Origin of the sequence: Achromobacter sp. RW408, from assembly GCF_003184165.1 — a bacterium.
Lineage (GTDB): Bacteria > Pseudomonadota > Gammaproteobacteria > Burkholderiales > Burkholderiaceae_B > Achromobacter > Achromobacter xylosoxidans.
Genome location: NZ_QHHO01000049.1, coordinates 685,439 through 743,109 on the forward strand (window position 1 = coordinate 685,439; position 57,671 = coordinate 743,109).

Below are 57,671 nucleotides of genomic sequence, written 5' to 3' on the forward strand. Positions count from 1 at the left end.
CCGCATCATCGGCAAGGGCGAGCCCAAGTACCTGAATTCGCCGGAAACCCCGCTGTTTTCCAAGGGCCAGGAGCTGTACGGCTTGTGGGAGGCCCGCCAGGCGATCCGGCAGGAAGGGCAGGTCATCGTGGTCGAAGGCTACATGGACGTGGTCGGATTGGCGCAGCAAGGTATCGCCAACGCCGTCGCCACGCTGGGTACCGCGACCACGCCGGATCACGTCAAGAAGCTGCTGCGCACCAGCGACAAGGTGATTTTCAGTTTCGATGGCGACGGCGCGGGCCGCCGCGCCGCGTGGCGCGCCTTGCAGGCATGCCTGCCGGTGTTGCGCGACGACATCGCCATCCGCTTCCTGTTCCTGCCGAGCGAGCACGATCCCGATTCGTATGTGCGCGAACTGGGCGCCGAAGCCTTCCGCGCCTGCCTGGGCGAGGCGGTGGCGCTGTCGCGTTTCCTGCTGGACGAACTCGCATCGCGTCACAACATGGACGAGGCCGAAGGCCGCGCCAGCTGCCTGCATGAGGCCAAGCCCCTGCTGGCGTCGATTCCGGAATGCGCCTTGCGCGTGCAGATCGAGCGCGAGATGGCCAAGCTGGTGCAACTGACGCCCGAGGAAATGGCCCAGATGCTGGCGCAGCAACCCGCCAAGCCGTTCGGCGCGCCGGCCAAGCCGGCGCCTGTCGAAGGGGGCGGGGGCGCCGCCGCGGCATTGCACGATGGCGCGCCCGCGGATGCCGGTTACGACTTCGGCGGCCATGACTTCCACGACATCCCGGCCGATGATGGCGAATACGTCGACTACGGCCAGTTTTCTTCGCCAGGCGGGGAGCAGGGCGGCGGCTGGAATGCCGGCGCGGGCAAGCAGGACTGGAAAGGCAAGGGCGATTGGAAGGGCAAAGGCGACTGGAAGGGCAAGGGTGACTGGAAGGGCGGCAAGGGCAACTGGAAGGGCAAGCGCGATGACGTTGGCGGTTTCGAAGGGCGCCGCACCATGCCGTCATTGGCCAAGCGTCTGTTGAGCCTGTTGCTGGCCCATCCCGAACTGGTGGACTCGATGGGGGACCAGCAGCTTGAAGTCATCGACCACGGCCCCCATCTAGGATTGGTAAGGGACCTGATCATGCTGGCCCAATCCAGCGGGGCGCGCCATGTCGGGGCCCTGTTGGAAGCCGCCGAGCCCGACTCCGATCTGGCGACGGTGCTCAAGGGGTTGCGGGTCGATATCCTGTCCCAGGAGGACCTGCCCGACCCGCAGACCGAGTGGGACGACGCGCTGCGGCGGATCGAATTCGATTCGGCCAAGGCGGAAATGGCCAAGCTGGCGGCATCTGGCCTGGCGACGGAAGAGGCGCGCAAGCGCTACCTGGAACTGTCGAGCCGCATGCTGGTGCTCAAGGGTGCCGGCATACGCTAAATGCGGTAAAATCAAGGGTTTTCCGCCGTGAAAGGTTGAAAAAGCGGTTGTGGCAAGAGCAGATGCGCAAGCGGCTGCAAGCAATTGGCGACGGTAGCGGTAGCTGTGACGCAGGCAACTGGGTCGGGCAACTGAGTCAGGCAACTGATACGGTCAGCTGAGAGGCGACTACAGCGTGGCCGCAGGAAGCGAAGTGACGGCAGGAAAAATGCGGCGCGCGGAATCTATTTGCGCCGCCTGAATCTAATAGTTTTAAGGTTTGACGAGCGGATCGGCCGAAGTTTTGGCGGATGGGCGGGGGCGGTACCGGATTGCCGGGAATCCCAGCCGATACGTGAAAAAAAGCGGATGAGTGCGTCAAATTTGTTACATAGTTAATTACTATAGCTGAGTGGTGAATCACGCAGTCCGGCGACGGTTATCTTCGCGTCGCGTCTGAGGTTTGGGTGCTGTGTCTATCCAGCTGCCAAGGGCAAGGCCCGCCAGGCAAGCAACGCCTATTTATAGGCAGACAGCCCCCCTCGATGCCCGAAGTCCGTCGCGGGATGAAGCCATGCACGCCAGGCGCCCAGCCGGTCACGGACCGCAATGACGCCAGGCGGGCTCGCAAGAGCCGGTGCTGCGAACAACGCAGCCGCAGGGTTTCCGCCGATTCACCAGTTTTACCCGCATGGATGCCGCGATGGGCCTTTGCCCGGCGGCGGTTTCATGCGGTGCAACATGCCCGAACGGGTTGCGACGACCACGGAAGCGACTATGACCAAATCCACCGGCAAATCCTCCTCTGCAATTGATGCGACCGACACGTTGGCCACCAAGGCCAAGCGCGTCGTCAGCATGGCGGCGGAAAAAGCGCCCGCCAAGACGGCGGTGAAGGTCGCCAAGCCTGCCGCGAAGACGGCCGCCAAGAAGGCGGCCGCCAAGACGGCGGCGGCGGACAAGCCCGAGAAGGTGACCAAGGCCCGCGCCAAGAAGGCCGAGGACAAGCTCGCCGACCTGGTCGGCAGCGCGCGCCCGGCCCCCAGCGGCCGCCGCCCGGGCCGCCCGGCCAAGAATGCCAACAACGATTCCGACGGTTTCGACGACACCATGGACGGCGAAGGCGAAGTCCTGCCGGACCTGAAGCCGCCCAAGCGTGGCGGCAAGCGCGGCAAGGCCGATCCCAAGGACCTGATCGCCCGCGGCCCCGTCTCGGCCGAGGAATATGAAGCGCGCCGCAACCGCCTCAAGCAGCTCATCAAGCTGGGCAAGGACCGCGGCTACCTGACGTACGGCGAAATCAACGACCATCTGCCTGACGACCTGGTCGACGCCGAAGCCATCGACGGCATCATCAGCACGTTCAGCGACATGGGTATCGCGGTCTACGACCAGGCCCCCGACGCCGAAACGTTGCTGATGAGCGAAAACGCGCCGGTCGCGTCCAACGACGACGACGTCGAAGACGAAGCCGAAGCCGCGCTGACCACCGTGGATTCGGATTTCGGCCGCACCACCGACCCCGTGCGTATGTACATGCGCGAAATGGGCTCGGTGGAACTGCTGACGCGCGAAGGCGAAATCGAGATCGCCAAGCGCATCGAAGACGGCCTGAAGCACATGGTCATGGCCATCTCGGCCTGCCCGACCACCATCAACGAGATCCTCGCCCACGTCCTGCGCGTGCGTGAAGGCCAGGCGCAGATCGACGAAGTGGTCGACGGCCTGGTGGATCCGGAAGACGGCGAGGAATACGCGGGTGCTGGTGTCTCGGCCGACGAAGACGAGAGCGACGACGGCCCCGCCGGCGGCATGTCCAGCAAGCAGCTGGAAGACCTGCGCGTGAAGGCGCTGGCCAAGTTCGACGAGGTTGGCAAGCAGTTCGACAAGATGCGCCTGTCGTACGAGAAGGACGGCTACAAGTCGGACATCTACGTGCGCGCGCAGGAGTCGATCCAGAACGAACTGATGGGCATCCGCTTCACTGCCAAGATGGTCGAGAAGCTGGCCGACACGCTGCGCAACCAGGTGGAAGAAGTGCGCCAGCTCGAACGCGCCGTCCTGCACACGTGTGTGGACCGTGCCGGCATGCCGCGCACGCATTTCATCAAAGTGTTCCCGGGCAACGAAACCAACCTGCAGTGGGTCGTCGACGAAGTGGCTGCCGGCCATCCGTACGCCGAAACGCTGGAGCGCCAGATCCCCGCCGTGCAGGAACTGCAGCAGAAGCTGATCGACCTGCAGACCCGCGTGGTGCTGCCGCTCAAGGACCTGAAGGACGTCAACAAGCGCATGGCCACCGGCGAAGCCAAGGCCCGCAAGGCCAAGCGCGAAATGACCGAGGCCAACCTGCGCCTGGTGATCTCGATCGCCAAGAAGTACACGAACCGCGGCCTGCAGTTCCTGGACCTCATCCAGGAAGGCAACATCGGCCTGATGAAGGCCGTGGACAAGTTCGAGTACCGTCGCGGCTACAAGTTCTCGACCTACGCGACGTGGTGGATCCGTCAGGCCATCACGCGTTCCATCGCCGACCAGGCGCGCACCATCCGTATTCCGGTCCACATGATCGAAACGATCAACAAGATGAACCGGATCAGCCGCCAGATCCTGCAGGAAACCGGCGCCGAGCCGGATCCCGCGACCCTGGCGCAGAAGATGGACATGCCCGAGGACAAGATCCGCAAGATCCTGAAGATCGCCAAGGAGCCGATCTCCATGGAAACGCCGATCGGGGACGACGACGATTCGCACCTGGGCGATTTCATCGAGGACACCTCCACCCTGGCGCCTTCGGACGCGGCGCTGCATGGTTCCATGCGCGACGTGGTCAAGGAAGTGCTAGACTCTCTGACCCCGCGGGAAGCCAAGGTGCTGCGCATGCGTTTCGGTATCGAAATGAGCACCGACCAGACCCTGGAAGAAGTGGGCAAGCAGTTCGACGTCACGCGTGAGCGCATCCGCCAAATAGAGGCCAAAGCGCTGCGCAAGCTGCGTCACCCGAGCCGGGCCGACAAGCTGAAGAGCTTCCTGGAAGGGCAGTAAGTTTCCTGGGCCTCTAGCTCATGCCTGGTTAGAGCAGCGGACTCATAATCCGTTGGTGCCGAGTTCGACTCTCGGGGGGCCTACCAAAGAACAATGCGGGTCTCGGAGCAATCCGAGGCCCGCTTTGTTTTCCGTGATGCAGCGGCGGTCCACCGCGCCATGTCGACAGGCGCCCGCATGGCATCGGTTTATCGTCGGGTGGCGGTTTTTCTGGTCGAAGGCGCGCGAAAGACCTGCACGCAAAAGACCTGTATTTTCTGAGCGCTGATTCCCGGTCGGCACAGACCGGGCCGGCATGGGCGGCACGTAGGACAGCGCTGATGACGATGCCTCGCGCAATGCGAGGGTGGAGCGCCCGTCGTCATTCCCCTATGGCTTTCCCCTCAATTCTCCCGCCATCGGCGCTGTTGCGGCCGACAGGCCCGCGCGGCGCAAGAGGCCGTTCGGCTTCTGGTTCCAACCCTTGTTGTCTGGGTATTGCTCCTTTCGTGCCAGCGCATGCCGGCGGCGCCACCTTGGACAGGAGGGGAGGAGTGGAATCAGAATGTTACGAAATTAGCAAAGAAATTAACAATAGTTAAAGGCATCGCCTAATTTGTCCCCTTTTGCCTGTCTATATTCCTGACCGATAGCTAAATTTCACAAAATTGGCGTTTCAGTTGGTTTCGATGACCCGATAGCCTGCCGCGCAAGGATGCGCGACGGCCATCTTACCAAGCGCCGACCTGCGGATTCGAGATCCCGCTCATGCCGCCCCTGCCTGGGCGCCAACCGAGTCGGGCTGGTCCGGGGGCGGAGTTGCCACCGGGCGTCGCCAGTTGCGTCACGCTTTCCGGTCTTTTTATTTTCATGCAAATTCTGCACACGCTTTCTGGCTCGAACCTGGGTGGCTTGGAGTTCCGCGTCCTGGATCAGGCCCGCTGGCTGCGGGAGCAGGGCCACGCCGTGGCGATTGCCGCGCCGCCAGGAAGCGAAACCCTGAAGCTTGCGCGCAGTTGGGGATTGGCGACCATCGGCATGAACTTCCGTTCGCCGTATTCGTGGTCGGGCATGCTCAAGCTGCGCCGGCTCGTCAAGGATCTGCGCATCCAGGTCATCGATGCGCACGGCACGTCGGACGCCAAGGCGACCGCGCTATGCCGCGACCTGTGCTCGCTGGTACGGACCTGGCACTTCGCCCGCCCTCTGGGCACCTGCTGGCGGCGACGGCTGGAATGGCGCCTGGGCTGCCACCGCGTCATCACCACCAGCCAGGGGGGCGCCCAGGATATCGTCACGGCGGGCTTTGCCGCGCAGGACCGTATCAGTGTCGTTGGGGAGTGGGCCGACCATGGCTTTTTCGTGGGCGCGGACAAGCTGGAGCGGCGCCAGGCGGCCCGGCGCGAGTTGGGGCTGGATCCGGCCGCGTTCGTCGTCGCGACCATCGGCATGCTGCGCCCGGACAAACGCCAGGAGGACCTGCTGCGCGTGGTGCATCTGCTGCGCCAGCGCGGGTTGCCGGCGCACGCCCTGGTGGTGGGCATGCCGACACGCGGCACCATGGCGTATGGCCAAAAACTGCAAGAGCTGGTGGCGGAACTGGGAATCGGCGAGTGCGTGACATTCGCCGGACATCGCGAGGATATCGCCAGTGTCATCCATGCCGCCAACGCGGTGCTGGTGCCGTCCGTCAACGAGGCCTGGTCCCGCGTCGTGCCGGAAGCCTATGCGGCGCGTTGTCCGGTGGTCGCCAGCGCGGTCGGGGGATTGCCGGAGATCGTTCACCCTGGCAGCACGGGTTGGCTGGCGCCGGTGGGTGACATCGCCGGTTTTGCCGAACGACTGGCGTGGATCTGGTCGCATCCGGAGCAGGCCGCCCGCATTGCGGAGCAGGCGCGGGCGTTCGCCGACCGTCACCTGGTACTGTCCCAGAAGATGGCCGAGACGTTGAGCGCTTACGAGGCCGCGATGGACGAGGCGAGGATGGTCAGGAGCGGGGCGGTGGCAGCCTGACGCGAGAACGACGTTCAGGAGTTTCGTGCGCGGGCCGGCAATCGGCCTTGCCGAGCCAGGCCGGTTGCCGACATGTCGACAACCGGTTTGTTTGTTTTCCCGCTCAGCGGCGTTGGCGATGCACCATGCGTCCGAAGCAACGCATCACCGCGGCCACCGTGGTGGCCTCGCGCCAATATTTGCGGCGCAGGGTCCGCAGGGGCAGCCACCACGGCTTGACGATGATGTTGTCGGCCCAGGCCGGCCGCCAGCGCGGCATATTGCGGGGGCGGTCGACGATGGTCACCGTCGGCAGGCCGCAACAGGAGGCCAGGTGGCCGATCCCGGAATCGGTGCCGATGAACCAGCCCGACTCGTAGACTTGCGCGGCGACACCGTCGATGGAGGGCGCTTCCACCAGGCCGGCATGGGCCTGCTCCAGCAGCGGGCGCCAGAACGCGCGTTCAGAGGGCGCCAGCACGAAGGTGGGTTCATAGCCCATGGCGCGCAGGCGACGGGCGACCAGGACGTATTTTCCCGGCGTCCAGCAGCGTTCCGCTTCGCTCGAGGTGGGGTGCAGGATTACGCGTTTGTCGTGCAGGCGGGCCTTGAAGCGCGCGGGCGCGCGCAGTCCGTTGTCGTCGCTCCATTCGGTCAGGCCGAAGGCGTCGACCGAGAACCGGCGGAATTCATCCAGGATGCCGTTGGGCGAGGCATGCCTGCGCGGCGCCGCCCGGATCTTGCCCCATTCCTTGGTGCTGAGAAAACGCCTGCAGACTCGGGTCAGGCCGTCGAATGGGCTGTCCGGGTCCATTTGCACGATGGTGTCGTATCCCGCCAGGCCGTCGATGTCCGCGGGTAGGGGCTGGATATCGAAGTCGGGAAACCATTCCCGCAAGGCGTGGCCGTGCACGCCATACACGGTGAGGTCGCGGCCGGCCTTGCGCAGATTGTTGGCCAGGGTCATCTGATATAACGTATCACCCAGCCGATTGGACAGGACCAACGCCAGTTTGCCGGTCTGGAAGGAATGAGCGGTGCTCACGTTCGATTCATCCTCGTGGTTTTTGCTGCGGAGGATAACCGATCGTATGCTTTTTCACGGTGGCCTTGCCGGACGGGTGCCAGCGGCGCCCGACGCACCGCGTGGAACAGAGCAGCCGTCTGCCGCTTCATCGTGGGGCGGGCCGGGTCAGCCAGTGGCGCATGGGCGTCGAATAATAGCGCGCCACCAATCCCCCCAGCATGGCCGACAGCAGGATCGCCAGCACGCTGGCCGCGGTCAGCGCGCCCGCCCGCCACCAGGTCGACACGACGCCGCCGGAATTGCGGCACGATGCGGCCGCCAGCAGCAGCACGGGGAACATGTGGGTGAGGTAGATCTCGTAACTGTTTTGCCCGGCCCAGCGCAGCGCGGCGGCGATGGCGTTGGGACGTGGCGCACGCCGCGGACGGCTCCAGCCTATCAGCAGGCAGGCCACGCCGATCTCCAGCAGCGTGACGTTCAGCCCCAGGCCCGTCAGGCCCAGCATGTGGGTGGTCTTGCGCAACAGGAACACCAGTGAGAACAGCGCGGTGCCGGCAAGCAGCAGCCTGCGGCCGTGCCGCGCGCAGCGGGCGGGGCAGGCGGCGTACAAGGCCGCGAGGCAGCCGATGGCGATGCCGTCCATGCCGGACAGGTAGGCGTGGTCGGCCCAGATTTCGTTGGCGCTGAAGGCAGCCCGGGCGAAGGGACCCAGCCCCACGAACAGCAGCAGCGCCACGATCAGTGCGCGCCGGCCCGCCGCCAGCGCCAGCATGCAGATCAGCGGAAACGCCAGATAGAACGCCTCTTCGATGGACAGCGACCACAACACGTTCCAGGCCGCGGGCAGGTAGCCGACCTGGGCTTCCAGCCAATTCAGATGCAGCGCCAGCGCGCTGGCCGCAGCCCGGGCGAGGCTGGTGTTGTCGACGACGAAGCCGGGGACCTCGGCCCAGTGCAGGCCGGCCAGTATCAATACCAGCAAAGCCAGGCAGGGGTAGATGCGGGCGATCCGGCGTCGCAGGAACGGTTTCCAGGGGACGGCTTCCAGGCTGCCCCAGCGCTCGAGGGCTGCGCGCGTGATGAGAAAGCCCGAGATCACGAAAAAAATGATGACGCCGTAGTAGCCGCTGCGAAAGACGAGGTTGAAGAGGGCGGGCGGCAGCACTTTTCCCAGCAGGCTCTGTTCTTGCGGGATGTGGATCTGCACGTGCAGCAGCACGACGCACAGGATCGCCAGGCCACGCAGGGCGTCGATGGCGGGATTGCGGACGGCGGCGCCCTGCACGGGGCGCGAGGCCCTGGGCCGTGGGGCGTAGGCAAGCATAGGTCGTCAATCGAATCGGGCAACGAAAGACGCAATGCTAGCCATGGCCCTGTGAGGGGATTGGGCGACTGTGTATAGATTTTGTAATGCCGCCGGCGCGCCGGTTCCTGTCTGCGGGCCGCGCAATGGAAGAGCGCCCCAGCTCGCGATGAGTCTGAGGCGCTCCTGCCCGGCTTCGCACGCGATGGGTGTCAGACAGCCCGGCAACTTCAATCTACTGCCGCCCTGGGGCCTGGGCAATAGGGAAAACCCGATGGAAATTAAGGGGTTATAACATTTTTTTGGGCGTTGTCCTGGGCCGATGTCGACTCGGCCGGATGGTGCGATGTTTTGATCCAGCTCGGTATCCGCGAATTGTGGCGCTCTGCGGCAGCCTCGACACTGTGACCCTCATTCATCGCGAGCGGAGAACGGCAGTGTCGGGATATTTGCAGCGTCAGGCGGGGCAGGGCATGACGGAATACATCGTGATCGTGGCGCTGGTGGCGATTGCCGCCATCGCGGTCTATCAGCATTTTGGTCAGGTCGTGCGGGCGCAGACCGCGGCCATGGCGCGCGAACTCGCGGGCGAAGACGGCAGCGCGCAAACCCGTGCGGCGGCCGCGGCGGTCAAAAAGGCGGCGGGCCAGGTCTCAACGCGCACGCTCAAGTCCTTCGCCGGCAATGCCGTGGGCGGCAAATGAATGCTCGGTCAAAAGGCCGCCTGAAGTCCGAGGCACAGCGCGGCCAGGCGTTGGTATCGGGCCTGTTGCTGCTTGCCGTGGCCGTTGCGTCGCTGGCAATGCTGCATGGCGTGGGACGCGTGGTCGAGGCGCGGATGCGCCTGACGCACGCGGCGGACGCGGCTGCGTATAGCGGCGCGCTTGCGCAAGCCCGCCGATTGAATCTGCTGGCCTACGCAAACCGCACGCTGGTCGCCCACCAGGTCGCGATGGCACATCTGGTGACCCTGGAGGCATCGATGGCCTTCACGCGCACGCTTGCCGGGCAGCGCCGTCGCAACAACCCGCCGGTGCGGCTGCTCGCCACGCTGTTCGGTCGCGACGTGGCGGCGGCCTATCGCGCGGCGCGCGCCGAGCCAGGCACCGCCGTGGGGTTGGCGCAAGCCTATGCCGAACACGATCGTGTCGTGCACCAGGTGCTTGCGGTCGGCATGGCCTCGGCCGTGGCCGATCTTCCGGCCACGCGCGCGCGGCTCATGCGGCTTGTGCTGCAAGACAACCATCCCACGGCGCCCGTGCCATCCATTCGCATGCTCAGCGATGGCTGGCCGGGATACCTCGAGCGGCGCGATGCCATGGGCCACGCTGGCTTGCGTTCCGCTGTCGAGCAGGCTGTGCAGCGCTATGACTTTGTCGGGCGCCGCGACGGTACGCGCCGCAACGCCGTGCCGGCTGTCGCGCATTGCCCACAAGGACACCACACCTTGCGCCGCCGGGGCGCGACCTGGTTGGGAGCGGACGGACGCTGGGGCGCGGTGGATACGCAGTCGTTCCATTCGCTGCGCTTCAACCGTTGGGCGGGATGCTATCTGCGCGAGTACGCGATGGGCTGGGGCGCGGTGCTGGGCGACGGTTCCAGGGCTCCGTCCGACCTGGAGCACGTCGAGAATCCCCCGGCGGATTTCATTGCACAGGACTTCTGGCGTTGGGTACGGCAGTCCACCACATGGGACCTGCACGACGGCACGGGCACGCCGCTGGCCAATTCCTACGCGGTGGCGCAGGGGCAGCGCTGGCCTGGCCAGGGTTTGCCGGATTACTACGAGCTGGCCCACTGCTGCCAGACGGCGCCGCTGCGGTTTGCGGTGGCGGTCAAGCTGGACCGCAACACGGCGCCAAAGACGGCGATCCTGGGCGGTCTGCTCCTGCCTGGCGCCGATGCGGCATTGACGGTTACGAGCGCCGCCGAGACGTTCTTCGCGCGGCCACAGGCGCGTGCTGACGGGCACACCGAGCTGGCCACGTTGTTTCGCCCGTATTGGCAGGCGCGGTTGTCGCCCGTGACATCCGCGGAAGCGCTGCTGGCCAGGGCTGCGCCATGATGAGCGCTCGCCACCGGCAGCAAGGCCAGGCCATGGCTGAAGCGCTGCTTGTCCTGCCCGGGCTGGCCCTGGTTCTCCTGGCAATCGGCTGGTTGGGGTGGCTGCAGTTTTCCGCGCAAATGCTGCTCCAGGCCAGTCGCATGACCGCGATGGCGAGTGCGGCAGGCGCGCCGAATCCCGGTCAATCCGGATTCCGGGTGCAGCTGGAACATGTCCCATTGCATTCCGGCGCGGATGGCTTCAACCATACCCTGCCGCAAGCGGAGTGGCTCGGCGGAGAGGCGCGGCTGGTGTCCGCGACGGCCCGCGGCGCTGTGACCGGTGCAGGTCCCTGGAGCGTCATGACACTGCAGCGCCGCACAAGCGTTGCCTTGGGGGCCGGGCATGCGTCCAATGACGCGGACGCGGGCCGTCGCATCGCGGCGGCGACGACGACATGGAGACAGTTTGCTGATCGCTCACAGGCTGTCGCGCGCGCGGCCGGGCCGGTGGCTGCCGCTACCGATGCACCATGGCGCCGGGCGCCGCTTGCGCTGGACTGGCTGTCGGCATGGGCGGATGTGGTGCCGGCCGACAGGCTGCTGCCCGTCGCGGGGGCCGGCCAATGATCACGCATGCCCACTTCGTCGTTTGGCGCGGCGTCCGCCGTGGGGGCGCGCGTACGGTCGTCGTGGCGGGGTTGGCGGCCCTTGCTGCATTGGCCCTGGCGCTGGGGACGACGGCCCTGGCGACGACGCCGGCCGACGCGTTGCCGTCCGCATCAGGGCCTGCGTCCTTGGCGGACCTGCGTTTTCCTCCTGGCTCGCGGGTCGAATCCGTGGCCGAGCGCATGTGGTTGCACGGCATGCCGGTACAGGTGTGGGTATTTGACGCCCCGGTCGACGTTGCGACGCTGATCCAGGCCCTGTCGCGGCAACAGCCGGCGCTGGAAGATCTGCGGATCATGCCCGGGTTCGCCATCCTGTCGGGCCGCGTTGGCGAGGCCTATTGGGTGCTGCGGCTCACCAGTCCCACCGCGGGTCGCAGCGTTGGCAGCATGTCGTCGCTGTCGGCCTTGGCCACGTCGGCATCCCCGCCGCCCGCATGGCTGCCATCCGGGGCGCGGCTCCGGCTGGATTTCGCCGTTGCCCAAGCGGATCGCGTGTTGTCCGAATCCATCTGGCAGTACCAGCTGTCGCCGTCGCGCCTGGCGCCGTTGCTGCGGCGTGGCCTGGCGCGCGACGGCTGGCGCGATATCGAAGCGGGGCCGGGAGACGGCGGCTGGCAGTCATGGCAGCGCCGACAGGAACGGCTGCAATGGCTATTGGTGCCGCTCGAATCGGGAAGTGGCATCTGGATCCGGAGATCGACACCATGATGCGCTTGCTCGGATGGGGGTTGCGCGCCTTGCGCAAGATGGCGGTTCCCTTGTTGGCCCTCGCCGCCGGGTTGGTGGCGGCCTGGGCGGTTCGCGAACACGTGCGGCAGCGGGTCGATACCTTGGCGGGCGAGCACCGCGAGGCCATGGTCAGTCGATTGGTGGCGGCGCGCGATTTGCCGGCCGGCACCGAGCTGACGCCAGCGCATCTGGCGATACGCGACATCCCGGCGCAGTGGGCCCCGGCCGCCAGCATCGAGCCACGCGATGGCGACAGCGTCCTGGGGACCCGCCTGGGGGTGGCTCTGGCCCAGGGAGATCCGGTGCTGAGCGGGTGCCTGGCTCGCGCCGACAGCGCTTCGCCGCCGGCACTGGCGGCACGGCTCGATCCCGGCCAGCGGGCCTTGCAGGTTCCGGTCTCCGATCTGGGAACCGTGGCGGATCTGTTGCGGGTGGGGGACCTCGTCGACATCTATGTCTCGTTCCCGTATCGGGGCCGCGAGGTGACCGCGCCGCTATTGCAGGGCGTGCGCGTCCTGGCCGTGCCCGATGCCAGCGGCGGCACCGGTCCGGCGCAGGTCACGCTGGCCGCCACGCCGAACCAGGCCATGCGATATCTCGCAGCGCGGCGGGCCGGTACGCTGACCGGCTTGGTGCGCAATCGCGCCGATACGGCCAGGATTCCGGAGGACCCGCCCCGCGACCTGGCGTCGTTGATCGGACTGGCTCCCGAAGCGCCCCGCGAACCGGCCGTGGTCATCCTGTATGGCGACCGGCCAGGTCTGTCGGCAAGCGCGCCTGGCACGGTCTTGGCGGATTTTGAGTCGGAGCATCCATGAACATCAGATCCTTTGCGGTCCTGGCCACGTTATGCCTTGGGTTGGCCGCCAGATCGGCCTGGCCGGCAGGCCAGACACTCGAAATGCAGGTGGGGGAGAGCCGCGTGCTGGCGGAGTCCGGAGTGACACGCGTGGCCATCGGCGACAGCCAGGTGCTCAGTGCCATCGCCACCGACAGCCGCGAGGTCGTGGTCTTTGCGCGCACCGAGGGCGTGTCGTCGATACAGGTCTGGGCCGATGGCGGCGTGCAGGCCTACGACGTGCATGTCGCGGCGGCCGGTGTCACGCGCCTGCGCGCCGAGGTCGATGCCTTGCTGGCACGCATCCCGGGGGCCCGTAGCTCCCTGGTCGGTGGCCGTGTCGTCGTCGAGGGGGATGACCTTTCCGATGACGACCACGCCCGTATCGCGGCGTTGGCGGAACACTACCCCGAGGTCATGGACTTCACCGGCAGGGTGGGGTGGGACAGCATGGTGCAGCTGGATGTGCAGGTGGTGGAAATGCCGCGCTCCAGATTGCGCGAGATCGGCGTGCGCTGGGAAGGCCTGACGCAAGGCGGCGTCAACGCCGGATTGGCGTGGGATGCCGGTTCCCTGGGCCGGATGGCGCGGCCGGGTGAGGCGGTGATCGACACGCCCGCGCCGGTGTCGTCGGTCGCGGGCTATTTCGGCGTGAATGCGCTGTTGTCGGCACGTATCGCCGCGTTGGCGCAAAGCGGCGAGGCCGTCATGCTGGCACAGCCGCAACTGCTGGCGCGCAGCGGCGCCAGCGCGACGTTCCTGGCGGGGGGCGAAGTGCCTTACGTCTCCACCGATTCGCGCGGCAATCCCACCACCTTGTTCAAGCCCTATGGCGTGTCCCTGCGGATCACTCCCCGCATCGATCGCAATGGCGTCATCCGTTCGCTGATCGAGGTCGAAGCCAGCTCGGTGGACATGGCGTTGACCGGCGCGAGCGGACCGGCGCTGCGGACCCGCCGCGCCTCGACCGAGTTCAATGTCCGCTCCGGCGACACATTGGTCATCGGCGGATTCCTGTCTCGCGAACGCGCCGACGACAGCAGCGGCCTGCCCGGCTTGAAAGACATTCCGATCCTTGGCGCCCTGTTTGCCTCGCGACGCTATCAGTTGCGCGAGACCGAGCTGGCCATTTTCGTTACGCCCCGGATCGTATCGCGCAACGAGCCAGCCATGACGGATCGCGTACGGCGTGGACGCGACGTGATCCGCGCTGCCTTTCCCGAACCGTCACGATTGGGCACGGAGGTTCCCGTGATGGCGGGGTGGAATATCCATGGGGGGAAGGGCTCGCAATGGGCCGGCACCGCCCGCGAACCGGCCCTGGCCGATCAGGAGTAGCACCATGCTTGAAATCGACATGACCTTTGACGACGGTGCCACGCGCAAGATCAGGGCCGCGGCTCCGGCGCTGATCGGCCGCGGCGCCCATTGCGGCGTGCGTATCGCCAACTGGCGGGTGGGCCGGCAGCACGCGCGGCTGCGGCAAGAGGCCTCGGCCGTTGTGCTCGAGGACCTTGGCGCCCTGGGCGGTGTATTCGTCAATGGTTTGCGCGTGGCGCACCATGCGCCGGTACTGCCGCAGGATGAAATCCTGATCGGGCCGTGCCGCCTGCGGGTGCAATTCGTGAAGGCGGACGCGCGCGGCCACGCGCTCGCCCGGATTCATCCGCCTGCGCCCTTGCCGTCGATGCCGGCCCGGATCCCGGATTCGACGCGATCCTCGCTGCCGTCGCTCGACCTGCGTCGCCGGCTGCATGCCGCCTTGCTGGGAGCGCTGGACCTGCGCCGTCGCGATGTGTCGGGCATGAGCGACGCCACGCTGCGCGCCGAAGCCGCGCGCCTGCTGGCACAGATCGTGGCCGATGAGGATGTGTCGGCGCCAGGGGTGGACCGGGCAGCCTTGTGCCGTGAGGTGCTGGACGAGGCGGTTGGGCTGGGGCCGCTGGAGCCGCTGCTGGCGGCGCCGGACATCACCGAGATCATGGTCAACCGGCACGATGAGATCTACGTCGAGCGCGAGGGCCGGCTCTGGCGTCACGCGGCCGCGTTTACCGGCGAGCAGTCCGTGCGCCGTGTCATCGAGCGCATCGTGACGCCGCTGGGGCGTCGCATAGACGAAAGCTCGCCGCTGGTGGATGCCCGGCTGCCCGACGGGGCGCGGGTGCATGCCGTCATCCCTCCGGTCGCGCTCAAGGGCGCCAGCCTGACCATTCGCAAGTTTCCGCGCAGCCGGCCGGACATGCCGGCCCTGCTTGCCGCGGGAGCGCTCAGCGATGCCATGGCGCGGTTCCTGGCCCGTTGCGTGCGGCTGCGCAAGAACCTGCTGGTCTCGGGAGGCACGGGTTCTGGCAAGACCACGCTGTTGAACGTCCTGTCCAACGAGATCCCCGAGGGTGAGCGCGTCGTCACCATCGAGGACGCCGCCGAGCTGCGTTTGAATCACGCGCATCTGGTGGCCCTGGAAGCCCGTCCTCCCAACCAGGAGGGCCGGGGGCGCGTCGATATCCGCGAATTGGTTCGCAATGCCCTGCGGATGCGGCCGGACCGGATCGTGGTGGGTGAGTGCCGCGGGGCAGAGGCGTTCGACATGCTGACCGCCATGAACAGCGGACACGAAGGTTCCCTGACCACATTGCACGCCAATTCGTCGCGCGACGCGCTGGCGCGCCTGGAATCGATGGTCCTGATGGCGGGACTGGATCTGCCATTGACGGCGGTGCGTGAGCAGATCGCGGCGAGCATCGACATCATCGTGCAACTGGCACGCCAGCCCGACGGACGCCGGGTGGTGCTTTCGATCGCGGAAGTCACCGGCATGGAGAGCGGCCGGATTCAGCTGCAGGATCTATTCCGGCACGAGCGCGCCGGCGGATTCAGCGGCTGCGGCACGATACCCAGTTTTGCGCCGGAATGGCAGCAGGCGGGGGCGGGCTTGGACATGGCCTGGTTTGCGGCCGGACAGGCCGGCACGGCCTCGGATGGCCTGGCGGCCTCGCCATGATGTGGCTGGCGGCGGCGGGAGCGATGATCTGCGTCACGACATTGGCGTGGTGGGCGACGCGCCGGCTGGCGCCAGCCTTGCGGCGCTACCGCGAGCGCTACACGCGGGATGCGGGCCTGCGGTTCACGGAACTGTTCCTGTTCGTCGAACCCTCCCGGCTCTGGGCCTGCGCGGTGACGTTGGCGCTGCTGGCGGCAATGTCGGCCTTCGCGCTCACGGCGAGCGGCATGGCCGCCGTTGGAACGGGCGTGGCGGCATTGCGGGCGCCGGCCATGCTGGCGGGCCTGTTGCGACGTCGGCGGGTGCGGCGCTTCGAACAGCAATTGCCCATGGCCTTGCTGATGCTGGCGTCGGCCTTGCGGGCAGGTGTCGCCTTGATGCCCGCTTTGCGGCAAGTGGTGGCGCAGGGCGGGGCGCCGCTGGCACAGGAGTTTGGCTTGATGCTGCGGGAACAGCGGCTCGGCGTGCCGTGGGACGAGGCCCTGGCGCGCCTGAACACGAGAATGACGGCCGAATCCACAACCCTGATGGTGGCGGCCATGCGCACCGCCGCGCAGACCGGTGGCAACCTGGCCGAAGCGCTCGACAGCATCGCGCAGACATTGTTTGCCAGGCTGCAGTTGCAGGCCAGGCTGCGGACCTTGACCGCGCAGGGGCGCATGCAGGCCTGGATCGTGGGTGCGTTGCCGGTGCTGCTGCTGATCGCGCTGGATCGCCTCGAGCCGGACATCATGACGCCGCTCTGGCACACGCCTGCCGGGTGGACGGTGCTGGCCGTGCTGGGCGGACTCGAGACCGCGGGGGTGCTGCTGATCCGGCGCATCGTCCGGATCGATATTTGAAGCGGGAGGCGCCATGTGGCTGTATTTTGGAATGATCACGGCGGGGCTGGGAGCGGGCTGGGGGACATGGCGTGTCCTGCGTCCTGCCATGCGGGGCGGCCCCAGCCTGAGTTCCGACCTCGCTCCCGTTCCCGGCGCCGTGCCGTGGTGGTGGCGTCTGGCCTGGCCCTGGCTCACGGGTGTCGCGCCGGCGTTGGACCGGTTCTGCCCGAGGCGCTGGCGCGCTTTGCTGAGCGGGGCGCTGATGCGGGCGGGATTGCCGCCGCAAGTCAGGGAGGGGCATGTCCTGGCCCTGAGCGTCGCCGCATCGATCGGCGGTGTCGGGTTGGTGGGGGTGGCTTACCTGTTACTGGGGCAGCCGGTGGAGGGCATGGTGGCTGACATAGGGATGCAGGCGCAGTGGATGCAGACGCCATGGACGCCGATGCCGCCCGCGGCGAGCGGACCGGCCTGGGCGATGGCGGGCGGGGTCGTCGCTTTCACGGCGGCGCTGCTGCCGTTCGCATGGCTGCGGGCGCAGGGCGTGGCACGGCGCCGTGGGATCGAACGCGGCCTGCCGTTCATGCTTGACATGATGACGCTGTGCGTCGAGGCGGGGCTCGGCGCGCATGCAGCGTTGCAGGCGGCCGCCGCGAATGGTCCACCCGGACCGTTGCGTGACGCGTTGGCCGGCGCGCTGGCGCAGGTCCGTGCCGGAGTCCCCCGGGGGGCGGCCATCCAGGCCATGGCGGATCGTTGCGGCAGCCCGCTGGTTCATCGTTGGGCCACGGCCCTGGCGCACGCGGACGCGCTGGGGATCAGCCTGGGGCCTTTGCTGCGGGCGCAGGCAGCCCAATGCCGCAGCGAGCGTCACATGCGAGCCGAGCGGCTCGCGATGCAGGCTCCGGTCAAGATGCTTTTGCCGTTGATCGGCTGCATTTTTCCCTGCACGTTCCTGGTGCTGGCGTTTCCCATCGCGGTCCAGCTGTCCAGGGGGCTGGGATGAACGACCATCGACGCTTGCCGCAGGCACGGCTCAGGCTGCTGCGGGTCAATGGTTGGATGGGACGGATGCGGGGGTTGCTGTGCCGTCGAGCGCCAGGGTCGAGATCGGGGATCCTGCTGCGCCCTTGCCGGGCGGTGCACACCTTCGGTATGCGGCACGCCATTGACGTGGCGTTCGTGTCGCGTGGCGGGCGCGTGGTGAAGGTGCGCAGGGCGTTGCCGCCCCGCCGGATCGCGTCATGCCTGGGCGCCGTGGCCGTTGTCGAGGTTCGGGCTGGAACCATTGATGCCGAACACGGAGGTGTACGACGGATAGAAGCTGCAATAGAACACGCCTGCCGCGGCGATCGTGAATGGGATCTGCAGGGTGCTGGCCAGTTGCGGCGAAAGCCCGATGGCGATCAGCAGCCCCGAGCACAGGTCCAGGAACAGCGCGATCAGGACCCACGTGGCCGCGTAGACCAGGAAGGCCCATTTGTTGCGCCAGCAAGCGATGCCCGAGAAAAACAGCGCCTGGGTCAGTCGCAGGCCGTGCCAGGCCACCAGGACCGGCGCATACCAGAACAGCGCCGCGATCACGATATAGACGATCGTGAAAATGATGAGCGGCGCGCGCATCGCCATCAGGATGGGTTCCATGCTGTTCTCGATGGAGGCGATGCGCATGCCTTCGGCGAACGCCGACGAGAACGGCAGGAACGTGGCTAGTCCGGCCGTCAGGCTCACGGCGGCATACAGCAGGCCCATCAGGAACAATTTGCGAAGCACCCCGGGCTGCTTCAAGGGCTTGGCCCACATCGAAGGCAGCATGACGCGATCCGCCTCGACGTGCTTGCAGGCAGCCAGGCTCATCAGGGTGACCGACGGCATCAGCGCGATGAACAGGATCGGGCCGACGATCTGCGCGGCGAAGGCGAAAATCACCAGAAGGCTGTTGACCAGCGCCCAGGTGTACATGGCCAAGGGTTGCTTGCGGAACAGACGGAAGCCGTCTCGAACCCATTGCCAGCCGGAAGACGCGGGTAGGAATGCTGCTTGCATGGCTCTCTTGGGGGTGATCTCTCAATAAGGGACGTGCTACCCCCAATTATGGGGGGCGTAACGATTACGGCAATACCGGCAGGCCCGGGCGGTGGCGCGCCTGCAACACTCTTTCGAAATGTCGGGGGTCGTGCGGCTTGAGCGTCTGGGCCGGGCGCGGCAGGAAAAAATCGTACAGGCGCGATAGCCAGAAGCGCAGGGCGGCGGCGCGCAGCATCAGCGGCCAGGCTTCACGCTCTGCGTCGGTGAACGGCCGCACGCGGGCGTAGGCGTCCAGCCAGGATTCGACCAGCTCGGGGATGAATTCACCGGTATCGCGCTCGATGCACCAGTCGTTGACGCTGACGGCGACGTCGAACAGCCAGGTGTCGCAACCCGCGAAATAGAAATCGATGATGCCGCCCATGAGCGGGTCTTCGAAGGTGCCGGCGAACAGCACGTTGTCGCGGAACAGGTCGCAATGGGCGGGGCCGGCGGGCAGCGTCCGCCAGGACGGGGTGGCCGCGGCGGCCTGCTGGGCGGCCAGTTCCGATTGCAGCAACTGCGCCTGGCCAGGATCCAGGAAGGGCAGGACCTTGGGCGCCGTCTCGATCCACCAGGAAAGACCGCGCAGATTGGGCTGCTGGATCGGGAAGTCGCGCGCCGCCACATGGGCGCGGGCCAGCGTGGCGCCGGCCAGGGCGCAATGGGCCGCGCCCGGTGCCGGCTCGTAGCCGCCGGGCAGGCGCGAGACAATGGCGCAAGGCTTGCCGTGCAGCGTGGTCAGGCGGGTGCCGTCGCGCAGGGTCTGCGGCTGTGGCACCGGAATGCCGCGGCTGGCCAGGTGGTACATCAGCTCGATATAGAACGGCAATTGCGCGTGCGTCAGCACTTCGAACAGCGTCAGCACGTACTCGCCGCGGCTGGTGTGCAGGAAGTAATTGGTGTTTTCGATGCCCGCCGTGATCCCTCGTAGCGAGACAAACTCGCCCAGATCGAAATGCGCCAGCAGGGCGCGCGCGTCGTCATCGGATACGGGGGTGAAAACGGCCATTGATGTCAGGAAAATAGGGGTTAACGAACGCGGGTGACGGACGCCTGGACATGCGTGCACGCGGCGGCGGCGCAATTTTAGACCACATGGCAGGCAGGGTCTGGCGGCCCGCCCGCGGGACCCGCCCGGCAGAATCGCGCCAAGCACCGTAAAATACCGCATCCCCTTGTTTTGCTGAGTGATTCTTGGACTCCCCCGACTGGCGGCTGTGCGTCGCCCCGATGATCGACGTGACCGACCGGCATTGCCGCTATTTCCACCGGCTGCTGGCGCCGCGCGCGCGTCTGTACACCGAAATGATCACCACCGGCGCGCTGCTGTATGGCAACGTGGCGCGCCATCTCGATTTCGACGAAGCCGAGCACCCTGTCGCGTTGCAGCTGGGTGGCAGCGAACCGGACGCGCTGGCGCAGTCGGCCAGGCTGGGACAGCAATGGGGTTACGACGAAATCAACCTGAACTGCGGCTGCCCGTCGGAACGGGTGCAGAAGGGCGCATTCGGGGCCTGCCTGATGGCGGAGCCGGACCTGGTGGCCGATTGCATCAAGGCGATGCAGGACGCGGTCGACATCCCGGTGACGGTCAAGCATCGCCTGGGGCTGGACTATGACGAGTCGTACGCCTTCGTGCGTGACTTCGTCGGCAAGATCTACGACACCGGCTGCCGGGTGTTCATCGCCCACGCGCGCAATGCGGTCCTCAAGGGCCTGTCGCCCAAGGACAACCGCGAGATCCCGCCGCTGCGCTATGAGGTGGTCAGCCAGCTCAAGCGGGATTTCCCGGACTGCGTGTTCGTGCTGAATGGCGGATTGGCCGATGCCGCGCAATCGGTGCGCGCGGCGGCCGACTTCGATGGCGTCATGCTGGGCCGTGCGGCCTGGCACACGCCGCGGGTGCTGTCGGAAGTGTCGCTGCAATTGTGGCCGTCGGTGCGCCTGCCCGGCGATGCCCAGGTGGTCGATGCGATGATGGAATACGCCGCGCGCCAGGTGGCGCAGGGCGTGCCGCTGCGGGTGATGACCCGGCCGATGCTGGGACTGGTGAACGGCCAGTCGGGCGCGCGGCGCTGGCGCCGCATGTTGTCGGATCCGGCGCTGCTGGCCGCCAATGACCCCGCGCTTATCTATGACGCCTGGCGCAGCCAGCGGCATGTGCCGCCCGAACGCGACGGCGCTTCGTTGACGGCCGCTCCCGCGAGCGCCTGAGCATCCATCGGAACGACTTGAACGCAAAAACGCCCGGACGGCCGCGAGGCCGCCCGGGCGTTTTTACGGATATCCCCTGCAGGCCGGCGGACCAGGCCGCCGCCAGGCAATCGCCGATGGCTCAGGATTGGGGCGATTCCGCGCTTTCCGCGGGCCAGTCGCGGATATAGGCCTTGAGCATGTTGTTTTCGAACTGCTGTGCGGCCACGATGGCCTGGGCCATGTCGTAGAACGAAATCACGCCCATCAGCGTCGGGCCGTCCATGACGGGAATGTAGCGCGCATGCTTTTCGAGCATCAGGCGCTGCACTTCGTCGGCGCTGGTATTGGGCGATACGCTGACCGGCGCGTCGTCCATGATGGAACGGATGGTGGTTTCGCCCGCGCCGCCATGCGCATGCATGTGGCGGATGATCTCGCGGAACGTCAGCATACCTACCAGCGTGCCGAATTCCATGATGACGAGCGAGCCGATATCCTGCTCGCTCATGGTTTGCACGGCCTGGGACACGGGCATGTCCGGCGATGCGGTGTAAAGCGTGTCTCCCTTGACGCGCAGAATTTCGCTGACCTTCAACATCGGTTTCTCCTGGGCGGATGACGCCCTGATTGCTATTTCTTGTTCGCTTCCAGCTGCAATACCGGGGCGACGTCATTTCCGGTATTTTGCGCTTCTCTGCAGAGTTCTTCCAGCACGGGCGCATTTTCCCGGGAAATCACCGCCGCGGCGACCCGCAGGATTTCGGCGTCGTTGCGCACCCGGGGTTGACCGCGATCCAGCAGGAAACGGTCGACCACCGGCGCCAGCGACGTCTCGCGGGCATCGCAGGTCAGCACCCAGAGATGGTCGGGGCTGCGGGTGGCCAGGCCCATGTCGCCGAGCGTTTCAAGGACGTCGTTCAGCTCGTCCTGGTGCAGTTTCAGGCGGGAGGCGAGCACATTGGCGGGCAGGCCGGGCGGGGTGAGGGACTGCGCCCGGCGCAGCGCGCGCAGGACATCGAGCGCGTCGACGAACGGGGCGCCGGGGTAGCGGTTGAACTCCCAGCGGCCCAGGCGGATGAGCGGCGCGCTGGCCGCCAGGGTGGCGCCCAGCAGCACCGCCAGCCAGGACAGGTAGATCCACAAAAGGAAGATCGGCAGCGTGGCGAAGGCGCCGTAGATGACGGTATAGGTGGGGAAGCGCGTCAGATAGTAGGCGAACGCCGATTTCATGACCTCCAGCGCGACTGCGGTGACGCAGCCGCCGATGAGCGCGTCGCGCCACAGCACCTGCCGGTTCGGCACCACCACGAACAGGGCGGCAAAGCCCAGGCCGGTCAATACCAGCGGAATGAACGAGATGGCGACGCTGACCACTTCGGGCACGTCGCGCACCAACCCCAGCGATTCGCGGGCCACGAACGACGTGGCCCACAGGCTGGCGCCGGCCACCACCGGGCCCAGGGTGATGACCGCCCAGTAGACCAGGGCGCGCTGCGGCAGCGGGCGCTGCCGCGTGACATGCCAGATGTCGTTGAAGGCTTTGTCGATGGTCATGATCAGCAGCAGCGACGTGACCAGCAGGAAGCCGCCGCCGATCGCGGTCAGGCGCGAGGCCTGGCGGGCGAACTGGTTCAGGTAGTCCATGATGTTGTCCGAAACGGACGGTGGCATCAGGCTATTGGTCAGGAAGTCCTCGAGCGCGACCCGAAATTCCTGGAATACGGGGAACGCGGTGAACAGCGACAGCACCACGGCCAGCATCGGCACGATTGCCAGCACCGTGGTGAAGGTGAGGCTGGACGCGACCTGCAGCAGCTTTTCCTCGTCGGCGCGCTGCGCGGTGAAGACAAAAGCGCGTCCGACCCGCGCGGCCCACGATGCGCGCGGGGGCAGGGGCTGGGTGGCCGCCGGCGCGGCGGCGGCAGGCTCGGCGGGGCGGTTCATCAGGCGATAATAGCAGCATGAACCCTGAACTCAACCCTCGCTTGCGCCTGGCGGCCTCGGTGTCGCTGTTCGCCCTGATCGTGCTGTGCGTCACCTGGGAGACGCTGGTGGCGCCGCTGCGCCCGGGGGGCTCCTGGATGCTGCTCAAGGCCTTGCCGCTGGCGCTGCCGCTGCGCGGCATCGTGCGCGGCAATCTCTACACCTACCAGTGGGCTGCGATGTTGTCGCTGCTGTACCTGATGGAGGGGGCGGTGCGCGCCATGTCGGACCCGGCGCCGCTGTCGGTGCTGATGGCGTGGGGCGAGATCGCGCTGTCGACGATTTTCTTCTTCAGCGCCATTTTCTATGTGCGGCCGGCCAAGCGGGCCGCCAGGAGGCAACGCGCGTGAACGTCCATTCCCTGTCCGACCTGCGGGCCGTCAACTCGTTTGCCGCATTGCCGGCCGCGTTCTACACCCGCCTGGCGCCCCAGCCGCTGAACCAGCCGCGCCTGCTGCATGCCAATGCGGATGCGGCGGCATTGATCGGGCTGGACCCGTCGGCGCTGCGGACGCCGGAATTCCTGCGGGTGTTTTCAGGCGCCGAGCCGTTGCCCGGCGGCGATACGCTGGCCGCGGTCTACAGCGGCCATCAGTTCGGCGTCTGGGCAGGGCAACTGGGCGACGGCCGCGCCCATTTGCTGGGCGAAATCCAGGGACCGGGCGGCGCCTGGGAGCTGCAGCTCAAGGGGTCGGGCCTGACGCCTTATTCACGCATGGGCGACGGCCGCGCCGTGCTGCGCTCGTCGGTGCGCGAATACCTGGCGAGCGAGGCCATGCACGGCCTGGGCATACCGACCACCCGCGCACTGGCGCTGGTCGCCTCGGACGATCCGGTGTGGCGCGAAACCGTGGAAACCGCCGCCATCGTGACGCGCATGTCGCCCAGCTTCGTGCGCTTCGGTTCATTCGAACACTGGTCCTCGCGCCGCCAGCCGGACATGCTCAGGACGCTGGCCGACTACGTGATCGACCGCTATTACCCCGAATGCCGGGCCGCGCCGGCCGGTGAACCCCAGGACGAGGCCGCGCCCTATGTGGGGCTGCTGCGCGAAGTCACCCGGCGCACCGCGCTGCTGATGGCGGATTGGCAGGCCGTGGGGTTCTGCCACGGGGTCATGAACACCGACAACATGTCGATCCTGGGCCTCACCCTCGACTATGGTCCCTACGGCTTCATGGACGGATTCCGGTTGGGCCATGTCTGCAACCATTCCGATTCGGAAGGCCGTTATTCCTGGAATCGGCAGCCTTCCGTGGCCCTGTGGAATCTCTACCGGCTGGGCGGCAGCCTGCACACGCTGGCCCCGGACGTCGACGGCTTGCGCGCCGTGCTGGACGAATTCGAAGGCGTGTTCACGCGCGCTTTCCATGACCGCATGGGCGCCAAGATGGGCCTGGCGGCGTGGCGGCCGGCGGATGAACCGTTGCTGGACGACCTGCTCAAGCTGATGGACGCCAACCAGGCCGACTTCACCCTGACCTGGCGCCGCCTGGCCGATGCGGTGTCGGGCGACCGGGCCCCGTTCCAGGACCTGTTCATAGACCGCGCCGCCGCGTCGGCCTGGCTCGACCGCCTGCTGGCGCGCCACGCCCAGGACGGGCGTCCGGCGGCCGAGGTGGCCGAGGCCATGAACCGGGTCAACCCCTTATATGTATTGCGCAACCATCTGGCGGAAGAGGCGATCCGCGCCGCCAAGGCCGGCGACGCCAGCGAGATCGACACCCTGATGACGTTGTTGCGGGCGCCGTTCACGGCCAGAGTTGGCTACGAAAAGTATGCCGGCCTGCCGCCGGACTGGGCCAACGGCATCGAAGTCAGCTGTTCGTCTTGATGTTCGTTTTGCGCGTTTGGTGACGACAAAATCGTCTTTTGAGCGCGGAAGATGCGGAAAATTGGCGCAATGAGGCGAAAAATCGCAGTTTTTTTCTCTGCAATCATTCGTTTCCATTGTAAAAGTCGTAAGATTGTCGCCTGCGGGACACTCAGGATGGCATGCCTGTCACTGGGGCATTTGTCGACAATTTTCAATATAAAGCACTCTGAATATGCCTGGCGCAGATGGTTTGCTGTGTATCGGCCTGCTTGAGGATGATGCGGACTTCCGGGAGGAGTTGGCGTTGGGCCTGGGCGGGTATGGTTTCCGTGTGGCGTTCGCCTGTGACAATGCCGCGGCGTTTTACCGCCGTTTGCAGGAGCAACCCTGCGATATCGTCATTCTCGATGCCCATCTTCCCGGAGAGGACGGTTTTTCAGTGGCGACGCGCCTGCGGGCGCTCAGCCCCGTCGGCATCGTCATGCTGACGGGCCGCAGCGCGCTCGAAGACCGGGTGCGCGGCCTGGAAGGCGGCGCCGATGTCTACATGACCAAGCCGGTCGACCTGCTCGAACTCAGTTCGGTCATCCGCAGCCTGGCGCGCCGCATGCGCCTGGCCAAGGCGCCGCGGCCGGTCGATGCTGAAACCCGCGCGGCCGCCGACACCTCCTGGTCGTTGCAGGACGGCGGCTGGATCCTGGTGGCGCCGGACGGCGCCTCGCTGCACCTGAGCGCCCAGGAGCGCACTTTTCTCATGGCCTTGATGGATGCGGCGGGTTCGGCGGTCAGCCGCCAGGCATTGGCCGAGCTGTTCCTGCCCGACAGCCCGGGCGGCTTCGAACTGCGCCGTATCGATGTGCTGGTGAGTCGCTTGCGCGCCAAGGCGCAGAGCGCGGGCCTGAAGCTGCCGGTGTTGTCGGTGCGTGGACAGGGCTACGTATTCGCCGCCTGATCGCGCTCGCCCGGCGCGGGCGCCCGGGCGGGCAGCGTAATCACGAAACGCGTGCCTACGCCCACTTCGCTTTGCATCGTCAGTGAACCGCCCTGGCTCTGGCAGATGCGCCGCGCCAGGTACAGGCCGATCCCCATCCCCTGGGTCTCGCGATGCGCGGCGCGACGAAAGCGCGGCTCGAAGATGCGCGCCTGTTCATCCGGGCCGATGCCCGGGCCGCGGTCGGTCACCGCTACCCATGCCATCGGCGCGCCGTTTACCTCGACCTGGCCGGTTTCGATCCGGATCGGTTCGCTGGCCGGCGAATACTTGACGGCATTGTGGATCAGGTTGCGGACCACCACGCTGGTCAACGGGCGGTCGCAGTACACCGGCAACGCATCGCCGCTCGTCTGCAGGCGCAGCGCGTGGGCGGTGTCGGGCTGCATGGCCATGACGACGTCGCTGGCCAGCTCGGACATGTCGGTCAGTTCGCCGCGCGGCGTCCAGGCCTGTTCCCCGAGCCGGTCCTGGTTCAGCAGTTGCTCCATCAGCTCGGTCATCCGGCTCACCGACCGGTGAATGCGGGCCAGGCGGCTATCGACGGTTTCGCCGCTGCCGGACAGGATCATGTCGAGCGACTGGGCGGCCGCGCTGATCGTGGCCAGCGGCGCTCGCAGTTCGTGCGAGATCAGGGCGTTCATCTGGCGCTGCGTGTCCAGCGCGCTCGCCATTTCCACCAGCCGCAGTTCGCCCTGTACCAATTGGTCGGCGTCGGCCCTGGCGTGGGGGGCGGCCGAGCCTGTGCCGCGCTGGGCCAACCCGGCCAGGAGCAGGGCGGCCAGCACCAGCAGCAGCCGCGCCAGCGGCAACACCAGGGAGCCGTCGCCGGGCACGAATCCGGCGTCGCGCGCCAGGATCGCGATCGACAGCAGATAGGCCAGGCCCAGCGCCGCCGTCGCGGCCCTTTGCGGGCCGGATCGCGCCGCCGCGGCCAGGAACCACAGGGCCAGTGCCGCGCTGGCGGCGGCGCCCGCGCCGGCGATCAGCGCGGGCGCCATGCCGCCGTCACCGTCATAGACGAAGATCAGCGCCAGCGCTGCCACGCCGGTCAATGCGATGCAGGTCCAGTGGCAGGCCGCGGCCAGCCGCAAGGCGACGGGGCGGCCCGAGATCAGGGGAATGGACAGGGCCAGCAGCGCGGCGTACGAACCTGCCTGCAATGCGCCGGCGGGAAACAGCGCCGGCTGGGCGCGCAATATGCCTTCGACCAGCGCGAATGCCAGGCCGGCGCCAAAGATCGCCGCGCGCGAATAAATCCAGGCGACGGCGCAGGCCGCGGCGCAAGCCACGGCGATGCCTGCGGCAAGGCCGATCTGCAGGTCTGGAGGGGAATGGCCGGATCCGGCGGCCAGGGCGGTGCCTGGCCAGAAAAGCACGGCGCCCAGCCATTCCGGCCAGGCGGATCCGGCCGGACGGGCGCGCGGCGCGCGGCGCTGGCGCGACCGCCAGCGGGTGCGAAGAAACAATCCTTCCGTCAACTAGAAACCCATTGTTGGTCAGGCGCGAGGTCGTGCGCGCGGGCGAAGTTTACGACAGCGCCACGAATCGCGCGGACACCGATTTGCTCCAGGATGGCGCGGGTGGCTTCGTCGGGCACATCTTCGGCGTATACCGACATCCGCAGGGATACCGCGGTGGCCACGACGGTGGCCGCCAGGTGCTGGCTGCCCGGGCTGTGCAGGATGCCGGTGACGAAGCCGCCGCAGAGCTTCACGTAGGACAAGGGATATTCGTGCAGGTGTTCCATCGCGCCGAACTGCTGCGACAGGCGCGACAGGCCGATACGGCCGCCGCCCTGGCTGACGATCTGGCACAGCTGGCGCATGTCGGCGCCGTGCTCCACCAGCGCCGCGGCATCCACTTCCAGGATCAGCCGTGACGCCAGGGCCGGCCGGTCGGCCAGCATGCGTTCCAGCCTCGACAGGAAAGCGCCCTGCGCCAGCGAGGCCAGCGAGACATGCACGGTAAGCGCGTCGGCATGGGTGTAGAGCCAGTCCAGCCCGAGGCGGATGGCCTGGATGTCGCATTCCGCCGACAGCCCCAATCGCACCGCGGGTGGCATGAAGATCGAGGCCGGCACCGGGTCGGCGCCGTCGGCATCGTGCAGCGTCAGGCTGGCCTCGTAGTGCAACAGGGCGCCGGACACGTCGGCCAAGGGTTGGACCGACAGCGAGAAACGATGTTGCTCCAGCGCCGTGGACAGCGCGTCGTGCCAGCTGTATTCGCCGATGCGCGTACTGTCGGCGGCCTGGCTGGCCGGGGCGATCTGGTCATCGTCGGCGCTTTCCGCGCACATCAGCGCATGATCCAGCCGCGCCAAGGTGTCGCTGATGTTGTCGCCGGGCGTGAAGGCCGCCATCGCCAGGGCCCAGCGGCACCAGCCGTGTTTGTCCATCGGCACGCGCAGCGACCGCAGTTCATGCCGCACGCGCTCGGCCAGCAGACCGGCCTGGGGCGCCGAGGTGCGCGGCATCAACAGTGCGAAGTCCGAGCCGCTGATCCGCGCCAGCGTCATGTCGCCATCACCGCCGCCGTCGACCAGCTTGCGCAGGCGGTCGGAGGATGAGCGCAGCCATTGGTCGGTGAAGGCGCGCGACAAATGTCGGTTGATCTGCGCCAGGTCGCGTTGCCGGAACATCAGGATGTGCCCGCCGGCCTCGGGCGCCGGGTCCGCCAGGGCCTGGCGGAAATGGTCGATGAAGTACTTGCGGTTGGGCAGGCGGGTGACGGCGTCCCGATGGATTTCGCTCTGCAGCGATTCGATTCGTGCGTTCTGTTCCTGCACCGTCGCGGCGACCTGCCGCTGCGCGTCGACCAGGGCCTGGTCCGTCAGTTCGCTGGGGCGGCCGGGCGCACCGCCGTCCGGCGCCTGCGCGCGTGCCCGGTCGTGGATCTCCCGGGCGGCGCGCGCTTCGATCCAGCGCAACAGGTTGGCGGCGAACAGCACCCAGAAGACGGCCGCGGCCAACGTCAGGCCGATGACCCGCACGCCGCCCTGCCACAGCGTGTCGCGCGCCAGCCGGGCGTCGGCCTGGACCGTGACCGTGCCGAGCCGGCGGCCGTCGGGCGCCTGATAGGGCCGGGTGGCCGCTGGCGCTTCCATCGCCAGCCAGCCGTTGCGCCAGTCGCGCGCCAGGTCCGGCCGGTCGGGCGCGGGCTCGCGCCGCTCGACTTGGGTGTCCCCGTTTTCTCCCGTGATCCGCACCAGGGCGTAGGTGCCGGCCGCGAAGAGGTCATCGGCCAGCCTGGCCTTGTCCTGGTCGCCGGCCGCGTCGTGCGACAGGGCCCAGGCCAGGGCGCTCGCGCCGGCCTGTCCCTGCTGCGCCAGCTGGGTGTTCAGATAGCGATGGGCGGCCAGCATCCCCAGGGCCTGGGCGCCGAGCAGGATGAAGGCAATCAGGAGGGCGGTGCAGAGGATCAGCCGGCGTAGTGTGGACATGGATCAAGGATTCCCTTCGTGGCCTGCACCGTTGCCGGTGCCGTTCGATGCCGGCCTGCCAATGAAAGGGGGGAACGTCAGGCCACGCAAGTGCCCGATGGGGAAAAATGCTGGATAAGAAACGTGACACACGTTACTAATACCTCAGTGTCGCCGTATACGCTGTAATTCCGCATGTCACAGAACATACAGAATATTACGAAATCAACTGCGATATCAGACAACCTGTGCAATTATTTCGTTCGTGATAATTGCCCGGATGATAACTATTGAGACAGGCCGTATTAATTTTCCGGCCCAGGGTGTCGTAGTAAGGGCACGGCATGGCGCAATGGAGCGGCCAGCGACTGCTATCCAAGGACCGTCATGACCCCTCGCGAGCAATCAGATCAGGGCAGGAATCGAAGGAAAGGGAGCGCGTTGCTCCTGAAGTGTGGCGTTTTTTTGCGAAAATAATGCATAATTTAAAAAATGTTACAGCCCTTGGGTTTCTTTCCGGACCACAACGCCAAGGGTTTCTAGATAGGGGGCTCCGTGCGTGAGAGTTACCTGCTCGCACTGTGCCTGACGCTCGCGGGCGCACTTGCAGCGATATGTTTGTTTTTCGTCCGTCGGGAACGCGTCCTGCGCGGACGATTGACGCGTGACGAATTGACCGGTGTCCTGAGCCAGCAGGAGCTGCAGCGCCGCGCGCGCGCCTGGCTGAACCAGGCCGAAAGGCAGTCGGGCCGAGGCATTTTCGGACCCCGCGGCTCGGCCCTGGATGAGCGCGAATCCCTGGGTATTTCGCGTGCCCGCGCCGGCTCTCGGGGCATCGGCGCCTTTTTCCTGGTCAGCTTCGACCAGTACGCCGAGATCAGCGCCATGCTGCGCGCGGGCGAGGACCAGACGCTGTTGGTGATGGTGGCGGACCGGCTCAGTCTGTTGACGCGCGCGCTCGGTGGGATGGTGGCGCGTACCGGCACCGACGCATTCACGGTGTGCATTCCCGACGTGGATGAGGTGGGCGCCGCCCAGGTGTCGGCCAAGCTGCTCGAGGACCTGTCCGTGCCCTACGAACTGGGCGGTCGGCCCCTGATCGCGGTGTTCCGTGTGGGGGCGGCGTTGTATCCAGACCACGGTCGCAGTGTGGAAGAGCTGCAACGCTGCGTGCAGGTCGCGATGGTGCCGCTCAAGGAGCGCGGCGGGCCGGGCTGGAACATGTTCGATTTCCGCCTGCTGGCGCGCCAGCGCGATCAGCAGGGGCTGGAGAACGACCTGCGGCTGGCGCTGACCACGGCGGCCATGGACCAGTTCGAGTTGTACTACCAGCCGGTGTGTGACAGCGGCACCGGCGTGGTGCAGGGCTGCGAGGCCCTGTTGCGTTGGCACCACCCCGAACTGGGCAGCGTGTCGCCCGCCGTGACGATCGAACTGGCCGAGCGCAGCGGCCTGATCGTGCCGCTGGGCGCCTGGATCCTGGAGCGCGCCTGCTCGCAGGCGGCGCTGTGGCCGCCCGCCTGGCGCGTGCACGTCAATCTGTCGGTCAAGCAGATGAACGAAGACAGCCTGGTGCAACTGGTTTCCGACGTGCTGGCCTCGACCAAGCTGGCGCCGCGCAAGCTGGTGCTGGAGATCACCGAGTCGATCTTCATCCTGCATTACGAGCGGCACGTGAAGATCCTGAACACGCTGCGTGCCAAGGGCATCGGCGTGGCGCTGGACGACTTCGGCTGCGGCTATTCCAGCCTGAACCATCTGCGCCACCTGCCCATCGACTGGGTCAAGATCGACCGCAGCTTCATCTCCGCGCTCGAGTCCGACGCCGGCAGCCGCGAAGTGGTGTCGGCGTTGTTCGGGCTGTGCCAGGCGATGCACCTGCCGGTCGTGGCCGAAGGCGTCGAGACCGAGGGGCAGCGCGAGATCCTCAAATCGCTCGGCTGCCGCGTGATGCAGGGTTTCCTGCTGGGGCGTCCGGCGCCGGCCGCGGAAATTCAGGCTTTGGCGTCGGCGGTGTCATAATCGGGGTTGCTTGCAAACCCACCTGTTGACTTCCTATGCCCGGCAATACCCTCGGTACTCTGTTCACCGTCACGAATTTTGGCGAATCCCACGGGCCGGCCATCGGTTGCGTCATCGATGGCTGCCCTCCCGGGATGCCCCTGGAGGCGGCCGACATCCAGCTCGAACTGGACCGCCGCCGCCCCGGCACCTCGCGCCACGTCACCCAGCGCCAGGAAGCCGACCAGGTCGAGATCCTGTCCGGCGTGTACGAGGGCCTGACCACGGGCACCCCCATCGGCCTGCTGATCCGCAACACCGATGCGCGCAGCAAGGACTACTCCAACATCACCGACACCTTCCGGCCGGGCCACGCCGACTACGCCTACTGGCGCAAGTTCGGCCTGCGCGATCCGCGCGGCGGCGGCCGGTCGTCGGCGCGCCTGACGGCGCCCACGGTGGCCGCGGGCGCCGTGGCCAAGAAATGGCTGGCCGAGCAGTACGGCGTGAAGGTGCGCGGCTACATGAGCCAGCTGGGCCCGATCGCGATTCCCTTCGTGTCCTGGGACGAAGTTCCGAACAACCCGTTCTACGCGCCCAACGCCGAGGTCGTGCCCGAACTGGAAGCCTACATGGACCAGTTGCGCCGCGATGGCGATTCCGTCGGCGCGCGCATCGAAGTGGTGGCCGAGAACCTGCCCGCCGGCTGGGGCGAGCCCATCTACGATCGCCTGGATGCCGACATTGCCCACGTGATGATGGGCCTGAACGCGGTCAAGGGCGTCTCGATCGGCGCCGGCTTTGATTGCATCGCGCAGCGCGGCTCCGAGCACGGCGACGAGATCACGCCGGACGGTTTCCTGACCAACCACGCCGGCGGCGTGCTGGGCGGCATTTCGACCGGCCAGCCGGTGACGGTATCGCTGGCCATCAAGCCCACTTCCAGCATCCGGGTCGAGCGCCGCTCGGTCAACCGCGCCAACGAACCGGTCATGGTGCAGACACTGGGTCGTCACGATCCCTGTGTCGGCATCCGCGCCACGCCCATCGCCGAAGCCATGCTGGCCCTGGTGCTGATCGACCACGCGCTGCGCCATCGCGGCCAGTGCGGCGAGCCGGGCTGATACCGGCCGCATTACCGAGTTCCTGACCGTTTGTAGGAGGCTGGCATGAGCCTAGACCGCTATCCGTTGCGCCGCATGGTGGCCGCGCTGTCCCTGGCGACCCTGGCGGGCTGCACGGGGATGAACACCACCCAGTCGGGCGCCATCGGCGTCAACCGCACCCAGTACATGTCGAGCATGGTGCCGTCGCAGGCGCTGGAGCAGGAAGCAAACCAGCAGTACGCCGACATCATCAAGCAGGCGCAGGCCAAGAACCTGCTCGATCGCGATGCGCAGCAGGTGGCGCGCGTGCGCGCCATCTCGCAGCGCCTGATCGCGCAGACCGGCGTGTTCCGCCCCGATGCGTCCGCCTGGAAATGGGAAGTGCACGTGCTGACCAGCGACGAGGTCAATGCCTGGTGCATGCCGGGCGGCAAGATCGCCGTCTATACCGGCCTGATCAACAAGATCAAGCCCACCGATGATGAACTGGCGGCGGTGCTGGGGCACGAGATATCCCATGCGCTGCGTGAACATGCGCGCGAGCGCGTGTCGCAGCAGATGGCCACCAACCTGGGCCTGCAAGTGCTGTCCATCGCCACCGGCTCGAGCGCCGCGTCGGACCTGGGCGGCAAGCTCAGCGACGTGATGTTCACGCTGCCCAACAGCCGCACGCATGAAACCGAGGCCGACCGCATGGGCGTCGAGCTGGCGGCGCGCGCCGGCTTCGATCCGCGCGCGGCGGTCACGTTATGGCAGAAGATGGGGGCCGCCGACAATGGCAGCGCGCCGCCCGAGATCCTGTCGACCCACCCGTCGGCGGCCTCGCGCATCACCGACCTGCAAGGGGCGGCCCAGCAGGTGCTGCCGCTGTACGAGCAATCGAAGGGGCGCGCGGCGCGCTAGTGTGCTGTCCCGTAGATGCGTGCGTATGACGAAATTCATCCCTTGGCGTCAGGGCTAGGCGCAAACCGCAGTGCTACCCGTAGGTATCGCGAGGATTTGCAACGACGCCATGGCGTCAAGGGGTGGATTTCGCGCGGGCGTATCTGCGGGACAGCACACCGGGTCGTCAAGGCGTAGCCCGGACGCCGGCCCCGGGCGGGGGCCGCGCCGGCGTCGGCGGGCCGGTCGCGCCGCCTTTCGCCCGGCTCTTCGACCCTGGCGCTTGGCCCTATATATGGCCGAGATGAAACACATATTTCCAGGAACGCTAAAATAACCGGCTCGCGGCTTTCGTCGAGCCCTCCGGCCTTCTTCATTCCTGCGCCTCGCGCCCTCGATAAACATGAAAAAACTGACTGCTGTTCTTCTCGTGTCCGCCACCACGATGCTGACCGCTTGCGGCCCGTCCGACAACGCGCCGGCCGCCAGCGCGCAGGCCCCGGCCGCCGCCCGCAAGGTCGTCGTCGGCCTGGACGACAACTTCCCGCCCATGGGTTTCCGCGACGCCAACAACCAGATCGTCGGCTTTGACGTGGACATGGCCAAGGAAGCCAGCAAGCGCCTGGGCCTGGAAGTCGAATTCAAGCCGATCGACTGGAGCGCCAAGGAAGCCGAACTGAACGGCAAGCGCGTCGACGTGCTCTGGAACGGCCTGACCATCACCGAAGAGCGCAAGAAGAACATCAGCTTCACCGCGCCCTACATGGCCAACCACCAGATCATCATCGTCGGCAACGCCTCGCCGGTGAAGGCCAAGGCCGATCTGGCCGGCAAGGTGGTCGGCGCCCAGGACGGCAGCAGCGCCACCGACGCCATCGCCAAGGACCCGGTCGCCGGCAGCATCAAGGAAGTCAAGAAGTTCGGCGACAACGTCACCGCGCTGATGGACCTGGCCGCCGGCCGCCTCGACGCCATCGTGGTCGACGAAGTCGTGGGCCGTTACCTGATCAGCAAGCGCGCCGGCGAATACCGTGTGCTGGACGACAACTTCGGCACCGAAGACTACGGCGTCGGCGTGCGCAAGGACGACACCGAACTGCTGGGCAAGCTCGACAAGACCCTGGATTCGATGAAGCAGGACGGCACCGCCGGCCGCATCGCGACCCAATGGTTCGGCGCCAACATCGTCAAGTAATCTCCCGGGAAACGCCCGGACCGCGCCGCGGTCCGGGCGTTTTTCAGTCCGGCGTTTCCCCACGCCGCCTCTCCCGCTCCTGATTCCTCCCGCCGGCAAGGCGCCCACCCATCCGCATGGACTACGTACTCTCCCTCCTGGGACCCCTGGCGCAAGGCGCGAAAGTGACCTTGACGCTGTTCTTCATCACGCTGGCGCTGGCCGTGCCGCTGGGCCTGGTGCTGGCGCTGCTGCGGATCTCCAAGTGGGGCTTCGTCAGCCAGCTGGTCAACGGCTACATCTGGCTGATGCGCGGCACGCCGCTGATGCTGCAGATGCTGTTCATCTACTTCGCGCTGCCGTTCGTGCCGGTGGTTGGGATCCGCCTGCCCGACTTCCCGGCGGCGGTGGTGGCGTTCGCGCTGAACTACGCGGCGTATTTCGCCGAGATCTTCCGCGCCGGCATCCAGTCGGTCGATCGCGGCCAGTACGAAGGCAGCAAGGTGCTGGGCATGACCTACCTGCAGACGCTGCGCCGCATCGTGCTGCCGCAGATGGTGCAGCGGGTGCTGCCGCCCATGAGCAACGAGACCATCACGCTGGTCAAGGACACCTCCCTGATCTACGTGCTGGCGCTCAACGACATCCTGCGCACCGCGCGCGGCATCGTGCAGCGCGACTTCACGACCACGCCGTTCCTGGTCGCGGCCGCCTTCTATCTCATCATGACGCTGGTGTTGACGTGGTTCTTCCAGCGTATGGAAAAGCGCTATGCCAAATACGACCAGTAATCCGTCCGCCGGCGGTCGCGGCGCCATGATCTCGGCGCGCGGCATCGTCAAGTCGTTCGGCGCCAACCGCGTGCTGGACCAGGTTTCGCTGGAACTGGGCAAGGGCGAGGTGGTGGCGGTGATCGGCCCGTCGGGCTCGGGCAAGAGCACCTTCCTGCGCTGCCTGAACCACCTGGAGACCATCGACGACGGCACCATCGAGATCGAGGGCGAAGCCCTGGCCACGGCGGTGCCGGGCGGCCACAGCCGCTACGCCAGCGACGGGGACGTGCGCCGCATCTGCCGCAAGATGGGCATGGTGTTCCAGTCGTTCAACCTGTTCCCGCACATGACCGTGCTGCAGAACATCATCGAAGCGCCCATGATCGTCAAGGGCATGGCGCGCGCCGCCATCGTGCCCAAGGCCGAGGAACTGCTGCGCAAGGTCGGCCTGCTGAACAAGCGCGACAACTATCCGACGCGCCTGTCCGGCGGCCAGAAGCAGCGCGTGGCCATCGCCCGCGCGCTGGCGATGGAGCCGGACATCATGCTGTTCGACGAACCGACCTCGGCGCTCGACCCCGAGCTGACGGGCGAAGTGCTGCGCACCATGCGCCAGCTGGCCGACGAGCACATGACCATGCTGGTGGTGACCCACGAAATGGGCTTCGCCCGCGAAGTGGCGCACCGCGTCATCTTCATGGACGAAGGCCGCATCGTCGAAGAGGCGCCCTCGGCCGACTTCTTCCGCGCGCCGCAGCATCCGCGCAGCCGCGAGTTCCTGGCGCACATGCTGTAACGGAACGGGCAGGGGGCGAGTCCGGCCTTCGGCTCGACCTCCTCGATGTGAACGAGGATTCAACCCGGATGTAGTCCTAGTCGGCAAAATGGATAATGGTTATCATTACCGCCGATTGTCCAGGTCAACATAGCGGGAGACGTCCATGTCCAGCGAAGCGGGATTACGAGAGCGCACAGCGGTGCTGTATGCCGAGCATCATTCGTGGCTCGCGCGCTGGCTGCGCTATCGCACCGCCAACTCCGACTGCGCCGCTGACCTGGCGCACGACACCTTCATGCGGGTGCTGAGTGCCAAGGAAATCCCGCCGCTGGGCGAGCCGCGCGCGTTTCTCGCCACCATTGCCCGCCGGCTGCTGTCCAACCAATATCGGCGCCAAATGATCGAGCGCGCCTATCTCGAGGCATTGGCCAATCTGCCCGAGCCCGTGGAACCCAGCCCCGAATCGCGCCAGATCGTCATCGAGACGCTGTTCGCCATCGATCGCGCGCTCGATTCGCTGCCGGGAAAAGTGCGCGAGGCGTTCCTGCTGGCACAACTCGAAGGTCTCAGGCATGAGGATATCGCGGTACGCCTGGGGGTGACCCCCCGCACCGTGGGCAACTACATGGTGCGCGCGGTCCAGGCCTGCTTTTTCGCCCAGGACGGTTTGGCGTGACGCGGGCGAGCGCTCCGCCGGTCGCCTACGCGGGCGGGTTGCCGCTGCCGCAACATGTGGCCGAACAGGCGTCGCGCTGGTACGTGCTGTTGCTGAGTGGCGCCCACACCGAGAAAGACCGGCAGGCCTGCGAGCGCTGGCGTCAAGCGGATCCCGATCATGAGCGCGCCTGGGCGCATCTGATGCGCGCCGACGGCCGATTGCGTGAACTGGCGGGCAGTCCCGCCTATCAGGCCTTGACCAACGGCCAGCGCAAGGGACGCCGCCGCGCGCTCATTGCCATGCTGGGGCTGGCCACCGGCGCCGGCGGCCTGGTCTGGACGGCGGACCGCATGCGCTGGGCGCGGCTCTCGCCCGATCACGTGGCGGGCGTGGGCGAGCAGCGCACGGTCGAGCTGGCCGACGGCACCGAGGTCCTGCTCAATACCGACAGCGCGATCGACGTGCTGTATGACGAACGGACTCGCCGCCTGCGCCTGCGTCGCGGCGAAATCCAGATCCGTACCGGACATGCGGCCGGCTATGCCGGCCTGCCGTTCCGGGTCGATACGCCGGCCGGGGGCGTGCGCGCGCTGGGAACACGCTTCATGGTGCGGCTGGACGGCGACCACACCCGCGTGGCGTTGCTCGAAGGGCTCGTGGAGATCGAGCCGGCGGCGGGCGGGAGCCGGCTGCTGTTGCAGCCGGGGCAGGCCACGCGCTACGGCGCCGACGGCATCGAGCCCGTCCGCCCGGTGGCATTGGCCGACACGGCCTGGGTCAATGCCGAACTGGCGGCCGATGACATGCCGCTGGACCGTTTCCTGGCCGAACTGAGCCGTTACCGGCGCGGGCTGATCTCCTGTGACGCGCCGGCGGCGAGGTTGCGGATCTCCGGATTGTTTCCCTTGGATGACACCGACAGGGCGCTACAGGCGATGGCCCGCCTGCTGCCTGTCACCGTGACCCGGCGCAGCCCGTACTGGATACGCGTTTCGGCGCGATAGCCGCTTGCCCCTGCGCTCGCCCGGATCCCGGGATTTTTTTTGTCCATGACTTTCCGGTTTCCGGTTCTGGCGTGTCCTCTCAATCAAGAGGACTCAATTGCACGGGAATCAACGGGAATCCATGGCTATCGGAGCAGCCGATCAACACTGCGCGCGCGCGCCCCACGCCCTGGCGGTCAGGCGGCTGTGCGCCTGGATGGTGCTCGTGGGCGCGGTCGCGGGCATGCCATTGGCCGGGGCACAGCCCGGGCCGCAGTCGGTCGCCACGCGCAGCTTCCACGTCGCGCCGGGGCCGCTGACCCAGGTGCTCCAGCAGATCGCCAGCCAGGCGCGCGTACTGGTCTATTTCGATCCCGTTGTCACGCGTGACCTGGGCAGCGACGGCCTCGAAGGCACTTATGCGCCGGCCCTTGCGTTCGAAGCGGTGTTGCGCGCTCATGGCCTGCAAGCCTACGAAGACGCGCCGGGAAGTTTCCGGGTGCGGCGTGCCTGGATGCCCGCCGTATCGATCCTGCCGACCACGCAGGTGGAGGGCGAGGTCCAGGGCTTCACGCAACTCCAGGAGCGCGCGGCGACCAAGACGCTGGCGCCGTTGGTCTCGGTGCCGCAGTCGGTGTCCGTGGTGACCTCGGCCGACATGCAGGCGCGTGGGGCCCGTTCGGTCACGCAGGCGCTGCAGTACACGCCTGGCGTGCAGGTCGATAACTACGGTGGCACCGAGGTGCGCAACGACTGGGTCGTGCTGCGCGGCTTCGACGCCAAGCTGACCGGGGACTATCGCGACGGCCTGAGCCAGATGCCCTATGACCAGATCCGGGCGCGGGTGCCGACCTATGCGCTGGAACAGATCGAGGTGGTGCGGGGACCGGTCTCGGCGCTGTATGGGCAGGCGGCTCCGGGCGGCATCGTCAACCGCGTCACCAAGCGTCCCCCCGAGACGCCGCTGCGCGAAGCCGCGCTGCAGTTCGGGTCGTTCGGACACAAGCAGGGCTACCTGGACCTGGGCGGCCCATTCAACGAGAGCGGACAGGCCCGTTTCCGCCTGACCGCGACGGCCAGGGAATCGGGCACGCAGGACAAGTACGACAGCGGCCACCGCTATCGCGACAACCTGGCCTACGTGGCGCCGGCCTTCGGCTGGCGTGACGCGGACACCTCGTTCACCTTGCTGTTGCACTACCAGCATGACCGCAACGACGGTGAATCGCGCGTCTATTACCCCACGCGGGTGCTGGTGGGCGACTACGACTACGACCGCAACGACCGCGATTTCTTCAGCCTCGGGTACCAGTTCGAGCATCGTCTCAACGCGCAATGGCGAGTGCGCCAGAACGCGCGCTACCAGCACGGCGACATGCTTTTGCGCAATCTCTACGCGGGCGCGCTGGCCAGCGATGGCCGTACGCTGGCGCGCGCGCAACTGCAGGCGCGCGAGCGTGCCGAAGGGCTGGCGGTGGACAGCCAGGTCGAAGGCGACCTGGCTGGGGGTGGGCTCCGTCACCGCGTGCTGGCCGGGCTGGACGCCAGGCGCCTGTCGGGGCGCCAGCACTACCAGCAGGCGGCCGCGCCCGGTCTGGATCTGCTGGATCCGCGTTATGGGCAGGGCATCACGCTGCCATCAGGGGCGCCGTCGATCATCAAGGTGCGGCAGGTCACCGAGCAATGGGGCCTCTATCTCCAGGACAGGATCGAGGCTGGGGACTGGACCATTCTGCTTGGCGCGCGGCGCGACGACCATCGCGACGTGACCGATAACCACCTTGCCGATACCCGCACGCATGGCCGGGGCAATGCCTACACCTGGCGAGCAGGGGTGTCGTATGCGGCGGGAGCGGGTGTCGCCCCCTACGCGGGGTATGCGACCTCGTTCGTGCCCCAGGCCGGCGCCTCCTACGATGGCAAGCCGTTCGATCCGGCCCGGGCCGGGCAGTTCGAGGCAGGCGTGAAGTTCCAGCCGCCGCAATCGCAAAGCCTGTACACGCTTGCGCTGTTCGACTTGCGGCAGCGCAACGTTCTGACCGCCGATCCCGACCCCGCGCATCCTGGCTTCAGCGTCACCACCGGCCGCGTGCGCGCGCGTGGCGTCGAACTCGAAGCCAAGGTCAGTCCGGCGCGAGGTTGGGATCTGCTGGCCGCCTATACCTTCAACGATGTCGAGAACCTGCGGGCCAACGACGGCACGGTCGGGAAGATGCCTGTCGTGACGCCGCGCCAGATGGCGTCGATCTGGCTGAACCGCTCGTTTGGGGGATGGCTGGCGGGATGGAGCGCCGGCGTGGGGGTGCGCCATATCGGGTCCACCTACGTGGACGCCGCCAACACCATGAAGAACGACGCCGCCACCGTTGTCGACGCCGCGCTTGCGTACGACGCGGGCGCCTGGCGCGTTGCGCTGGATGCCAGCAATGTTTTCAACCGGCAGACCGTGGTCTGCCGGGGCGATCGCGGCAATTGCCGCTATGGCGTGGACCGCACGGTACTCGCCACGGTTGCCTACCGCTATTGACGCCGCCCATCACGGGGTGGTGTGACTTGCTCTGGACGACACCATGAAAGACCATGAATACCCATCACGCACGGCCTCCCTGTTTCTTGCGCGTCACACGTTGACGCTATTGGGCCTGGCCGTCGCCGCGCCGGCGCTTGCGCAACAGACCGCGGGCGAAAACGTCGGCACACTGCCCGGCGTCATCGTCAGCGGCACCGCCGATACCGGCACCGGCCCGGTGCAGGGCTACGTGGCGGAAGACACCACATCGGGCAGCAAGACCGACACGCCGTTGCGCGAAATTCCCCAGTCCATCTCGGTGGTGGGCGCCCAGGAAATGCGTGATCGCGGCGCGCAAAGCGTGTCACAGGCGATCCAGTACGTTCCTGGCGTACAGATCACCAACTTCGGCGGCGCCGAGGTGCGCAACGACTGGGTCGTGCTGCGCGGTTTCGACGCCAAGATAACGGGAGACTATCGCGATGGCCTGAACCAGCTGCCCTATGACCAGATCCGGGCGCGCACCGATCCCTACGCGCTTGAACGCGTCGAAGTGATTCGTGGCCCCTCGTCGGTGCTGTACGGACAGGTCGCGCCCGGTGGGCTTGTCAATCGCATAACCAAGCGTCCGACATGGGATCCGTTCGGCGAGATCGTGCTGCAGGCCGGCAACTTCGACCGGCGCCAGGCCGCGTTCGATATCGGCGGCCCGATCGACGAAGACCGCAAGTATCTGTACCGGCTGATCGGGATTCTGCGCGACAGCGGCACCCAGGTGAAATACGACAGCGATCACCGCTATCCGGATGACCTTGGCTACATCGCGCCAGCCTTCACCTGGCGTCCGAATTCGGATACCTCGTTCACGCTGCTGACCCACTATCAGCACGACGAAACCGATGGCGAGTCGCGCCCGGTGTACCCAACCCACGTGCCGGTGGGCGACTACGGCTTCAACCGATACGACCGCAAACAGTACGCCATCGGCTACCTGTTCGAGCACCGGTTCAATGACGGCATCACGGTGCGCCAGAACGCGCGCTACCAGCGTGGCAAGCTCGACCAGCGCGACCTCTACCCCCAGGGCCTGCGGCCTGATGGCCACACCTTACGCCGCTATGCCATGGTCTCGAAGGAAAGCGCCGACGGCGTGGTCGTGGACACCCAGGGAGAATTCCGCTTCAATGCCGGTCGTGCCGCCCATACGCTGCTGGCGGGCTTCGACTACCGCTTCCAGGATGGCCAGCAATGGTATCGCCAGGGCCTGGCGCCCGACCTGGACCTGGACAATCCGGTATATGACCAGAATATTCCGTATCCCAGCGCGGCCAATACCATCATCGACCAGAAGGACGTCAACCGGCAGTACGGTTTGTACCTGCAGGACCAGATCAAGGTCGATCGCGTGGTGGTGACGGCCGGCCTGCGTCAGGACTGGGCCACGTCCGATAGCCGCAACCGCATGACAAGCACCACCACCCATCAGAACGATACCGCGCTGACCGGACGCCTGGGGCTGGCCTACCTGTTCGACTCCGGCGTCACGCCCTACGTGAGCTACTCGACCTCGTTCAATCCGCAATCGGGCGTGTCGATGGACGCCACCCCCTTCAAGCCGACCAAGGGTGAGCAATACGAGTTCGGCATCAAGTACCAGCCTCCGGGTTCCAAGAGCATGGTGGCCGCCTCGTTCTTCGACCTGACGCAGCGCAACGCGCTGACCCCCGACCCGCGCAACACCAACTTCAGCGTCCAGACCGGCGAGATCCGCTCGCGCGGGATCGAACTCGAAGGCAAGGCAAGCCTGGCTCACAACCTGGATGTGCTGGCCTCCTATACTCTTAACGATGTCAACGTGACCAAGAGCAACAATCCGCTCGAAAAGGACAACACGCCCATCGTCACGCCGCGCCACATGGCATCGGCATGGGTCAACTACACGCTGGCCGACACCGCGCTGCGCGGACTGGGAATGGGCGTCGGCGTGCGCTACGTCGGCAAGACCTATGTGGACGTGGCCAACACCATGGAAAACGGTTCGTCGTTCATGGTCGACGCGGGCTTGCACTACCAGCTCGAAAAGTGGCGCTTCGCGTTCGATGCCACCAATATCTTCAACCGCGAGACCATCGTGTGCCGCAACAACCAGACCAACTGCCGCTACGGCCTGGAGCGCACGTTCATCGCCAGCGTGGCCTATCGATGGTGAGTCCTTGCCGCTCAACCCTGGCCGCGCCGCGGCACGATCATCGGGCTGCCGGTCTCCGGATCCGGCAGCACCCGGCAATCCAGGTCGAACACCCGCCGCATGGCGTCCTCCGTCACCACCTGGCGCACCTCGCCCTGCGCCGCGATGGCGCCGGCCCGCATCATGACGACGCGATCGGCGTAGCGGAACGCCAGGTTCAGGTCGTGCAACACCACCACCAGCGTGCGCCCGGCCCGGTGCAGGCGCGCGCACAGCTCCAGCAGGTCGATCTGGTGGCGGATGTCGAGGAAGGTGGTGGGCTCGTCCAGCAGCATGATGCCGGCGTCCTGCGCCAGCACCAGCGCCAGCCAGGCACGCTGCCGCTGGCCGCCGGACAGCGTGTGCACGGGATGGTCGGCCAGCTCGGCCAGGTCGGTGTCGGCCAGCGCCGCGTCAACCGCCCGGGCGTCGTCCGCCGACCACTGCCGTAGCAGGGTCTGGTGCGGATAGCGGCCGCGCGCCACCAGGTCGCGCACGGTGATCATTTCAGGGGCCACCGGGTTCTGCGGCAGGTAGGCCAGGCGCCGCGCCACCGCCTTGCGCCGCAGGCTGGCCAGATTGGCGCCGTCCAGGAACGCCTGGCCCTGGGTGGGCGCCAACGCGCCGCCCAGCACGCGCAACAGCGTGGACTTGCCGCAGCCGTTGGGGCCGACCACCGCCGTGAAGGCGCCGGGGGCCACCGCCAGCGACAGGTCCCGCAGCACAGGGGTATCGCCATAGGATAGGCCGACCTGCCGCAGTTGCAGGGCGGACATGCCGCTGGCCGGATCGTTCAGGTGGAGGTCTTGCGCCATTCGAGTACCAGCAGAAATGCGAGATAGACGCCGCCGATGCCGGCGGTCAGGACGCCCACCGGCAGGCCATTGGCGCCAGCCGCGCGGGTCAGCAGGTCGGCAGCGGCCAGCAGCACGGCGCCGGTCAGGGCCGCCAGCAGGGGCTGCGGGCCGCTGGCGCGCACGCAGCGGCGCGCGATCTGCGGCGCCGCCAGGGCGATGAAGGCGACGGGGCCGGCCACGGTGACCGCGGCGGCCGCGGCCAGCACCGCCACCAGCGTGGCGGCGAGGCGACTGCGCGACGCGGTGGCGCCAAGCGCCTGGGCCAGGTCGTCGCCCATTTCAAGCAGCCGCAGGCGGGCGCACAGCGCCAGCGCCAGCGGCAGCAACACGGCGCAGGCCCCCGCGATCAGAGAGACATCGGTCCACGTTCTGCCGGCCAGGCTGCCATTGAGCCAGGCGGCCGCCAGATAGGCCTGTTCACGCCGCAGGTTGGAGAGGCCATACTGCACGAAGGCGAAGGCGATCGCGCCGACCGCGATGCCGGCGATCACCATGCGCTGGGGCGCGGCGAAGCCGGCGCCGGAACCGAACCAGACGCCGGCCGTGGCCAGCAGCGCGCCGGCCGCCGCGCCCCAGGCCACCGGCATCAGCCCGGGCCAGACCATCGCCACGGCCACGGCGCCGGCCGAGGCGCCGGCGGTCAGGCCGATCACGTCCGGGCTGCCCAGCGGATTGCGGGTCAGGCTCTGGAACAGCGCGCCCGACAGGCCCAGCGCGGCGCCCGCGCCCAGTGCGGTCAGGACGCGCGGCAGGCGCACGGTATGCACCAGCCACCGATCCACGGCGCCCCCGGCGCCCAGCAGCGTCTGCCCCAGCGCCTGCCAGGACAGCGTCGGCTCGCCGGTCAGCAGGGCGGTGACCAGCAGAGCGCAGGCCAGGACCAGCAGCAGCGCTGCCCAGGCCAGTGCGCGGGGCGCGACGGGCCAGGCCAGCCAGGCGCCTGCGCGCAACACGCGCGCCGACGAGATGACGGAATGCGCGCGATGCTTCATGCCAGGCTCCGCGCGCGCTTGCGCAAGGCGGCCAGCAGGAATGGCGCGCCGATGAAAGCCACCACCACGCCCGTCAGCAGTTCCGCTGGCGCCCGCAACAGCCGCGCCAGGATGTCGGCGACCAGCATCAGCAACGGGCCGAGCACCACGCAATAGGCGAGCAGCCAGCGCAGGTCGGGACCGGCGTAGCGGCGGGCGATGTGCGGCACGGCCAGGCCGACGAAGGCGATCGGGCCCGCGGCCGCGGTGGCGGCCGCCGCCAGTATCGCCACGCATAGCAGGCCCAGCAGCCGGTACAGGCTGGTGCGCAGTCCCAGCGCCTGGGCCAGCGCCTGGCCCAGGGCCAGCAGATTGAGCGGCCGCGCCAGCATCGCGGTCAGCAGCAGGCCGGTGCCGATGTATGGCGCCGCGCGCAAGGCGACGTCCAGCGATTGCCCCGCCAGCGCGCCCACGGCCCAGAACCGGTAGGCGTCGAAGATATCGTCGCGCAGCAGCGCCACGGCCTGCACGTAGGCAAACAGCACCGCGTTGACGGCGGCGCCGGCGAGGATCAGCCGTACCGGCTGCAGGCCCCGGCCGCCCGCGCCGATCAGGTAGACCGCCGCCGCCGCGCCCAGCGCGCCGGGCAAGGCAGCCCAGAACGGATGGGCGGGCAGGCCGCCCAGCAGCAATGCCGCCGTCACGATGGAGGCGGCCGCGCCGGCGTTCACGCCGAGCAGGCCGGGGTCGGCCAGCGGGTTGCGGGTCAGCGCCTGGATCAGCGCCCCGGCCACGGCCAGGGCGGCGCCGGTCAGCAACGCCAACAGGGTGCGGGGGATGCGGGAGGCGACGACCAGCGCGGCATGGCTGTCGTCCGGTTGCAGCAATACGCGCCACACGGTGGCCGCCGACAGGCCGCGCGAGCCGAGCCAGAGACTGGCGACCGCGGCGCCAGCCAGCAGCGTACAGGCCGCCAGCAACAGCGGCGCCCGCAGCCGGCGCGCGCCCTGGAGCGGTTGGTCGCTGCGCGCGGCGGGCGGTGGGGAATGCGACGGCATCAGGAGCCGGCTCCGTTACCCCCGGCGTGGCGCGCGGCCTCGGCCAGGCGGGGCGCCAGCCGGTCCAGCATCCACGCCACCGCCAGCGGCGTGCCGGAGGACGAGGCCATCACCAGCGCCGGGTCGCTCAATGCCACGTAGGCGCCGCGGCGCACGGCCGGGATCGATGCATACAGCGGCATGGCCGCGGTGCGGTCGCGTTCCTGCGGCGTGTAGAACCAGGACACGAGGATGTCGGCATCGCCCAGCGCGTCGGCATGCTCGAAGCCCAGGTAATGGGCGAAGTGGCCGGCGCTGGCGCGCAGGCCGCGCACCGAGGGCGCCAGCGTCAGGCCCATGGCGCTGAGCGTATCGACGCGCGGGTCGCCGGCAACGTAGGCGGCGAAGTTGCCCGAGCCGAGATCGGCGCGCACGTAGGCGAAGGTCTTGCCGGACAGTTCGGGATAGCGGCGCGCGGCTTGCGCCAGCGCATCGTGGATGCGGGCCTTGAGGGGCGCGGCGGCCTCGCGCGCGCCCAGGGCGGCGGCAATGAGGTCGATCTGCGTGTCAACCGGGGTCAGGAAAGGCTGCTCCGGATAGCCCACGACCGGCACCAGCCGCGACAGTTGCGCGTAGGCCTCGGGACTGACGCCGGAGAAGGGGGCCAGCACCACGTCGGGCCGCAGCGCGATGATCTTCTCGATATCCAGTTCGGGATAGACGGTGATGCGCTCGGGCAGCGGCTGCCCCCGCGCCTCGATCGCGGCGCGGACCCAGGGCCAGTAATGGTCCGAGTCGCCGCCCCAGTCGGCGCGGCCCACGCCCACCGGCACCACGCCCAGCGACAGCACCAGGTCGTCCGCGCCCAGGCCGAGCGCGACGACGCGCCTGGGCGGGGCCGGGATCACCGCGGGACCCAGGGCGGTCTCCAGCCTGACCGGAAAGCCCGCGACGGTGGCGGCCGTCACGGATGGGGCGGCGGCCGGCTTGCCGGCCGCGGATGGCGCAGGGGCGGAGCCTGCCGCAGGCCCGGGGACGGCGGGCGCGCGGTCGCATGCGGCCAGGGCGGCGGCCAGGGCCAGCGCCGCCAGGCCGGCCAGTGCGCGGCGGCCTGCCCGCGCCGCGATCGCCAGATTCAAATGCATTGTGCCGCTGTCCTCCTTGGCTTGCAGCCGTGTGACGCCATCTTCAATACTGCGCGCGCATGGTCAGCATGACGTTGCGCGGCGCGCCATACCAGCCCTGGCTGTAGAAGCCAATCTGGTCGTAATACTTGCGGTCGAAGACGTTGTTCAGGTTGAGGGTGGCCGAGACCTGCTTGCTGAAGTCGAAGCGGGCCATCAGGTTGACCAGGGCGTAGCTGCCTTGTTCCACGTCCACGTTGCCGCGGGGGCTGGCCGCGGACCGATAGATGCGGCTTTGCCAGTCGATGCCGCCGCCCACGGTCAGGCGGTGCAGGTCGCCCGGCAGGCGGTAGGTGGTGTACACCTTGAACAGGCTGCGCGGATGGCTGGTGTTGATCGGCTTGCCGTCGGCGTCCTTGGCGGTGAAGTGGGTGTAGCTGGCGCCGAGGTTCCAGCCGGGCATGAGCTGGCCGCTGGTCTCCAGTTCGAAGCCTTCGACCTTGGCGCCGGAGACGGCGCGGTACGCCTGGGTGCCGGGCATGCCGATGACCGACTCGCCCGGGATCGCCTGTGCCAGGTTGTTCTGGCGGGTCTGGTACAGCGACGCGGAGGCATTCAGCAAGCCGTCCAGGTAGGCGGCCTTCAGGCCGACCTCGTAGCTCTTGCCGTCGATCGGCGGCAGGATCGAGCCGCTGGGCGAGCGGGCGTTCTGCGGCTGGAAGATTTCCGTATAGCTGGCGTATGCGGTGTAGGTGCTGTTGATGTCGTACAGCAGGCCGGCGTAGGGCGTGAACTGATCGTTGATCTTGTACTGGCGCTTGCTGCCGAAGTAGGTCTGGTTGGTTTCCCAGTTACTCCAGCGTCCGCCCAGGATCAGGTGCAACGGATCGGCCAGCGAGAAGCGGCCTACCGCGTAGGCGCCGGTCTGCTTGACGCGAAGGTCGTCAGCGGGCGTCTTGTTGGCGGCCCAGGTGGGTTCGGCGACGTGATCCTGGCGCCAGTCGAAGAAGCTGCCCAGGGCTGGCTTGGCGCCGGTCTGCAGGTACTGGCCGATATTGCTGTGGTCGTTGACGCTCATCCAGCCCAGCGCCAGTTCGTGCTTGCGCCCGAACAACTGGAACGGGCCCGACACCGTCAGGTGGATGTCATCGCGCGAGCGGTCGCCATCATAGTTGTTGTACGCGCTGGTCATGCCCGCGCCCGTGACGCGGTCGGGGTAGCCGCCGCGGAACAGCTGCTTCATGCGATAGTCGCCATCGTTGTGGCTGTAGGCGGCACGCACCTTCCAGTCGTTGGCGAAACGGTGCGTCAGGTCGACGAAGGTGGTGGTGGACTCGGTGTCGATGCGGGCCCAGCGGGTATTGTTGGCCACCGAGCGGTTGAAGTCGGTGCGCGAGCCGTCGCTGTAGAACAGCGGAAAGCCGCTGCCGAAGCCGTTGCTCTGGTTGCGGGAATACTCGATGCCGGCGGTCAGCACCGTGTCCGGCGTGAGGTCGGCGCTGATGACCCCATAGAAGGTGCGCTTGCGCGAATCCAGGAAGGTCACATAGCTGTCGCCCTGGTCATAGGCGGCGACGAAGCGCGAGCGGATGCGGCCGCCTTCGGTGACGGGCACCGACAGGTCCAGGTTGCCGCCAACCTGATCCCAACTGCCGGCGCTGACGCTGCCGGACAAGGCGAACTCGCGCAGCGGCTTCTTGCGGATGAAGTTGACGGCGGCCGACGGATTGCCCGAACCGGTCATCAGGCCGGTGGCGCCGCGCACGATCTCGACGCGGTCGTAGATGGCCGAGTCGATGTCGGTGGCGCCGTAGTTCCACAGACTGAGGATGGGCGAGTTCAGGCCGTCGAACTGGAAGTTGTCGATATCGAAGCCGCGCGAAGAGAACGAAAACCGGTTGCTGTCGCTGCGCGTGACCGAAATGCCTGGCGCGCTCGCCAGGATCGAACCGGTGTCGCGCAGGCCCTGGTCCTCGATCTGCTGGCGCGTGACCACGCTGACGGACTGCGGCGTCTCGCGCGGCGACAGCGTCAATCCCGTGGCCGTGTTCATGGCGTCGGTGGTATAGGAGCGGGTGCCTTCCGTGGTGCCGGGGATGCCCGCGCCGCTGACGGTGACGGCGGGCAATTGCGCCACCTCGCCGGCTTCGGCGCCGGCGGCGTCCTGGGCGAAGGCCTGCTGGTGGGTCAGGGCAGAGCAGAACAGGGCCGTCTGGATCGCGTAGACAAGAGGGCGCACCCGGCGCGATTGCGCGGCGGGCGGGGGCAGGACGGACGGCATGAGGACAAGCTCCAACGGAAAAATTTGGTAATGAGAATTATTGATTTTTACCGTTGGGCTGATGTATGCCGGACGACGCAATGCATATGGAAAACGCCGCCGGGCTGCTGCGCTGTCGCGCGCATGTGCCCGCACCAAACCCATGGGGTGGCACGCTACCCCAGCCCGGCCTCGGTCTTGGCCACGGGCGCGGCGCAGCGATGCAGCCAGGCCCAACCGGCGGCGCTGGCCGCCACGCAGGCCAGCATGGCCACGGCCAGCCGCAGTGGCTGGCCGTAGACCAGCGGCACGCCCCAGCCGCTGGCCACGGAGAACGTCAGCATCTGCATGAAGCCGAGCACGGACGCGGCGGTGCCCGACAGGTCCGGCACGTGCCCCAGGATGCGCAGCGTCATGGCCGGCACGCCCATGGCCAGTCCGCAGGTGAACAGGCCCGGCAGCAGCACCGCCCAGGGCAGGCGCGGCGGCTCGGCGGCGGCCATGTACAGCACGTAGGCCAGGCAACTGCCTCCCATCAGCAGGTAGGCCAGCAACGTGATGCGCCCGTCCGACCAGCGGCCGGCCTTGCGCGCCGCCAGCAGCGCGCCGGCCATGGCGCCCACCACCAGCGGCACGAACAGGTAGGCGAAATCGGTTTCCGGCAACCCCAGCACATTGGTGATGAAGTCGGGCGCGGCCCCGATCAGGAACCCCTGCGCGGCGAACAGCAGGCTGAACGCCAGGCCCAGCGCGGCGTAGCGCCGGTTGCCCAGCACGCGCGCGTAGTTGCCGCCCAGTGTGCGCCAGGCCAGCGGCTGGCGTCGATCGGGCGGCAGCGTTTCGGGCAGGCGCCGCACGCACAGCAGCCAGGCCGCGGCGGCCAGCGCGGTCAGCAGCAGGAATATGGACCGCCAGCCCTGGTGCGCGGCCAGGTAGCCGCCCAGGATCGGCGCCAGCGCCGGCGACAGATTGAACACCAGGATCAGGTATGACATGGCGCGGCGCGCCACGGCGCCGTCGTAGCAATCGCGGATGATGGCCTGGCCGACCACGATGCCGGCGCCCGCCGACAGGCCTTGCACCGCGCGTCCGGCCAGCAGCCAGCCGAAGCCGGGCGCCAGCGCCGCCATCAGCGCGCCGCACACGTACACCCCCAGCGCAGCCAGCACCACGCGACGTCGCCCCAGCGAGTCGGACAGCGTGCCATGCAGCAGCAGCATGGAGGCATAGCAGGCCATGTAGACGCCCAGCGTCAGTTGCACGGTTTCCTGCGGCACGGCGAATTCCCGGCCCAGCGCGCCGAAGGCGGGCAGGTAGGCGTCGATGGTGGCGGGGGCGACACAGGACAGCAGGCCCAGCATCAGCACCATCATGGGAAAGGAAGGCAGGGGTTCGCGGCGTGACACGACGGCATCCATGGCGGGGGCCTCCCGGGCTGGGAAGCGCAACCGCATGGTCGCCTGTCATCGTGGGTTGCAGGAATGGTGAACGCCGCAAGAGCAATGGGCGCCGCCGTAAGCCGTGCACGGCCGGCGCTCAGTTCAGTTCGCTGGGAGCGATGCCGTAGCGCTCGCGGAACGCCGTGGCGAAGTTGGTGGCGTGGCGGTAACCGACGAAATGCGCCGCCTGTTGCACGCTGCACCCCTGGGCCAGTTGTTCGCGCGCCACTTCCAGCCGCCGTTCGCGCAGCCAGCTGAAGACCGAGCGCTGGTAGGTCGCCTGGAATTTGGCGCGCAGCGTGCTCGGGCTCATGCAGGCCAGCCGCGCCAGCTCGTCCAGCGTGTGTTCCTCGCCCGGCGCGCTGTACAGGCGTTCGCGCACCCGTTCCAGCAACTGGCGGTCGCGTTCCGAAACCGTGCTGTCGGCCGGCGCGCGCTGTTCCAGCGTCGCCAGCGCATGCGCCAGCAACTGCGTCCCCACGCCTTCGCGCAGCATGGCCTGCAGCGGGCCGTCCCAACCGCAGTCGAGCAGGTGCTCGATGGCCTGCAGCAGATGGCCCTGGACCTGCCAGCGGCGCAGCCGCAGCGACGGCGAACGCAGCGCCTTCCAGATCATCTCGCTGGTCTGGTCGTCGCCGGCGCCGTTGGGGTCGGACAGCGACAGGTTGATGCTGCGCAGGCGTTGGCCCGGCGCGTGGATGCCGGTCATGGCGACGGTGTCGCCGTAAAGCGCGCTGACGCCGCTGTGCGCGGCCAGCCTGACGTCGTCGTGGCGATCGATGCGGGTCTGGGCGTGGCCCTGCAGCATGACGATGGCGGAAAAGCGCGGCGACATCATCGAGGTGGCCTCGTAATGCTGGTGCACGCGCACGTCGGACAGCACCAGGGTCAGGCCCGGTCGGATCGCGTGGGTCTCGACGCGGCCTTCGGCAATGCAGAGGGTCTCGGGGTCGCCGCGCAACGCGCCGTTCAATTGCGGCAGGCGGTAGCGGAAACCGCTCTGGCTGCCCATGCGGTTGAAGTCGGCGACGGTGAATTGGGCGGGGGAGGGTGCTGGGTTCAAGATCGTCACTCGCGATACGGGTTGAGCCCCTGTAGCGGTGTTCGGCACACCGTCAAATGTGAGAATGAGAATAGCATATGTTCGCATTGTTGCAGCTATTCTCACCGCTCCGGCACCGTTTTAATTACGGCGCGCCCGTCCCCTGCGTCCCCTACGGCGCGGCGCAGTCACCCAGTTCCTCGCCCATGATGTCGCGATACCACTCGTGGAAATGCTGCATGCCATCCTCCATCGGCGACTGGTATGGGCCGCTTTCGGAGGTGCCGCGGCGCAGCAGCGCCAGCCGGCCGGCGTCCATGCGCTCGCCGATCTCGTCGTCCTCGACCGCGGTTTCCATGTAGGCCGCGCGCTGCGCCTCGACGAATTCGCGCTCGAACAGCGCGATTTCCTCGGGGTAGTAGAACTCGGCGATGTTGATGGTTTCCTGCGGGCTCTTGGGGTAGAGCGTGGAGAGCACCAGCACGTGCGGGTACAGCTCGATCATGTGGGTGGGGAAGTAGGTCACCCAGATCGCGCCGAAGTCGGGCGCCGAGCCGCCGCGATAGCGCATCAGCGTGTCGTGCCAGTCGCGGTAGACGTCGGAACCGGGCTTTTCCAGCGAGTCATGCACGCCCACGCGTTGCAGGCTGTGGTGGCGGCCGAACTCCCAGCTCAGGTCCTCGCAGGTGACGAAGCGGCCCAGGCCGGGGTGGAAGGGCCCCACGTGGTAGTCCTCCAGATAGACTTCGATGAAGGTCTTCCAGTTGTAGTTGCACTGGTGCACCTCGACGTGGTCGAGCACGTAGTCGGAGAAGTCGAACTCGGGCCGCTCGAACAGATGGCCCAGGTCGGCGCGCGGATCGCGCGGGCCCTCGAACAGCAGGCCATGGCAATTCTTCAGCGGAAAACGCGGCAGGTTCAGGCAGGGCGTGCTGGGGAACTGCGGCGCGCCCAGGATCTGGCCGCGGTTGTCGTAGGTCCAGCGGTGCAGCGGGCAGACGATGTTGCCGCCGCTGGCCGACAGGTTGCCGGCGGGGTTGCCGGGTCCGGTCACCGCGCCCGTCTCGCCGCCCAGGATCAGCGCCTGCCGGTGGCGGCAGACGTTGGAGACGAGCTCGACGCCATGGGCGTTGCGCACCAGCACCCGGCCGCCGTCCTCGTGCGGCAGGCGGCGCCAGTCGCCTGGTTCGGGCACGACTTTCTCGTGGCCCACGTAGATGGGCGATTGCTTGAATATCCGTTCCTGTTCGCGTTCGAACAGGGCTTGGTCGAAATAGGCCCGAACGTGCAGCGGGCTCAAGGCCTCGCGCACGTGCTCGAGGCGGCCAATGTCCGTCATTTCCGACTCCTTGTGCCGTCCCGCAAGGCCCGGCCGCCTTCAGGCGGGCACGGCGCTCTCGGCGTCGATCCGGGTCATGCGTTCGGCAAGATCCAATTTGGGGCAGGTGCTGCAGTAGTCGCCGTCGCGCCTGCGGAAGTAGTGGCAGCAGACCTGCCGATCGACGGCGATGACCGGCAGGTCCGCGCGCCGCCAGGTCAGGTAGCCGCTGCGCCCGCGCAGGCCGAGCAGGTCCATCCATTCGATGGCCTGCCGCTGGGCCCAGTCGTTGGCGGCGGCGCCGTTGTCGTGACGCGCGGCCAGCAGGGCATACAGTACGCAATCGGCCTGCATGCTCTCGGCGGCGCGCGGACTCACCCGCAGCACCTGGGTCAGTTCGCGGTAGAAGGTGGCGCAGATACTGCGCAGTTGCGCGGCGGCGGCCTGCATGCGGTGGCGCAGGCCGCCGCGCAAGGGTTCATGGCGCTCCAGGGTGTAGCCGATGATGAAACCGTCGTCCGGCACCGGCTGGATCATGCCCGACAGGTCGGGCACGATCGCGCTGCGATGCGCGGCGATCACGCTCAGGTAGACGGGCTGCCAGATCAGCAACCCCCAGCAGCGCAAAGCCAGGTAGTGTGGCCCGGCCTCCGGATAGCGCTGCCCCCAGACATCGCGCAGCCGCGCGATGGCCTGGGCGTTGTCGGCGCCCGGGCGGATGCCCGGCCCGGGCGCCGCCGCGACCTGGCCCGACAGCCCGGGCACCAGGCGGCCGGTCAGCGCCAGCAGATCGTCCAGGTCGCGGTTCACGCAAGCGCCTGCGCGGTGTCGGCCTGGCCCAGCCACTGGGGCCGGTGGCGGGCAATCGGGTTGGCCAGGTTGGGCGCCATCTGGAAGCTGCCTATGGGGTCGGCCAGGTTGACCATCTGCAGGTTGTTGGCCAGCTGCAGGCGGTTCAGGCACGAATGGATCATCTCCGGCGCGAACAGGTCGTACTGGCGGTACTTTTCCAGGCGTTCGGGATGGGCCTCCTGATAGGCGATGATGCGGCCGGCCACCAGTTTCCAGAAAGCGTCCTCGTCCATCACGCCGTTGTCGACCAGCACCTGGGACAGATGGCGGAAGTAGCCTTCGAACACGTCCACGAAGATGGTCAGCAGCTTGTATTCCTCGGGCACGTCGGCGGCCAGGCGGCGGGCGTTCTCGGGCAGGGCGGCGTTGGGATCGAGGATCGACGATTCCTCGGCGATGTCCTTCATGAAGGCGCGCACCGGCACGTGGTCCTGGACCACCAGGATGACGTTCTCGCCATGTGGCATGAACACCAGGTCGTGGGCATAGAAGCAGTGCACCAGCGGCGTAAGGTAGGCGTCGACGTAGCGCTCCAGCCATGCGGCGGCATCCAGCCCCGAGGCGCGGATCAGTTCCGGCAGCAGCGCGCGGCCCTGCGGATCGACGTGCAGCAGCGCGGCCATGGTCATCAGGCGCTGGTTGGCGCCGATCAGCGCGGTGGGGTTCTCGCGCCACAGTGCCGAGAACATCTTCTTGTAGGGCGTGTCGACCGAGATGGCCGCTTCGTAGTAGTAGTTGCGGAACCCCAGCGAGGCCGCTTCGCGCAGGATGGTGAAGCCGTTCTCCCGCAGCCACGGATCGGCGTTGATCAGGCCGTGGATGTACTCGTTGATCGCCGGCGTGCCGGACATGTAGTAAGGCGACAGTCCGCGCATGAAGCCCATGTTCAGGATCGACAGCGAGGTCTTGACGTAGTGCTTGCCCGGCTGGCTGATGTTGTAGAAGGTGCGGATCGACTGCTGCGCCAGGTAGTCATCGTCGCCGTAGCCCAGGCACACGATCTTGCGCGAGGCCACGTAGGGCGCGAACGCCAGCGACAATTTGTTGAACCACTGCCACGGGTGCGACGGCATGAGGAAGTAGTCCGCCGGGTCCAGCCCCTGATCGCGCAGGGTCTGGGTGTGGCGGGCGACGGTGTCGGCGCCCAGCTCGTCGCGCAGCAGGCTGTCGTAGTCCATGGTCGACAGGCAGGCGAAGTGGGCATTGTCCTTGTGCACCGCGAGCCACATCACGCGGATCGGGCTGGCGCATTCCGGGGCGTAGACGTGGTAGTCCTCGGCGTTGAAGCCCAGGCGGCCGTTGTTGGCCACGAAGCTGGGATGGCCCTCGATCATCGAGGTCTCGATGGTCTGGTAATCGGCCAGCGCCAATTCGGCGGCCGCGGGCGCGGCGCGGGTGTGCTTGTAGGCGCTGCCGTGCAGCGTGCTGGTGATCTCGTCCAGGTAGATCGGCAGGCGGTCCTCGGGCATGCCGAGCTTGTCGCGGATCTCGATGACGAACTGCAGCGCGTCCAGCGGCGCGGGCGTGCCGGCCATGGTCTTGCTGATGGACTCGGGCGGGATGCGCCAGTGGCGCATGGCCATCAGCTGCGCGTCGAACCGGTACTCGGCATGGCCGTCGGCCAGCACCAGGCGGTAGCGGTCAAAGCCGGGCGCCTCGGCGGGGCCGAGCCGTTCGGGCTCCAGCAGCCATTCGTGGGCATATTCCGAGATGGCCTTCTTCACCAGCAGGCGGTTCACTTTGTCCCAGACCTCGGGAGCGAGGTGGCTGGCGATCTGGGCGGGATGGGGCTGGGTGCTCATAGGGAAGACTCCTGGAGTTGGGCCTGTTCAAATTGCTGCCGGGTGCAGAAGGCGATGCTGGCGGTCTTCTCGCGAAAACGCGCCTGGCCGGCGTAGACAAAACCCATGGCCAGGTTGAGCGCATGGATTTTGCTGTTGTTGCTGTCGGGTTCCACCACCACGCGCCGGGCCTGGAGGCGTTCGAACATGAAGCGCATCACGAAGGCCAGCACGTTGCGGCTGAAATTCGGGATGCGCACGCGCGGCGGGCCGATGAAGATGTGCATGCCGAGGTCGCCGGGGCGCACCGGGTAGTGCTCGCCGACCTGGTCATGGGCGGGGTCGTAGCATTCCACCAGGAAGGCGGGGCGGCCGTCGTGGCTGCCGAGCCAGGCGCCGGCATGGCCGCTGTCGACCAGGGCCTCGTAGAAGTCGCGCACCTGCGCTTCGGTGAACGTCTGCATCGACCAGAAATGCGCGTAGTCCATCGCGAACCACTGGCGCAGCAGGGCGGCGTCGCCGGCGGGATCGAGCGGGCGCAATGCCAGGCCCGCGCCCTCGTCGTAGTGGCTGCGCGCCTGGCGGTCGATCTCGCCCAGGAAGGCGGCGGTCATGGTGATCATGGCGGGCTCCCGGGGCATCAGACGGTGGCGGCGCGATGGCCGTCCAGCATGGGCATCAGTTCCGGCGCGACGGCGCCGCGGCACGCCGGCGCCGGCTGGGCCGCGCGATGCGCCAACACGCCGCTGGCCGGCGGACGGAAGTCCTGCAGCGCGGTGCGCGGTTCGACGGCGTAGTGCTCATGGCCGGTCAGTTCGCGCAGGATCTGCGAATTGCGGTAGCAGCAGAAGCCCAGGTCGGGATTGGTGACGCCATGGCTGAGCAGGCCGCTGTTCTGCACGAAGATCTCGTTGCCGCCATGGTCGATGGTGTAGTTGCGCGCGATGCGGTAGCCGCCATCGTCGGCCCAGGCGATGCGGTCGTGGATGGGATTGACGCAGCTGGGGATGCTGCGCGCATAGCCGGTGGCCAGCACCAGGCCATCGGTCGAATGCGAGAACGGCTGGCCGGTATCGACGTGGCGGAATTCCAGCTGGTAGCGACCGGTGCCGCGGTCATGGCGGCTGGCGCGCAATTCGGCATTGGTCAGCAGCGTGTAGCGGTTGTCGCCGTTGTGGATCCTTTCATCGAGCAGGTCGTAGATCTGGTTGATCAGCGACGCGTTGATGCCCTTGTACAGGCTGCTCTGCTCGGCCAGGATCTGGCGGCGGCGAGCCTCGGGCAGGTCGTAGAAATAATTGGTGTAGTCGGGGGAAATCAGTTCCAGCGTGAGCTTGGTGTTCTCCATCTGGAAAAAGCGCGGCGAACGGGTGATCCAGGCCAGGCTGTAGTCGTGTTCGTCGCTGTCGCGCAGCAGGTCGTGGAACACCTCGGCCGCGCTCTGGCCGCTACCCACGATGGTGATCGACGTCCGTCGTTGCAGCTGTTCCTTGTGCCGCAGATAGTCGGCGCTGTGGATGTAGGGCGCTTCGCGCCGGTCGCAGCAGGCCGGCAGCACCGGCTGCGACCCCAGGCCCAGCACCAGCTTGCGGCAGCGGACCATGAAGCGTTCGCCATTGACGCTGTGCTGGCCGGTGACCAGGTAGGTGTCGGTCTCGGGGTCATGCAGCACGCTCTGCACGTCGCTGTTGAAGCGCAGGTTCGGCAGGCGCGCGGCCACCCATTTGCAATAGCGGTTGTACTCGGCGCGCGTCAGGTAGTGGTTCTCGCGCATGTAGTACGAGTAGATGCGGCCGGTCTGCTTGCAGTAGTTCAGGTAGCTGTATTCGCTGCGCGGATCGGCCAGGCTGACCAGGTCCGCCAGGAACGGGTTCTGCAGCGTGGAGGCCTCGATCAGCATGCCCGGATGCCAGTCGAAGCCGGGTTTCTTGTCGAGGAACAGGGCGCGCACGCCGGGCAAGGGCGCCGACAGGCAGGCCAGGCTGAGGTTGAAAGGGCCTAGGCCGATCGCGACGAAGTCATAGATTTCACGGTTCATGATGGTTACGCCTTTTGCGGAGTCTCTCGTTGCACGGACGATGCCCGGGGCAGGGCATACTCGGAACAGGGCCGGCTAGTCAGGCGGAACGGGACGCGAGCGGCTCGTCGGTCCGTCGGTCCACTGCAACAACAAAGAATTTCCATCGCCGGTATTGCATGAATTGAACATCTGTGTAGGTATGATTTTCATTTGCAATAAAGACACTCTAGCAAATGGTTTTTTGCGGCGAAGCATTGCCACAGCCACCGAGGCGGCGCCCATATGCAGGGTGGCAAAGCGCATAGGGACATGGCCGAAACGCATAAGCTCATGCATGGACCCGAGAGGGCATCGAGGGCGCGCCGCGGCGCCGCGCATATGCCTGGCGCGCGCGGGTTATGCTTGCCGCCATGTCACAGAAACCTCCCGTGCTCAGGCTGCGCGGCGTCTACAGCGAACGCCTGGCGCCCGTCAGCCTGGATCTGGCGGCGGGCGAATGCGCCGCCATCACCGGCCCTTCGGGGTCGGGCAAGTCGCTGCTGTTGCGCCAGGTCGCCGAT

General features: G+C 67.3%; 47 protein-coding genes, 1 tRNA gene and 1 pseudogene (2 of these 49 running past the window's edge). 29 read left to right on the plus strand and 20 right to left on the minus strand.

Going from position 1 to position 57,671, the window contains the following annotated elements; genetic code table 11:
- The 4 genes from dnaG to DK459_RS22660 all read left to right on the plus strand — a co-directional run.
- On the plus strand, positions 1–1,414 hold the 3' portion of the coding sequence (gene dnaG, locus DK459_RS22645; RefSeq protein WP_070542014.1) for a DNA primase. Its footprint begins 650 nt before the window's first position; the window shows 1,414 of its 2,064 coding nt (coding positions 651–2,064); its start codon lies off the left edge, out of view; it ends in the stop codon at positions 1,412–1,414.
- A gap of 756 nt (positions 1,415–2,170) precedes the next feature.
- Positions 2,171–4,438: an RNA polymerase sigma factor RpoD gene (gene rpoD / locus DK459_RS22650; RefSeq protein WP_024068358.1), complete on the plus strand. Its 2,268-nt coding sequence runs from the start codon at positions 2,171–2,173 to the stop codon at positions 4,436–4,438.
- A 7-nt stretch (positions 4,439–4,445) separates the two neighbouring features.
- Positions 4,446–4,524, plus strand: a tRNA-Ile gene (locus DK459_RS22655).
- 763 nt (positions 4,525–5,287) lie between these two features.
- Positions 5,288–6,430: a glycosyltransferase family 4 protein gene (locus DK459_RS22660; protein ID WP_070542011.1), complete on the plus strand. Its 1,143-nt coding sequence runs from the start codon at positions 5,288–5,290 to the stop codon at positions 6,428–6,430.
- 103 nt (positions 6,431–6,533) lie between these two features.
- On the opposite strand, the gene DK459_RS22665 is transcribed toward DK459_RS22660, so the two are convergent.
- Together DK459_RS22665 and DK459_RS22670 are read right to left on the minus strand one after the other, a co-directional pair.
- Positions 6,534–7,454, minus strand: a complete 921-nt coding sequence (locus DK459_RS22665; protein ID WP_006387914.1) for a glycosyltransferase family 9 protein — start codon at positions 7,452–7,454, stop codon at positions 6,534–6,536.
- A gap of 127 nt (positions 7,455–7,581) precedes the next feature.
- Positions 7,582–8,760, minus strand: a complete 1,179-nt coding sequence (locus DK459_RS22670) for an acyltransferase (RefSeq protein ID WP_058207278.1) — start codon at positions 8,758–8,760, stop codon at positions 7,582–7,584.
- Between the two features lie 452 nt (positions 8,761–9,212).
- Between DK459_RS22670 and DK459_RS22675 the strand changes: the two genes are divergently transcribed.
- The 10 genes and pseudogenes from DK459_RS22675 to DK459_RS31210 form a co-directional block, all read left to right on the plus strand.
- Complete coding sequence (locus DK459_RS22675) at positions 9,213–9,443, plus strand: hypothetical protein (protein WP_024068362.1); 231 nt, start codon at positions 9,213–9,215, stop codon at positions 9,441–9,443.
- Positions 9,440–10,804 (plus strand): pilus assembly protein TadG-related protein, encoded by a 1,365-nt coding sequence (locus DK459_RS22680; protein ID WP_024068363.1) that lies wholly within the window; start codon positions 9,440–9,442, stop codon positions 10,802–10,804. The genes DK459_RS22675 and DK459_RS22680 overlap by 4 nt, the downstream gene beginning before the upstream one ends.
- A gap of 32 nt (positions 10,805–10,836) precedes the next feature.
- A complete protein-coding gene (locus tag DK459_RS22685; RefSeq protein ID WP_145964676.1) occupies positions 10,837–11,412 on the plus strand; it encodes a pilus assembly protein in 576 nt (191 codons plus the stop codon).
- Complete coding sequence (locus tag DK459_RS22690) at positions 11,409–12,161, plus strand: hypothetical protein (protein WP_223203304.1); 753 nt, start codon at positions 11,409–11,411, stop codon at positions 12,159–12,161. The genes DK459_RS22685 and DK459_RS22690 overlap by 4 nt, the downstream gene beginning before the upstream one ends.
- A complete protein-coding gene (gene cpaB / locus DK459_RS22695; protein WP_223203305.1) occupies positions 12,101–13,000 on the plus strand; it encodes a Flp pilus assembly protein CpaB in 900 nt (299 codons plus the stop codon). The genes DK459_RS22690 and cpaB overlap by 61 nt, the downstream gene beginning before the upstream one ends.
- Complete coding sequence (locus DK459_RS22700) at positions 12,997–14,358, plus strand: type II and III secretion system protein family protein (RefSeq protein WP_006387921.1); 1,362 nt, start codon at positions 12,997–12,999, stop codon at positions 14,356–14,358. The genes cpaB and DK459_RS22700 overlap by 4 nt, the downstream gene beginning before the upstream one ends.
- A gap of 4 nt (positions 14,359–14,362) precedes the next feature.
- A complete protein-coding gene (locus DK459_RS22705) occupies positions 14,363–16,021 on the plus strand; it encodes an ATPase, T2SS/T4P/T4SS family (protein ID WP_006387922.1) in 1,659 nt (552 codons plus the stop codon).
- A complete protein-coding gene (locus DK459_RS22710) occupies positions 16,018–16,863 on the plus strand; it encodes a type II secretion system F family protein (protein WP_024068367.1) in 846 nt (281 codons plus the stop codon). The genes DK459_RS22705 and DK459_RS22710 overlap by 4 nt, the downstream gene beginning before the upstream one ends.
- A 13-nt stretch (positions 16,864–16,876) precedes the next feature.
- Positions 16,877–17,848, plus strand: coding sequence for a type II secretion system F family protein (locus DK459_RS22715; RefSeq protein WP_199234305.1), 972 nt, complete (start codon positions 16,877–16,879; stop codon positions 17,846–17,848).
- Positions 17,849–17,913: 65 nt separating this feature from the next.
- Positions 17,914–18,078, plus strand: a pseudogene (locus DK459_RS31210) (DUF192 domain-containing protein); the annotation flags it as partial.
- A gap of 6 nt (positions 18,079–18,084) precedes the next feature.
- Here the strand turns inward: DK459_RS31210 and DK459_RS31045 are convergent.
- Positions 18,085–18,888, minus strand: coding sequence for a BPSS1780 family membrane protein (locus tag DK459_RS31045; protein ID WP_006387925.1), 804 nt, complete (start codon positions 18,886–18,888; stop codon positions 18,085–18,087).
- A 64-nt stretch (positions 18,889–18,952) separates the two neighbouring features.
- Complete coding sequence (locus tag DK459_RS22725; protein WP_006387926.1) at positions 18,953–19,921, minus strand: homoserine kinase; 969 nt, start codon at positions 19,919–19,921, stop codon at positions 18,953–18,955.
- A 185-nt stretch (positions 19,922–20,106) separates the two neighbouring features.
- Between DK459_RS22725 and dusA the strand changes: the two genes are divergently transcribed.
- Complete coding sequence (gene dusA, locus DK459_RS22730; RefSeq protein ID WP_076472353.1) at positions 20,107–21,126, plus strand: tRNA dihydrouridine(20/20a) synthase DusA; 1,020 nt, start codon at positions 20,107–20,109, stop codon at positions 21,124–21,126.
- A 121-nt stretch (positions 21,127–21,247) separates the two neighbouring features.
- On the opposite strand, the gene DK459_RS22735 is transcribed toward dusA, so the two are convergent.
- Positions 21,248–21,706 (minus strand): CBS domain-containing protein, encoded by a 459-nt coding sequence (locus DK459_RS22735; protein ID WP_049075134.1) that lies wholly within the window; start codon positions 21,704–21,706, stop codon positions 21,248–21,250.
- Between the two features lie 32 nt (positions 21,707–21,738).
- A complete protein-coding gene (locus tag DK459_RS22740; RefSeq protein ID WP_006387929.1) occupies positions 21,739–23,052 on the minus strand; it encodes a YihY family inner membrane protein in 1,314 nt (437 codons plus the stop codon).
- A gap of 17 nt (positions 23,053–23,069) precedes the next feature.
- On the opposite strand from DK459_RS22740, the gene DK459_RS22745 reads away from it, so the two are divergent.
- The 3 genes from DK459_RS22745 (at position 23,070) to DK459_RS22755 (ending at position 25,859) form a co-directional block, all read left to right on the plus strand.
- Positions 23,070–23,441 carry a DUF2069 domain-containing protein gene (locus DK459_RS22745; RefSeq protein ID WP_006387930.1) on the plus strand — a complete coding sequence of 124 codons (372 nt, stop codon included), beginning with the start codon at positions 23,070–23,072 and terminating at the stop codon, positions 23,439–23,441.
- A complete protein-coding gene (locus DK459_RS22750) occupies positions 23,438–24,925 on the plus strand; it encodes a YdiU family protein (protein WP_054449346.1) in 1,488 nt (495 codons plus the stop codon). Before DK459_RS22745 ends, DK459_RS22750 begins: the two co-directional genes overlap by 4 nt.
- Before the next feature lie 214 nt (positions 24,926–25,139).
- The gene (locus tag DK459_RS22755; protein WP_024068372.1) at positions 25,140–25,859 is read left to right on the plus strand and encodes a response regulator transcription factor; all 720 of its coding nucleotides are present in this window, start codon (positions 25,140–25,142) and stop codon (positions 25,857–25,859) included.
- Here DK459_RS22755 and DK459_RS22760 read toward each other — a convergent pair.
- Positions 25,841–27,277 carry a sensor histidine kinase KdpD gene (locus tag DK459_RS22760; RefSeq protein WP_006387933.1) on the minus strand — a complete coding sequence of 479 codons (1,437 nt, stop codon included), beginning with the start codon at positions 27,275–27,277 and terminating at the stop codon, positions 25,841–25,843. The two genes, DK459_RS22755 and DK459_RS22760, sit on opposite strands and share 19 nt — an antisense overlap.
- A gap of 98 nt (positions 27,278–27,375) precedes the next feature.
- Positions 27,376–29,340 carry an EAL domain-containing protein gene (locus DK459_RS22765; RefSeq protein ID WP_006387934.1) on the minus strand — a complete coding sequence of 655 codons (1,965 nt, stop codon included), beginning with the start codon at positions 29,338–29,340 and terminating at the stop codon, positions 27,376–27,378.
- A 534-nt stretch (positions 29,341–29,874) separates the two neighbouring features.
- Here DK459_RS22765 and DK459_RS22770 point away from each other — a divergent pair.
- The 10 genes from DK459_RS22770 (at position 29,875) to DK459_RS22815 (ending at position 42,392) form a co-directional block, all read left to right on the plus strand.
- A complete protein-coding gene (locus DK459_RS22770) occupies positions 29,875–31,341 on the plus strand; it encodes a bifunctional diguanylate cyclase/phosphodiesterase (RefSeq protein ID WP_035183325.1) in 1,467 nt (488 codons plus the stop codon).
- Between the two features lie 35 nt (positions 31,342–31,376).
- Positions 31,377–32,444 carry a chorismate synthase gene (gene aroC / locus DK459_RS22775; protein ID WP_006387936.1) on the plus strand — a complete coding sequence of 356 codons (1,068 nt, stop codon included), beginning with the start codon at positions 31,377–31,379 and terminating at the stop codon, positions 32,442–32,444.
- A 45-nt stretch (positions 32,445–32,489) separates the two neighbouring features.
- Positions 32,490–33,329 (plus strand): M48 family metallopeptidase, encoded by an 840-nt coding sequence (locus DK459_RS22780; protein ID WP_006387937.1) that lies wholly within the window; start codon positions 32,490–32,492, stop codon positions 33,327–33,329.
- Positions 33,330–33,711: 382 nt separating this feature from the next.
- A complete protein-coding gene (locus DK459_RS22785) occupies positions 33,712–34,503 on the plus strand; it encodes an amino acid ABC transporter substrate-binding protein (protein WP_006384525.1) in 792 nt (263 codons plus the stop codon).
- Between the two features lie 116 nt (positions 34,504–34,619).
- Complete coding sequence (locus DK459_RS22790) at positions 34,620–35,273, plus strand: amino acid ABC transporter permease (protein WP_006395143.1); 654 nt, start codon at positions 34,620–34,622, stop codon at positions 35,271–35,273.
- Positions 35,274–35,298: 25 nt separating this feature from the next.
- Positions 35,299–36,051 carry an amino acid ABC transporter ATP-binding protein gene (locus tag DK459_RS22795; protein ID WP_020927775.1) on the plus strand — a complete coding sequence of 251 codons (753 nt, stop codon included), beginning with the start codon at positions 35,299–35,301 and terminating at the stop codon, positions 36,049–36,051.
- A gap of 145 nt (positions 36,052–36,196) precedes the next feature.
- Positions 36,197–36,709: a sigma-70 family RNA polymerase sigma factor gene (locus DK459_RS22800; RefSeq protein ID WP_054498908.1), complete on the plus strand. Its 513-nt coding sequence runs from the start codon at positions 36,197–36,199 to the stop codon at positions 36,707–36,709.
- On the plus strand, positions 36,706–37,695 hold the full coding sequence (locus DK459_RS22805; RefSeq protein WP_110135078.1) for a FecR domain-containing protein: 990 nt from the start codon (positions 36,706–36,708) through the stop codon (positions 37,693–37,695). Before DK459_RS22800 ends, DK459_RS22805 begins: the two co-directional genes overlap by 4 nt.
- Before the next feature lie 121 nt (positions 37,696–37,816).
- Entirely contained in the window at positions 37,817–40,201 is a 2,385-nt protein-coding gene (locus DK459_RS22810; RefSeq protein WP_233256849.1) for a TonB-dependent siderophore receptor, read from the plus strand.
- A 43-nt stretch (positions 40,202–40,244) separates the two neighbouring features.
- Complete coding sequence (locus tag DK459_RS22815) at positions 40,245–42,392, plus strand: TonB-dependent siderophore receptor (RefSeq protein WP_233256850.1); 2,148 nt, start codon at positions 40,245–40,247, stop codon at positions 42,390–42,392.
- 11 nt (positions 42,393–42,403) lie between these two features.
- On the opposite strand, the gene DK459_RS22820 is transcribed toward DK459_RS22815, so the two are convergent.
- The 12 genes from DK459_RS22820 to DK459_RS22875 all read right to left on the minus strand — a co-directional run bounded on the left by DK459_RS22820 (position 42,404) and on the right by DK459_RS22875 (position 57,129).
- On the minus strand, positions 42,404–43,225 hold the full coding sequence (locus tag DK459_RS22820) for an ABC transporter ATP-binding protein (protein WP_054498914.1): 822 nt from the start codon (positions 43,223–43,225) through the stop codon (positions 42,404–42,406).
- Entirely contained in the window at positions 43,204–44,259 is a 1,056-nt protein-coding gene (locus DK459_RS22825) for an iron chelate uptake ABC transporter family permease subunit (protein ID WP_054498916.1), read from the minus strand. The genes DK459_RS22820 and DK459_RS22825 overlap by 22 nt, the downstream gene beginning before the upstream one ends.
- Entirely contained in the window at positions 44,256–45,296 is a 1,041-nt protein-coding gene (locus tag DK459_RS22830) for an iron ABC transporter permease (RefSeq protein ID WP_233256851.1), read from the minus strand. Before DK459_RS22830 ends, DK459_RS22825 begins: the two co-directional genes overlap by 4 nt.
- Positions 45,296–46,420, minus strand: a complete 1,125-nt coding sequence (locus DK459_RS22835) for an ABC transporter substrate-binding protein (protein ID WP_110135081.1) — start codon at positions 46,418–46,420, stop codon at positions 45,296–45,298. Before DK459_RS22835 ends, DK459_RS22830 begins: the two co-directional genes overlap by 1 nt.
- Positions 46,421–46,463: 43 nt before the next feature.
- Positions 46,464–48,668, minus strand: a complete 2,205-nt coding sequence (locus tag DK459_RS22840; RefSeq protein WP_370445619.1) for a TonB-dependent siderophore receptor — start codon at positions 48,666–48,668, stop codon at positions 46,464–46,466.
- A gap of 167 nt (positions 48,669–48,835) precedes the next feature.
- Positions 48,836–50,065 carry a multidrug effflux MFS transporter gene (locus DK459_RS22845; protein WP_304529882.1) on the minus strand — a complete coding sequence of 410 codons (1,230 nt, stop codon included), beginning with the start codon at positions 50,063–50,065 and terminating at the stop codon, positions 48,836–48,838.
- A gap of 130 nt (positions 50,066–50,195) precedes the next feature.
- A complete protein-coding gene (locus DK459_RS22850) occupies positions 50,196–51,110 on the minus strand; it encodes a helix-turn-helix transcriptional regulator (RefSeq protein WP_110135084.1) in 915 nt (304 codons plus the stop codon).
- A 202-nt stretch (positions 51,111–51,312) separates the two neighbouring features.
- The gene (locus DK459_RS22855) at positions 51,313–52,479 is read right to left on the minus strand and encodes an aromatic ring-hydroxylating dioxygenase subunit alpha (protein ID WP_006384176.1); all 1,167 of its coding nucleotides are present in this window, start codon (positions 52,477–52,479) and stop codon (positions 51,313–51,315) included.
- 39 nt (positions 52,480–52,518) lie between these two features.
- Entirely contained in the window at positions 52,519–53,268 is a 750-nt protein-coding gene (locus DK459_RS22860; protein ID WP_110135085.1) for a siderophore ferric iron reductase, read from the minus strand.
- Positions 53,265–55,112: an IucA/IucC family siderophore biosynthesis protein gene (locus DK459_RS22865; protein ID WP_054498919.1), complete on the minus strand. Its 1,848-nt coding sequence runs from the start codon at positions 55,110–55,112 to the stop codon at positions 53,265–53,267. Before DK459_RS22865 ends, DK459_RS22860 begins: the two co-directional genes overlap by 4 nt.
- Positions 55,109–55,714 (minus strand): GNAT family N-acetyltransferase, encoded by a 606-nt coding sequence (locus tag DK459_RS22870; RefSeq protein ID WP_054447540.1) that lies wholly within the window; start codon positions 55,712–55,714, stop codon positions 55,109–55,111. The genes DK459_RS22865 and DK459_RS22870 overlap by 4 nt, the downstream gene beginning before the upstream one ends.
- Positions 55,715–55,731: 17 nt before the next feature.
- Positions 55,732–57,129, minus strand: coding sequence for a lysine N(6)-hydroxylase/L-ornithine N(5)-oxygenase family protein (locus tag DK459_RS22875; protein WP_054447541.1), 1,398 nt, complete (start codon positions 57,127–57,129; stop codon positions 55,732–55,734).
- Between the two features lie 392 nt (positions 57,130–57,521).
- Between DK459_RS22875 and DK459_RS22880 the strand changes: the two genes are divergently transcribed.
- Positions 57,522–57,671: the 5' portion of an ATP-binding cassette domain-containing protein gene (locus tag DK459_RS22880; protein ID WP_223821407.1), read on the plus strand. The gene runs 465 nt beyond the window's last position; only the first 150 of its 615 coding nucleotides appear in the window; its start codon is at positions 57,522–57,524; the stop codon falls past the right edge of the window.

Bases quoted from the DNA above. Each gene is read 5' to 3' on its own strand.
- rpoD (WP_024068358.1), top strand. From the start codon at position 2,171: ATGACCAAATCCACCGGCAAATCCTCCTCTGCAATTGATGCGACCGAC.
- DK459_RS22660 (WP_070542011.1), top strand. From the start codon at position 5,288: ATGCAAATTCTGCACACGCTTTCTGGCTCGAACCTGGGTGGCTTGGAG.
- DK459_RS22670 (WP_058207278.1), bottom strand. From the start codon at position 8,760: ATGCTTGCCTACGCCCCACGGCCCAGGGCCTCGCGCCCCGTGCAGGGC.
- DK459_RS22675 (WP_024068362.1), top strand. From the start codon at position 9,213: ATGACGGAATACATCGTGATCGTGGCGCTGGTGGCGATTGCCGCCATC.
- DK459_RS22680 (WP_024068363.1), top strand. From the start codon at position 9,440: ATGAATGCTCGGTCAAAAGGCCGCCTGAAGTCCGAGGCACAGCGCGGC.
- DK459_RS22685 (WP_145964676.1), top strand. From the start codon at position 10,837: ATGGCTGAAGCGCTGCTTGTCCTGCCCGGGCTGGCCCTGGTTCTCCTG.
- DK459_RS22690 (WP_223203304.1), top strand. From the start codon at position 11,409: ATGATCACGCATGCCCACTTCGTCGTTTGGCGCGGCGTCCGCCGTGGG.
- cpaB (WP_223203305.1), top strand. From the start codon at position 12,101: ATGGCTATTGGTGCCGCTCGAATCGGGAAGTGGCATCTGGATCCGGAG.
- DK459_RS22700 (WP_006387921.1), top strand. From the start codon at position 12,997: ATGAACATCAGATCCTTTGCGGTCCTGGCCACGTTATGCCTTGGGTTG.
- DK459_RS22705 (WP_006387922.1), top strand. From the start codon at position 14,363: ATGCTTGAAATCGACATGACCTTTGACGACGGTGCCACGCGCAAGATC.
- DK459_RS22710 (WP_024068367.1), top strand. From the start codon at position 16,018: ATGATGTGGCTGGCGGCGGCGGGAGCGATGATCTGCGTCACGACATTG.
- DK459_RS22715 (WP_199234305.1), top strand. From the start codon at position 16,877: ATGTGGCTGTATTTTGGAATGATCACGGCGGGGCTGGGAGCGGGCTGG.
- DK459_RS31045 (WP_006387925.1), bottom strand. From the start codon at position 18,888: ATGCAAGCAGCATTCCTACCCGCGTCTTCCGGCTGGCAATGGGTTCGA.
- DK459_RS22725 (WP_006387926.1), bottom strand. From the start codon at position 19,921: ATGGCCGTTTTCACCCCCGTATCCGATGACGACGCGCGCGCCCTGCTG.
- DK459_RS22735 (WP_049075134.1), bottom strand. From the start codon at position 21,706: ATGTTGAAGGTCAGCGAAATTCTGCGCGTCAAGGGAGACACGCTTTAC.
- DK459_RS22740 (WP_006387929.1), bottom strand. From the start codon at position 23,052: ATGAACCGCCCCGCCGAGCCTGCCGCCGCCGCGCCGGCGGCCACCCAG.
- DK459_RS22745 (WP_006387930.1), top strand. From the start codon at position 23,070: ATGAACCCTGAACTCAACCCTCGCTTGCGCCTGGCGGCCTCGGTGTCG.
- DK459_RS22755 (WP_024068372.1), top strand. From the start codon at position 25,140: ATGCCTGGCGCAGATGGTTTGCTGTGTATCGGCCTGCTTGAGGATGAT.
- DK459_RS22765 (WP_006387934.1), bottom strand. From the start codon at position 29,340: ATGTCCACACTACGCCGGCTGATCCTCTGCACCGCCCTCCTGATTGCC.
- aroC (WP_006387936.1), top strand. From the start codon at position 31,377: ATGCCCGGCAATACCCTCGGTACTCTGTTCACCGTCACGAATTTTGGC.
- DK459_RS22780 (WP_006387937.1), top strand. From the start codon at position 32,490: ATGAGCCTAGACCGCTATCCGTTGCGCCGCATGGTGGCCGCGCTGTCC.
- DK459_RS22785 (WP_006384525.1), top strand. From the start codon at position 33,712: ATGAAAAAACTGACTGCTGTTCTTCTCGTGTCCGCCACCACGATGCTG.
- DK459_RS22790 (WP_006395143.1), top strand. From the start codon at position 34,620: ATGGACTACGTACTCTCCCTCCTGGGACCCCTGGCGCAAGGCGCGAAA.
- DK459_RS22795 (WP_020927775.1), top strand. From the start codon at position 35,299: ATGATCTCGGCGCGCGGCATCGTCAAGTCGTTCGGCGCCAACCGCGTG.
- DK459_RS22800 (WP_054498908.1), top strand. From the start codon at position 36,197: ATGTCCAGCGAAGCGGGATTACGAGAGCGCACAGCGGTGCTGTATGCC.
- DK459_RS22810 (WP_233256849.1), top strand. From the start codon at position 37,817: ATGGCTATCGGAGCAGCCGATCAACACTGCGCGCGCGCGCCCCACGCC.
- DK459_RS22815 (WP_233256850.1), top strand. From the start codon at position 40,245: ATGAAAGACCATGAATACCCATCACGCACGGCCTCCCTGTTTCTTGCG.
- DK459_RS22820 (WP_054498914.1), bottom strand. From the start codon at position 43,225: ATGGCGCAAGACCTCCACCTGAACGATCCGGCCAGCGGCATGTCCGCC.
- DK459_RS22825 (WP_054498916.1), bottom strand. From the start codon at position 44,259: ATGAAGCATCGCGCGCATTCCGTCATCTCGTCGGCGCGCGTGTTGCGC.
- DK459_RS22830 (WP_233256851.1), bottom strand. From the start codon at position 45,296: ATGCCGTCGCATTCCCCACCGCCCGCCGCGCGCAGCGACCAACCGCTC.
- DK459_RS22835 (WP_110135081.1), bottom strand. From the start codon at position 46,420: ATGCATTTGAATCTGGCGATCGCGGCGCGGGCAGGCCGCCGCGCACTG.
- DK459_RS22850 (WP_110135084.1), bottom strand. From the start codon at position 51,110: ATGGGCAGCCAGAGCGGTTTCCGCTACCGCCTGCCGCAATTGAACGGC.
- DK459_RS22855 (WP_006384176.1), bottom strand. From the start codon at position 52,479: ATGACGGACATTGGCCGCCTCGAGCACGTGCGCGAGGCCTTGAGCCCG.
- DK459_RS22865 (WP_054498919.1), bottom strand. From the start codon at position 55,112: ATGAGCACCCAGCCCCATCCCGCCCAGATCGCCAGCCACCTCGCTCCC.
- DK459_RS22870 (WP_054447540.1), bottom strand. From the start codon at position 55,714: ATGATCACCATGACCGCCGCCTTCCTGGGCGAGATCGACCGCCAGGCG.
- DK459_RS22875 (WP_054447541.1), bottom strand. From the start codon at position 57,129: ATGAACCGTGAAATCTATGACTTCGTCGCGATCGGCCTAGGCCCTTTC.